A 57,671-nucleotide genomic window follows, 5' to 3' on the forward strand; every position below is an offset into this window, starting at 1 on the left:
GCCCAGCTCGGCCTGACCGGCGAACAGCTCATCCTTGCCGTCCAGCGCGTTGGCTTCGAACACCAGCGACAGGCCGAGCAGGTCCGGATTGGCCTGCAGCGCGGACTTGACCTGACGGGTCATGTCTTCGCGCAGGTCGAAGGCGTCGAGAAAGCGCTTCTCGGCCTGCTCGCGCAGGAACAGCACCTGACGCGAAAAACCGTGACCGTACTGATAGGCGTCCATGAACTGCTGGCGAATCCCGGCAGCCTGCACTTCGCCTTGCGATTCAATGCGCGCCTGGGCCGACTCGGTCAGCATCTCCATGCTCGACGCCTTCACCAGCTCGGAGCTGTGCTCCATGCGATACAGTGAAAGACCCACCAGCAGGGTCACGATGCCCGCCAGGCACAGGCCGGCGAGCAGGGTGATTTTCCATTGAATGGAAAGTTGTCTGAGCGACATGGAGACGTCCTTATTCGATAAATATCTGAGACTTTGCACTGTAACGGCCGCGTTTCGGCTTTCTTTATTGTTCAAGCGCAATATGACCGATTGCCGCATGCAACCAATCCCCTGTAGGAGCTGCCGAAGGCTGCGATCTTTTGATTTTGATTTTTAAAAACAAGATCAAAAGATCGCAGCCTTCGGCAGCTCCTACAGGGTGGTTCATCGGTTGTTGCATTCGGTTGCTTTGACACCATCGCCACTCTGCGGCACAGTGCGCGCCCTTCTAATAAGACCCTCTTTGCCAATCCGCCGGTTAACCGTTGGCGGACTCATCCTGTCTGGCGGTGGTGATGTCATCGCCGTGTTTTTGAGGTAATGAAATGAATGCAGTGATTGCTGCGGTCGGCATCATGCTGATCCTCAGCCTGTCCCGTGTGCATGTGGTGATCGCCCTGATCGTCGGTGCGCTGGTCGGTGGCCTGACCGGTGGTTTGGGCATCGATGCCACGCTCAAGGCGTTCAACAGCGGTCTGGGTGGCGGCGCAACCGTGGCCTTGTCCTACGCATTGCTGGGTGCGTTCGCCGTGGCGATTGCCAAGTCCGGCCTGGCCCATGCGCTGGCCGACAAGGCGCTGGCGATGGTCGATCGGCAACACGCGACCGGCGGCGGCAGCGTCAAATGGCTGCTGATCGGCCTGCTCTGGGTGGTAGCGATTGCCTCGCAGAACATTCTGCCGATCCACATTGCGTTCATTCCGCTGCTGGTGCCGCCACTGTTATATGTGTTGACCAAGCTGCAACTCGATCGCCGGTTGATCGCCTGCGTCATGACGTTTGGCCTGATCACTCCGTACATGTTCTTGCCGGTGGGCTTCGGCAACATCTTCCTCAATGAAATCCTGCTGGCCAACGTCGCGCGCAGCGGCGTCGACATCAGTGGCATCAACGTCACCCACGCCATGGGCATTCCGGCGCTGGGCATGCTGTTCGGCCTGGCCATGGCGTTCATCAGCTACCGCAAGAAGCGCGTCTATGATCTGCAGAAAATCGAGCAGGTCGAGCAAGTGGCCGTGCAGTACAACCCGCTGAGCCTGATGATCGCCGGTGTGGCGATTGCGGCGGCGTTCATTGTGCAACTGCTGTTGGACTCGATGATTATCGGGGCGCTGGTCGGTTTCCTGATTTTCTCGGTGTCCGGCATCGTCAAGTGGCGTGAGACCGATGACCTGTTCACCGAAGGCATGAAGATGATGGCGATGATCGGTTTCATCATGATTGCCGCGTCCGGGTTCGCCGAAGTGATGAAGGCCACCGGGCAAGTGCAGACCCTGGTCGAATCGTCGGCGTCGTGGATCAATCACAGCAAGGGCATCGGCGCGCTGTTGATGTTGCTGGTGGGGCTGCTGGTGACCATGGGCATCGGTTCGTCGTTCTCCACCGTGCCGATTCTGGCGGCGATTTTCGTGCCGCTGTGCGTGCAACTGGGTTTCAGCCCGCTGGCGATTGTCTGCATCGTCGGCACCGCCGGAGCCCTGGGTGACGCCGGTTCGCCCGCCTCGGACTCGACGCTGGGCCCGACTTCCGGCCTGAACATCGACGGTCAGCATCACCACATCTGGGACACCGTGGTCCCGACCTTCCTGCACTACAACCTGCCGTTGCTGGCGTTCGGCTGGGTGGCCGCGATGGTCCTCTGATTAAAAGCTGAAGATCAAAAGATCGCAGCCTTCGGCAGCTCCTACATCAATATCTGTAGGAGCTGCCGAAGGCTGCGATCTTTTTTTGGGTTCAACTTTTGCTCGCGCGTGCCGTTAACGCCTTTAACCACGCCAATAAAATCAAAAGAGTGAGCCCCCCAATGCGCTTGAGTCTCAAGGCCAAAGTCCTGTCCCTTGCCGTCCTGCCGGTGCTGCTCTTTGCGCTGGTCATCAGCCTGACCACGCTGTTCATCCTCCAGCAGCAGGCGCACACCGAGGTCGATCAGACCCGCGAACGCCTGCTCGCCGACGCCAAGGCCACGCTGCAAAGTTACGTCGCCGTGGCGATGACCACGATCAAACCGCTGTACGACGCGGCCGCCCCCGGGGATAACGCGGCGCGGGCGCAGGCGATCAAATTGCTGTCGGGCATCCGCTACGGCAAGGACGGCTATTTCTTCGGCTACGATTCCGAAACCGTGCGCCTGTTCAAGGCCAATGACCCGGAAGGTGTGGGCAAAAGCTTCAAGGACAACCGCGACCCCAACGGGGTTTACGTCAATCGCGGCCTGGTGAGCGTAGCGAAGGACGGCACCCACTATCTGCAATACAGCTCGCCACTGCCGGGCAATGCCAACGTGCTGGTGCCGAAACTCGGCTACACCGAATACCTGGCAAAGTGGGACATGGCGGTGGGCACGTCGGTCAACCTCGACGGCATTGAAGCGCAAGTGGCGGTGGTCGAGGCGCAGGTGCAGGAGCGTATGCAAGGCGTGATTCTCAGCATCGTCGGCGTGGCCGTTCTGGTGCTGTTGGTGATCGCCGCAGCGGGCATGCTGTTGGCCAACACCATTTTGCGGCCGCTGAACCTGATGAAAGCCAACCTCGACGACATCGCCGCAGGCGAGGGCGATCTGACCCGCCGGCTGAACATCAGCAGCCAGGATGAACTCGGCGAACTGGCCGGCTCGTTCAACCGCTTCGTCGACAAGATCCACGGCCTGGTGCGACAGATCACCGAGATGACCACGCAACTGACCGGCCTGGTGACCCAAGTGTCGGATCAGGCCCAGCGTTCCGATCAGGCGATGGAGCGTCAGCGTCACGAGACCGATCAGGTTGCCACGGCGATCAACGAAATGTCCGCCGCCGCCCAGGAAGTCGCCAAAAGCGCGCAGAACGCCGCGGTGGCCGCGCAGCAGACCGACGAGGAGGGCCAGAGCGCCAAGCGCGTGGTGGCTGGCAGCATCAAACAGATTCATGCGCTGGTGGATGACATTCGCAGCAGCGGCGTATCGCTCGACAGCCTGCAGCAAGACGTGTCGTCGATTGTAGGCGTGCTCGGAGTGATCCGCTCGATTGCCGAACAGACCAACCTGCTGGCACTGAACGCGGCAATTGAGGCGGCGCGGGCCGGGGAGGCCGGGCGTGGCTTTGCGGTGGTGGCGGACGAAGTGCGGGCACTGGCCAGCCGCACGCAGATCAGCACCCAGGAAATTCAGGGCATGATCGATCGTTTGCAGGCGGGCACGCAGTCGGCGGTCGAGGCGATGCGCCGCTCCAGCGAGGCGGGCGATGGCACCTCGGCGCAAGCCAATCAGGCTGGCGCGTCGCTGGATGCGATGGCCGAGCTGATTGCGACCATCAATTCGATGAACGCGCAGATCGCCAGTGCGGCGGAAGAGCAGACGGCGGTGGCCGAAGAGATCAACCGCAGCGTGCATCAGATCGCCGTGGCGGTGGACAGCGTGGCGGATGAGACCCAGTTGGGCGCGCAGACTTCGCGCAGTCTGGCGGAGCTGGGGCAGCGGTTGGGCAGACTGGTGGGGCAGTTCCGAATTTAACGTTTTAGCCGAACCGTGTAGGAGCTGCCGGAGGCTGCGATCTTTTGATCTTGCGTTAAAAGATCAAAGTCAAAAGTTCGCAGCCTTCGGCAGCTCCTACAGGGGCGGTGTAAGGCTCAGGGTCTGTCCCAGTAGGGGATTTCGCCGAAACATTCGATGAAGAAGTCGATCACCGTACGCACCTTCACCGACAGTCGCCGGCTACCCGGCCACAGCACCGCAATCTGCTGTGGCTCCAGACTGTTGGACACCTGATATTCGCGCAACACCGGCACCAGCGTGCCTTCACGCACCGCCTCACCAATCAGCCATGACGGAAACATCACCAGGCCCAGGCCTTGTTCGGCAGCCTGGGTGAGAGTGTCGGCGTGGTTGCCGGTGATCGGGCCTTTGACCGAGTAAGGCGTCCAGTCGCCCTGACCTTGACGAAAGAACCAGCGCTGCTGACCGGTTGCGCCTTTGTAGGCAAGACACTGGTGCTGCGCCAGATCTTCCGGGTGTTGCGGGGTGCCGTGGCGCTGCAGATAGGCCGGACTGGCGGCGACCTGAAAACTGTGCGGCGCCAGAATCCGCGCCTGCATGCTTGAATCGTGCAGCGGGCCGATGCGAAACAGCAGGTCGGCACCTTCCTGCAGCGGGTCGACGTAATGGTCGGTCTGCTGGATGTCGAGTTGCAGCTTCGGATAGCGCGCGCACAATTTCCCCAGCCACGGCGTCAAGTGACGCTGGCCGAACACCACCGGCGCATTGATGCGCACCAGCCCGGTGGGTTCGCTTTGCTGCTCCTGCAGCGCCTGTTCGGCTTCTTCCAGTTGCACCAGCACCAGCCGCGCATGGTGACCGAGCATGCGCCCGGCCTCGGTCGGCGTCACGGCACGGGTGTGGCGGTAGAGCAATTGCTGGTTCAGCGCCTGTTCCATCAACTGGATCTGCCGCGAGATCGAAGAGGGCGCCACGCCCTCGCGACGGGCGACTTCAGAGAAACTGCCGTGGTCGAGTACCGCCACAAACAGCCTCAACGTCTTGAATCCCAGTTCGTTTAGCCCGTGCATGAATCTGTCCTGTTGTGCGAGTTGCGCAAAAGTGTTGTCTGGATGCTCCCATTTATCGCACAGCGGCGCCAGCCGATAATCCGCACCATCGTTTACTTGCAGGGGAATTTGAATATGCAAACGCTGGATGAAGTAAGTGGGGTGGCACCGGCTACCCGGTCGGGGCTGCGCTTGTTGTTATTGCCGCTGGTCATTCTGGCCGGCATGGGCCTGTCGGTGGAGGCCGGATTGCTTGGGCCATTGGGTGAGCAAGTCGGGCATCTGTGGGCGACCTTGAGCATCTTCGGTGTGGGTTCGGCGATTCTGTTTTTGCTGCTGTTGTTCGCCGGCCCCCAGAAAGGCCCAGCGCTGACCGAGCTGCCGCGCTGGCAGTTGATCGGAGGATTTCTGGGACCGATGTACGTGGTGGTGTTGACCCTGGCGACGCCGCATATCGGGATTGCGATGACGATGATCGCGATTCTCTCGGGGCAGGTCGGCAAGAGTGTGCTGATCGACCATTTCGGCTGGTTCGGCGCGACGCGCAAGAAGGTCAATGCCGAGCGCTGGCTGGCGTTGGTGTTGATTGTGGTGGCATTGATTCTGATTGCGCGAGGTTGAAGAGATGAGTCTGGTTATTTTGTTGGCAGTGGTGGTGTTGGCTGGCGCGGTGTTGAGTGTGCAGGCGGCGATCAATGGACGCCTCGGTGAAAGCGTCGGGGTGTTGCGCAGTAGTTTGCTGACGTTTTTTGTCGGGGCGGTGATCACCGGGTTGTTGATTGTGTTTTTTGAACCGGCGCATGCGGTGAGTTTGCTCGATGTACCGAAGTGGCAGGTCTGCGGGGCGCTGTTTGGTGTGGTTTACATGATGGTCATGGTCGGTGCTGTGCCTGTCGTGGGCACGGCGGTGGCGACTGTTGCGGTGATCGTCGGGCAACTGGGGATGGGGATGTTGATCGATAATTTTGGCTGGCTGGGGAATCCGGCGATCGAGCTTTCGTCTTCTCGGGTGTTGGCGATGGTTTGTCTGGGGTTGGCTTTGGTTTTTATGTATCGCAGCAGTGTTCGTCGTTCTGATTGAGATTTGGGTGAATATCCGTTGCTGTGGTAACGGCCACCTAGTGTTCCGCCCTGACGGCGGGTCACTTTGGCAAACGCCCCAAAGTAACCAAAGGGCTTTACCCTGACGTTCGGCCCTCGCTCAGGCTCGGGTTCCTTCGCTCCGGGATTCATCCGGGGTACAGCGCCTACGGTTTGCTTCGCTGCACCTCCTCTCGCTGTGTTTGGCTGCGCCAAACGGTCGCTGCGCTCCCACCCCCGGATAAACCCCTCCACTCAGCCTGCCGACGGGCCCTCAGATCAAGAGCGGTACTCGAGCTAACGCTCATCGTGTTGAGTGGGGCGGCTTCGCCGCAGGGGGTGTGCACGAATAAAATTGTGGGAGCTGGCTTGCCAGCGAAGGCGGCCTGACAGCCGACCAATTACTAACTGAAAACACCCGATCCCATGTAGGAGCTGCCGAAGGCTGCGATCTTTTGATCTGCTTTGGCTTTGGCTTTGGCTTTGGCTTTGGCTTTGGCTCTGGCTCTGGCTTTGGCTTTGGCTCTTGATGTGGCTTTTGATCTTCAGCCCCTTCGGCAGGCCGAGCGGAGGTGTCCATCCGGGGGTAGGCGCGCAGCGCCGTGCGGCGAAGCCGCATACATCGAGAGGAGGTGCAGCGAAGCAAACCGTAGGCGATGCCCCCGGATGGGCACCGTAGCGAGGGAACACTGAGCCTAAGCGAAGTGCCGTACGCCGGGGCAAAGCCTTTTGGGTTACCTTTTCGGCGTTTGGAAAAGGTGACTCGCTGTAAGAGCGAAACCGCCAGCGGCAGCACCCGAAGAAACGGATATTCACCCAATATCGCCAGCACGAACGGATATACACCCAATCCCGCAAAAAACACCAGATCAAAAGATCGCAGCCTTCGGCAGCTCCTACACTGCTATTTACGGCTTATCCCACAAGCCCAGACAACCACCCAAAAAGGAGTCTGCCCCCATGCCCGATAGAAAATGCGACTGCCCCAACTGCAAATGCACCATCAAGGAAGGCGAACACGCCTACGCCGTGCACGGCAAACACTATTGCTGCGAGGCTTGCGCGCACCACCACAAGGGCGGTGAAGAGTGTTCAAGCAAAGGCTGTCATTGCGCCCACCCCAAATAACCGCGCGCAAAAAAAGTGGAGCCTAATCAGGCTCCACTTGCAGTTTCAGGCTTTCATCATCCAGCCGTTCGGTATGGCGAACCGTGCCTTGCAGACGCCGGCCGTCGACCCTGACCACCACGGTTTTCGCCTGGTCGAGGTCCTCCGGTATCGGCGCCGGTACGCGCAGGGCGAAGCGATAGGGGTCGTCTTCGACAGCCTCAAGACCCACCTGACAGTCCACGCTTCTGGTGATACGTCCAAAAAGGGTGTCCAGGCCATAATCCAGATGCGCCGGGCTGAAGATGCTGGTCATTGTGTACGCCCCCGAAGAGTCCCCATTGCCTGGCGAGAGTCTAGCTCGCCGGTCGCCATGTGACGTTTTCCACGCCGAATTTCTCCGCCATCGGTTTGCTGGTCTTTTGCACTTTTTCCCGGCCGAAACGCGGGATGCGACCCACGCCGGCATCACAGCTTGCCCAGTGCCACGCCTCGGCGTTGTCCATTTTGTCCGAGCGGATAATGAACGATTTGGGCGTGCCGTGAAGGGTGTAATCGATGACAAACAGTTTTGCGTTGTTCATAAAGCCCGTATTCCTCCCTGTGGTATTAGAAGGATCGCGGCGCGTCGGGAAAATTCACTCGGATTGTCCGACGGTATCTATCGTTGGCGACGCTGTGACCGACTGGTTACCATGCGCCTTTCGCCAACCCCAATGAATACTCGCCATGGCCCTCGCCGCACCCCCCGATCTGACGGATACCGATGTGCCGGTGCAACCGCTGGCGCGTACCTATCCGCGTGGTCTGTTTATTGAGCCGCATGAGCATGTCTGGGGGCAGTTGCTGTATGCGATGAGCGGGGTGATGTGGGTCGAGACCCCGCATGAGGCGCTGGTGGTGCCGCCGCAGCGCGCGGTGTGGTTGCCGCCCGGAGTGCCGCACGGGATTCGTGTGGTCTCGGACTTGCAGATGCGCAATATCTACCTGCGCCCGGGGCTGGCGGCGACGCTGGATGCGACGGTACAGGTGATCGAGGTCGGTGGGCTGCTGCGTGAGTTGATCGTCGGTTTGGTGGAGCAGGGTGACAGCGGCGAGCCGGCTTATTACGACGCCCTGGTCGGGCTGGCGCTGCTGGAGCTCAAGCGTGCCCGGCGCTCGGCATTGAAGATCCCGCTGCCCGACGATTCCGACCGGCGCCTGATGAACCTGTGTCAGGCGGTGATGGCGGCGCCGTCGCTGGACATTCCGTTCGAGCAGCACGCGGAAAACGCCGGGGCCAGCGTGCGCACGCTGGCGCGGTTGTTCAAGGACAGCCTTGGCATGGGCTTCGCCGAATGGCGGCGGCAGGTGCAACTGGCGACGGCGGTGGCCGAGTTGATTCAGGGCGTGCCGGTGAATGCGATCGCTCGGGAGCTGGGGTATTCGCCGAGCAGTTTCAGTGACATGTTCCGGCGTGAACTGGGTGTGGCGCCTTCGCAATTCTCCACGGCCTGAACCCGATCCCTGTAGGAGCTGCCGCAGGCTGCGATCTTTTGTTCTTGTTTTCAAAATCAAAGTCAAAAGATCGCAGCCTGCGGCAGCTCCTACAGGGGGATGTCGGTCTTTTGGCCGAAATTCAGAAGTCCTTGGCCGACGCCTCTGCCGATCCTTCCCTAGACTCTGCCCATTCCTTTCACGCGGCGGAGTTTTCCATGAACTACCTGATTTCGCTGGCCATCGGTCTGGGTGTCGGCCTGCTCTATGGCGCGCTGGATTTCCGTTCCCCGGCGCCACCGGCCATCGCGCTGGTGGGGCTGCTGGGCATGCTCGCGGGTGAGCAGCTGTGGCCAATGGGCCGGCAATTGGTCGCCGGTTGGTTGTCCTGAATGTCCTTTTTTTCCCTTTGGTGGATGTCCTCATGAAAGCACTGCAATTCGATAAAACCGGCGATCTGTCCTCCCTGCGTTTGGTCGACGTACCGACCCCGGTGCCCGGCGCTGATGACGTGCTGGTCGAGATCAAGGCCGCCGGCCTGAACCCCAGCGATGTGAAGAACGTGCTCGGGCGGTTTCCCTACACCACGTTGCCGCGGATTCCCGGGCGCGATTTCGCCGGTGTCGTGGTCGAAGGCCCGCAGGCGTTGCTCGGTCAGGAAGTCTGGGGCACCGGGCGCGAGTTGGGCTTTTTTGCCGATGGTTCGCACGCGCAATTCGTCAAATTGCCGGCCAACGGCGTGGCGCATAAACCGTCGCACTTGAGCTTCGCTCAGGCAGCCAGCCTCGGCGTGCCTTACACCACCGCTTGGGATGCACTGGAGCGCAGCCTGGTGAGCGCTGAAACCCGTTTGCTGGTGATCGGCGGTGGTGCGGTGGCGACCGCGGCGTTGGCATTGGCCAAGGTGCGCGGCGCGCAGATCCTCGCGGCTGCGCGGCGGCCGGAGCAGGTCAAGGCGTTGCAGGCACAGGGCTATGCGACGATTCAGCTGGATAAGCCCGAAGACCTCGGCGCGCAGGTCAACGCGGTGTACAGCGGCGGCGCTGACGTGGTCTTCGATACCACCGGTTTCTGGCTGCCGGCCTCGGTGGCGGCACTGGCAGCGTTCGGCCGCATCGCGATCATCGCCGCGCCGGTCGACGGCCATGTGCAATTGCCAGCGCTGGCGTTGTACCGCAAGGGCGGTTCGGTGGTCGGGATCAACTCGCTGCTGTACGGCGTGCAAGCCTGTGCGGCGATGCTCGAGCAGTTCGGGCGGTTCTTCGATGAGGGACTGTTGCCGTTGCCGCAGGCGTGGGTGGAAGTGCCTCTGGCGGAGGGGTTGGACAGCTACGCGCAGGTGAATCAGGGCAGTGGCGACAAGATCATCCTGATTCCCTGATCTTCCAGACACCGCATAATCTGTGGGAGCTGGCAAGCCAGCTCCCACAGGGATCGTTGTCGGGCTCAGGATTGTGGGACGCCGTTTTCCCACGCCGACCAGTTTTTCAGAATGTCCTGCACCAGCGGATTACCCGCGCGATAGAGGTTTTCCAGCGCCGGCACAAACCCGCCCTGATCGGCGTACTTCAGCAGGTTGTCCACTTCACTGCCGCCCGGCGCCGGGCGGTCGAAGTCGGAACCGGCGCGCACCACGGCCAGACGCTGCACATCCACCAGGCCTTCGCGACTGGCACGCAACAGGGCTTCGTAAGTGGAGTTGTCTTCCTGTTGCGTGGTGCAGTACTCACCCTTGTTGTCGGTCAGCAATTGGGTCCAGACCTCCGCGCGTTCGCTCAGGCGCGTACCGGAAAACCAGGTGTTGCCTGCCAGCGTGTCGCAGCGCGTAACCACTGGCGGCTGGTTGGCCGGGGCTGACGGGTATTTCCGGCGCCACGCCGCCGATTCCTTGCTTTCACTCAGCTCGACCTTGTGGCTCAGGGCGAAGGCCTTGGCCTGCAATTTCGGGTTGAGTTCGAAGACTTCGGTCTTGTAGTCCAGCGGTGGTTTTTCGTTCGGTCCCTTGGTGTTGATGCCCAGGTAGCCGGTCGGCCAGCTCGCCGGCGCATCGCGCGAATCCAGCTCCCATTGCGTACCGAACTCCACCAGGTAATGCGCCCACGCGGCGGTGCCGATGGTCCCGTGTTTCGGGCTGATGCCGGCGATCCCGGCGATCAGAAAGTAGCTTTTGCGCAGGTCGAATTTCGGCGACAGGGCCAGTGCCAGGGTTGAAGCAGCGGCGTTGGTCTGACCCATGCCGGTGGTCAGCAGGCACACCTGTTGTGCGTTGCAGCGCACGGTCGGGTACTCGGCGGACAGGCCCGGCACGCGGATTTCCTGTTGCAGATCGAGGCGCTCGATCCAGTGCTGCGCCTCGGGGGCGAACATGGTGATCAGCACCACTTTCGGCTGGATCGGCGCTTGCGCCGCCCACGCCGTGGAAGAGAGCAGGGCCGCAGCGGCCAAAGTCAGTCGCGTCATTGCTTGAATGAAAATCTCCTGAATTCAGAACTGGTAGCCGATGCCGGCGTAGTAACCCCAACCGTTGGAACGCGCGCGGAAATCGCCGTCGCCGAAGTTCAGCTCGCTGCCATCCTCCCAGTTGCCGCCGTTGTGGAAATAACGGCCGACCAGGGTGAAGCGCAAATGGGTGAACGAGTACAGCAAGACGTTGGTCGCCACCGTGGCGTTGGCGGTGCGCGCCGGGTTGTCCTTGTGGATGTCGGAGCCGAAGTCGAAGTTGGTGAAGCCGATGTAGGTCAGCGACGCGCCATTGCTGAATTTGTCGATGGGCACGATGTATTTGAGCTGCGCGCGGTAGCCGTCCCACGAATACTCATTGCTCGCGCCGTAGTTTTCCCACTGGTAGCGCCCGTACAGGTTGGCCGACAGGTTGACCCGCGAATGGGTGTCGATGTCGGTGCCGAAACCGCTGTACAGGGTGTTGGCGCGGTTCTCTTTACGGCTGCCGTGATCGTAGATCCAGTCGAACGCCACGTACCATTCCTTGAACGGGCCGATGGCCAGGCTGCGGCCGGCGAGGTAGTCGATGGAGATGCGCGGCTCGTGCTCCATGAACACCGGTGAGCCATGGTCCCACACGCCTTTGTCGTGGCTGTTGCCGATGTTGAAAATCTTCGGAATGTCGACGTAGCCGTACAGCTCGAACGGCCCCTTGCGCCCGAAGTACTCGTATTCCAGATAGATGTCATCGGCCGGTTGCGGGCCGAAGCTGATGTCCTTGCTGCCGATCAACGTCAGGTCCTGGTTGTACCAGTCCGACAGATACGCGCCTTTTTTCGCCGGGGCAGCTTCCGGGCTGAGGGCTTCGCCCTGGGCCGATTCGTCGGGCAGCGCCGGTTGCGCCAATGCGCTGTGGCTGAGAACTCCGGTAACGCCGGTCAGTAGCAGGGAAACAGCAAACGTGCGCGCAAACGGGGCGCGAAGAAGGGAAGCAGCGTGCATTCAAAGTCCTTTTTTTGCGGATCAAGGCCCGGGTTCTGCGGGTCTGTACGGTTTTGTTACGAAAAAGCCGATATAGGCAGGTCGCAAACGTTTGCACAACACGTACCAAGTCGCTCCGATTGCCCTTGTAGGAGCTGCGGTACGGTGCAATTTTTTGATTTTGTTTTTAAGGATCAAGATCAAAAGATCGCAGCGTGCCGCAGCTCCTACAGGGGGATGTCGTTTAGGCAACGTCCTGTGTTTTGGGGCCGAAACCCGCGGTTTAGACGGCCCTAGTATTAAAGTATTAACACCATTTAATCAGTGCCCCATCGCGGGGCGTCTACTAGCTTGTCAGCCATGACGCGGTTTTGTGATGACCGTCGCAGTCTTGATTCGCGTGTGGAATAAGCCCGACGTGCACGCCTTCAAGGAAGAATTTGGCCACGACAAGGAGTAGCCCGTGGAAGCAAGGTTTGGTGTCGCCCTCGTTTCGCGTTTTTCCCCTCTTTCCCTTGCCGTGCACCTGAGCGTTGCCGGACTTTTGTTCGGTGGGGTCAGCGAGCAGGCGCTCGCGACTTGCTCGGCGGCAGGTTCGACGATTACCTGTTCGGGCGTCCCGACGCTGCCGCTGTTTCTCAATGACTACAGCAGCGCCACCAGCGGCTTGACGGTCAACGTCAACTCCGGTGCGCAGATGAACGCGACCCTGGGTGGCAAGGTCATCAACCTGACCGGGGCCAACATCAACCTGAACAACTCCGGCACCCTCGACCCGGCCTTGCTGGGCCTGGTGTCGATCCTCAGTGGCGGTGCGTTCATCGGTACCGGCGCGACCAGCACGGTGAGCATCGTCAACAACGCCACCGGGATCATTCGCGGTACCGGCATGCTGCTCGGGCTTAACCTGACCAGCATCGACGGGCTGGGGATTGGCGTGAACAACTCGGTGTCGGGCACCACGACCATCACCAACGACGGCACCATCACTTCCACCGGGCTGTCGGTCGGCGGCATCACCCTGGCCGATACCCCGGTGGTCGGGGTGTATGGCGGTTCGCAAGTCAACATGACCAACAGCGCCAGCGGCACCATCAACGGTCGGATTGCGTTCGAGACGTCGGTTGCGGGCAACACCTTCACCAACGCCGGCAACATCACCGGCGGTGTGTCGATGGGGGCGGGCAGCACCAACACCTTCTACGCGATCACCGGTTCCAGCGTTAACGTCGGCGACGGTGTGCAAGTCTCCGTCGGCCTCGGTGGCCTGATTGGCATCAACCTGACCTTCGCCCCGACCGGGACGATCGATGGCGGCGCGGCCGGCACCAACACGCTGATCCTGCAAAACCCGATCGGGCTCGGCGGCGGCACCACCGGGACCGGCACGGCGTCCAGCGCGACCTACGTCAACTTCAACAACCTGACCCTCAACAGCGGCACCTGGACCTTGCAAGGGCCGTTGGTCAGCGGTGCGACCACGCTTAATGGCGGTGTCGCGCAGTTCAACGACAACGCGGCGTTCGGCAGCGGTGTGCTGACGTCCAACGGCGGGATCCTGCAGGCCAGCAATGCCGGTTTGACGCTGGCCAACCAGATCAACCTGGGCGCCGGCGGCCTGACCCTGCAGGGCATCAACGGCACGACCCTCAACGGTGTGATTTCCGGCACGGGCGGCCTGACCAAGATCGGCAGCGGTCAGCTCAACCTCAACGGCATCAACACTTACACCGGCAACACCGTGCTCAATGGCGGCGTGGTGCTGGTGGGCAACAACCAGTCGTTCAGTACCGGTGGCATCACGGTTGGCGGCTCTTCGAGTATCTCGGCAACGACGCCCATTTCGCTGGCGAACGCGATCACGCTCAACAGCACCCTGACCGCAACCGGCACCGGTGCGCTGACCCTGGGCGGGGTGATCAGCGGCGCCGCCAACCTCACCAAAACCGGCAGCGGCAGCCTGACCCTCAACGGCAGCAACACCTACACCGGGATCACCAGTCTCAGTGCCGGGACCTTGCGCGTCGGCAACAACAACGCACTGGGTACCGGGGTGCTCAACACCAGCAACGGCACCAGCCTCGACAGCACCGGCAACGTGACCCTGGGCAACAACGTCGGCATCACCGGTGCGCTGAACGTGCTCGGCAGCAATGCGCTGACCCTGGGCGGCATCGTCTCCGGCACTGGTGCGATTACCAAGAGCGGCACTGCCAGCCTGACTTTGACCGGCAACAACACCAACAGCGGCACCACCGCGCTCAACGGCGGCACCTTGTTCGTCGGCAGCAACACTGCCCTCGGCACAGGCGCATTGAACGCTGCGGCCGGCACAACACTGGATGCAACCACGGCGGTGACGCTGGCCAACGCTGTGGCGCTGGCGGGCGGGCTGACCATCGGTGGCACTCAGGCGCTTGGCTTGAGTGGCGTCATCAGCGGCGCCGGCAACCTGATCAAGGGCGGCACTGCGAACCTGACCCTCAGCGGCAACAACACCTTCTCCGGCGGCACGGCACTCAATGCCGGTACGCTGATCGTCGGCAGCAACACCGCGCTCGGCACCGGCGCACTGACCACGGCGGCGGGCACCACCCTCGACGCCAGCACCACCGTTGCGCTGAGCAATGCGGTCGCCCTTGGCGGTAACCTGAACATTGCCGGCAACGCCAACCTGACCCTCGGTGGTGTGGTCAGCGGCAGCGGCGGGCTGACCAAGAACGGCGCGGCCAACCTGATTCTCAACGGCGCCAATACTTTCCTCGGTGCTGTTGCGTTGAACGCAGGCACCATCACCGCGGGTGCCAACGCTGCGCTCGGCAGCGGCGATATCACCGTCGGCGGCGCTGCGACTCTCGACAGCAATACAGCGGTGACGCTGAACAACAACGTCATTCTCAACAACAATCTGGGGATCGGCGGCAGCAACGGGCTGACTCTCGGTGGCGTGATCAGTGGCGCCAGCCAGTTGATCAAAAACGGCACCGCCAACCTGACCCTCAACGGTGCCAATACCTTCACCGGTGGCACCGCGCTCAACGCCGGCAGCCTGACCGTCGGCAACGGCGCGGCACTCGGCACCGGTACGCTGACCGTGGGCGGCGCGGGCGCTACGCTCAACAGCAGCACCAACGTGACGCTGAACAACGCGATTGCCCTGAACGCCAACCTGACTGCCGGCGGCGCCAACCCGCTGACCCTCGGTGGCGTGATCAGCGGTGGCAGCAATCTGATCAAGACTGGCTCTTCGACCCTGACCCTCACCGGCAACAACACCTACACCGGCTCTACGTCGCTGAACGCCGGGACACTGGTCGTCGGCTCTAACACTGCGCTCGGCACCGGCGTACTCAACGCTGGCAACAACACCACGCTGGACGCCAGCACCGCGGCGAGCCTGACCAACAACGTCAACCTCGGCGGCAACGTGACCGTCGGCGGCAGCAACGCGCTGACCCTCGCGGGCGTGGTTTCCGGCGTCGGTGGGTTGACCAAAAGCGGCCCCGCCGACCTGATTCTCAACGGCGCCAACACCTACTTCGGCAACACCGCACTCAACGTCGGAAAGCTGATTGTCGGCAGCAACACCGCGCTGGGCAGCGGCGCATTGAACGCCGCGGCGGGCACCACGCTGGATACCAACACTGCCGTTACGCTGGGCAATCAGGTCAATCTGGCCGGTGCGATGAGCGTGGGTGGCAGCGCAGACCTGACCCTCACCGGAACTGTCGCCGGAGCCGGCAGCCTGGTGAAAAACGGCGCGGCCAATCTGAGCCTCAACGGCACCAACACCTACGTTGGTGGCACCACACTGAATGCCGGTACGGTGACCGTCGGCAATAGCTCGGCTCTCGGCACCGGTGCCTTGACCGTTGGCGGTGCGGCAACCCTCGACAGCAGCTCGCCGCTGGCCAGCCTGGCCAACGCGGTCGTGCTGAATGCGGCACTGAGCGTCGGCGGAACGCAGGACCTGACCCTCGGCGGCGTGATCAGCGGTGCCGGCCAGTTGATCAAGAACGGCGCGGCCAACCTGACCCTCAACGGCACCAACACCTACAGCGGCGGCAGCACCCTCAATGCCGGCACCCTCACCGTCGGTGCGCCCGGCGCCTTGGGCAGTGGCACCCTGACCGTCGGTGGCGCCGCGACGCTGGACAACAGCAGCGCTTTCACCCTCGGCAACAACATCACCCTCGATGCCGGGCTGACCCTGGCCGGCAACAACGGGCTGACCCTCAGCGGTGTGATCGACGGTGCGGGCAGCCTGACCAAAACCGGCCTGGATGACCTGGCTCTCAGCGGCACCAACACCTTCACCGGCGCGCTGAACATTGCCGCCGGCAGCGTCACCACCCTGAGTAGCGGAGCCCTGGGCAACACCTCCGGCGCGACTATCAGCGCCGGCGCCAGCCTCAACCTCGGCAGCGACGCCAGCCTCGACGGCTTGAGCGGCAGCGGTAGCGTGCAGATCGCCGGCGGCAACACATTGACTGTGGGCGGCGTCAGCAGCACCAGCACCTTCGACGGCGACCTCAGTGGCAACGGCGGCCTGACCAAGGTCGGCACCGGCACCCTGAACCTGACCGGGATCAACGGCATTGTTGGTAACACCGCCGTCGACGGCGGCACCCTGAACCTCAGCGGGTCGCTGGCCAGTACCCAGGTCAATGTCAATTCCGGCGCGAGCGTAACCGGCAGCGGTTCGCTGCTCGGCACTCTCAACATTAACAACGGCGGCCACCTGGCGTTGTCCTCGGGTACCACCCTGTCTGCCGCGTCACTGGTGCTGGCCGCCAACAGCAATATCGATGCGAACCTCGCCACGCCATCGACCACTTCGCTGATGAACGTCGGCGGCAACCTGACCCTCGACGGTAACCTCAACGTCACCGATGCCGGCGGCTTCGGCGTCGGTGTCTATCGCCTGTTCAACTACGTCGGCGCACTGACCGACAACGGCCTGACCGTGGCCGGTGTACCGGTGGGTTACGGCCTCGGCGACATCCTTGTGCAGACCCTTGGCAATCAGGTGAATCTGGTGGTGTCGGCGCCTAACACCAACCTGCGCTTCTGGGACGGCAGCCAGACCATCCCGAACGGTAATGTGGACGGCGGCACCGGCACATGGACTGCCGGCGGCACCAACTGGACCAATTCCAACGGTACGCTGAACCAGACCTGGGCCGGCGACTTTGCGGTGTTCCAGGGCACGGCCGGTACAGTGTCGGTCAACGGCACCCAACTGTTCACCGGGATGCAATTCCTCACCGATGGCTACAACATGATCAACGGCGCGTCGGGCCTGTTGACCGCCGTCAATGGCGGCGGTGGCACCACGGCGATGCGGGTCGACCCGGGCGTGACCGCCACGGTCGGCGTGAACATCAACGGCAGCGGCATCCTCAACAAACTCGATGCCGGCACCCTGGTACTCAACGGCGCCAACAGCTACACCGGCGGCACGCAACTGGACGGCGGCACTCTGGTGGTCGGCAGCAACACCGCTTTGGGCAGCGGCGCGTTAATTGCCAATGCCGGCACGCAACTCGACAGCAACACCGCCGTAACCCTGGCCAACGCCGCCACCCTCAACGGCAACCTCACTGTGCTCGGCAGCAATGCCCTGACCCTCAACGGTGTCATTTCCGGCACCGGCGGCTTGATCAAGAACGGTTCGGCCAGCCTGACCCTCGGTGGCAACAACGCTTTCCTCGGGCCGGTGGCGCTGAATGCGGGAGGCCTGATTCTGGCGTCGAACAGCGCGCTGGGTTCGGCGACCCTGAACGCGGCGAACGGCACCACCCTGGATGCCAGCGGCGCCTTCACGGCAGGTAACGCGATCAACCTGGCGGGCAACCTCGGCATCGTCGGCAGCAACGATCTGACGCTGAGCGGCGCGATCAACGGCGCCGGCAGCCTGACCAAGAACGGCGCGGCCAACCTGATCCTGAGCGGGGCCAACAACTTCCTCGGTGGCGTCACCCTCAACGCCGGCACCCTGACCACCGGCAGCAACGGCGCCCTCGGTCTGGGCAACCTGACCGTGGCCGGTGCCTCGGCGCTGGACAGCAACACCTCGGTGTCGCTGGGCAACAACGTGGTGCTCAACGCCAATCTGACCAACACCGGCAACAGCGACGTGGCCCTCAGCGGCGTGGTCAGCGGTACCGGCGGTCTGATCAAGAACGGCGCGTCCAACCTGACCCTCAACGGCATTAACACTTACAGCGGCGGCACCACACTGAACGCCGGCACCGTGACCCTTGGCACCTCGGCGGGCCTGGGCTCCGGCGCGGTCACCGTGGCGGGTGCGTCGACCCTCGACACCACCGCGCCGCTGGTGCTGGCGAACAACGTCAACGTCAATGCCAACCTGAGCGTGGCCGGCAACAACAACCTGACCCTCGGTGGTGTGATTGCCGGGGCGGGCACCCTGACCAAGAATGGTCTGGCCGACCTGACGCTGACCGGCAACAACACCTTCAGCGGCACCTTTGATGTGCAGTCCGGCAGCCTGACCACGCTGGGCAACTCGGCACTGGGCAGCAACGCCGGGGTCAATCTCGGCGCTGCGGCGACGCTGAATCTCGGCGGCTCCGGCAGCCTCGCCAGCCTGACCGGCAGCGGCACCGCACTGATCGGCGGCGGCAACATCTTGAGCATCGGCGGCAGCAACGCCAGCAGCCTTTTCGCCGGTGTACTCACCGGCACTGGCGAATTGAGCAAACTCGGTACCGGCACGCTGACCCTGGCCGGCCTCAACAGCCTGACCGGCAACACCACGGTCAACGCCGGCACCTTGAACGTCAGCGGCTCGCTGGACAGCGCCAGTGTGCTGATCAACAGCGGCGGCACTCTGACTGGCGGCGGCTCACTGGGCGGTGCCGTGACCGTGGCCGATGGCGGTCATCTGGCCGGCGCCACCGGCAGCACGCTGTCGGTGAATTCGCTGGTGTTCAACGCCAACTCCAACTTCGACGTCGGCCTCGGCGCACCGGTGTCCGGTGGTGGTAACGCGCTGGTCAACGTCGGCGGGAACCTGACCCTCGACGGCACCCTCAACGTCAGCGACATCGGCGGTTTTGGCAGCGGTGTATATCGGTTGATCAACTACACCGGCGGCCTCACCGACAACGGCATGTTGATCGGCACCGTGCCGGGCAGCGTCACGTCGGGCGACCTTACCCTGCAAACCGCGCTGGCCAACCAGATCAACCTGCTGGTCACTGCACCGGGCGTCACCGTGCAGTTCTGGGACGGCAACCAGCTCGTCGCCAACGGTTCGGTGGATGGCGGCAGCGGCACCTGGGGCACCGGCACCACCAACTGGACCGATGTGAACGGCACCACCAACCAGGCCTGGACCAACAGCTTCGCGGTGTTCCAGGGCACAGCCGGCACGGTCACCGTCAACGGCGCACAAACCATCACCGGCCTGCAGTTTGTCACTGATGGCTACAACCTGCAGAACGGCACGGCCGGTGCGCTGAACCTGGTCAACGGTTCGCTGGGTAACGCCACGGTGCGAGTCGATCCGAACGCCACCGCGACCCTTGGCGTCGCGCTCAACGGCAGCGGCACCCTCGGCAAATATGACAGCGGTACGCTGGTGCTCAATGCCGCCAACGGCTACACCGGTGGCACCGCGCTCAACGGCGGCAAGATTGTCGTCGGTAATAACACGGCGCTGGGCACTGGCGTCTTGACTGCCGCTGACGGCACCGCACTGGACAGCAACGCGGCCGTCACGCTGGGCAACGATGTGGTGGTGAACGGTGGCCTGAGCGTCGCTGGCAGCAACGCCTTGACCCTCGCCGGTGTGGTCAGCGGTGCAGGCAGCCTGATCAAGTCCGGCGCTTCGAGCCTGACCCTCAATGGCAGCAACACCTACAGCGGCGGCACTCAGCTCGCTGGCGGCACACTGGTGCTGGGCAACAACAGCGCGATCAGTAGCGGTGCACTGAGCGTAACCGGCAGCGGCACTCTCGACAGCAGCTCGGCGCTGCAACTGGCCAACGCGATCAATCTGGGATCGCAACTGACCCTGGCCGGCAACCAGAACACTACGCTGCTCGGCGCCATCACCGGCACCGGCAGTCTGGTGAAAAACGGCAGCGGTGATCTCCTGCTCAGCGGCGCCAACACCTACAGCGGCGGCACCACGCTGAACGCTGGCACGACCACTGGTGACACCAGCAGCCTGCAAGGCGCGATCGTCAACAACGCGGCGCTGACCTTCGCGCAAAACGCCGACGGCAACTACACCGGCAACCTCACCGGCAGCGGCACGCTGAACAAAACCGGTACCGGCCAGTTGCTCCTGACCGGCAACAATACCTTCACCGGCAACACCTCGGTGCAGGCCGGCGACCTGATCGTCAACGGCGTGCTCAACAGCGCCAACGTCAACGTCGCCAGCGGTGCGCAAATCGGCGGCAGCGGGCAACTGGGTGGCAACGTGCAACTGGCCAGCGGTGCAACGCTGAGCGGTGGCGGCTCGGCCACGCCGTTGTCGGTCGGTGCGCTGGCGCTGTCCTCGGGGACCAACCTGGACTTCAGCCTCGGCTCGGCGGCCAGTTCGACCACGGTGGTCAACGTCGCCGGCAACCTGACCCTCGACGGTACGCTGAATATCAGCAACGCCGGCGGCTTCGGCACCGGGGTCTATCAATTGTTCCGCTACGGCGGCAGCCTGACCGACAATGGTCTGGTCTACGGCAGCCTGCCGGTGTCGGCGGCCAACCTGACTCTGCAAACCGCGATCGCCAATCAGGTCAACCTGCTGGTGCAGGACACGCCGGGTGAAGTGCAGTTCTGGAACGGCGGCACCACCAACCCTGACGGCAGCATCGGTGGCGGCAGTGGCGTGTGGGGCCCGGGCACCAACTGGACCGATCCGAGCGGCACGCAGGCGCTGGCGGCCAATGGTCAGTTCGCGGTGTTTGGTGGCCAGGCCGGTACTGTCACTGTGCAGGGCAATCAGAACTTCACCGGTCTGCAGTTCCTCACCGGGGGTTACAGCCTGGTTCCAGGGGCTGGCGGCACGCTGACGCCGGTCAACGGTGCCGGCGGCAGTCTGGCGCCGGTGCGGGTCAATGCCGGGGCGAGTGCGGAAATTTCCGTACCGCTGGTGGGGACGGGGGGGATCGAGAAACTTGACTCCGGCACGCTGGTGCTCAGTGGCGCCAACACCTACAGCGGCGGCACTACCGTCAGTGGCGGTACGCTGATCGGTAACACCACGAGCCTGCAAGGCAACATCACCGACAACGCCACACTGGTGTTCCAGCAGAATGCCAATGGCCAGTTCAACGGCGTCCTCAGCGGACTCGGGGCGATGGCCAAACGCGGCGCCGGCACGTTGCTGCTGACCGGCAATCAACCGTTCAGTGGCACCGTCTCGGTTGATCAGGGCGTGCTGCAAGTCGGCAGCCGTGCGGCCCGGGCTTCGTTGGGCGCCCAAGTCACGGTCGCCAATGGCGCAGGCCTGAGCGGTAACGGCAGCGTCGGTTCGGTGGTCAACCACGGTGTGGTCGCTTCCGGTGGTGCTGACGGCACCTTGAGCGTGGCCGGCAACCTGACCAACAGCAGTGATGGTGTGCTGGCGCTGACGGTCAGCTCGCCAACCGCGACACCGTTGGCGGTGGGCGGTACGGCGGCATTGGGCGGCGGTCTGGTGGTCAACAGCCTCGCGCCATTCACCGGCAATACCACTTACTCGCTGATCACCGCCGGTGGCGGCGTGACTGGCACTTTCAGTGCAGCCGATCTGCCGCAGTACGCGTTCCTCGACAGCTCGCTGGTCTACGGCGCCGATTCGGTGACCCTGGCCGTCAGCCGCAACGGCAACTCGTTCGCCGACGTCGCCGCCACGGGCAACCAACGCGGCACCGCCACGGCGCTCTCCAATAACGGTGCGGCTGGCGCGGCGTTGCAGAACCAGATCGTCAACCTCAGCGTGGCCGGTGCGCGTAATGCGTTCGACAGCCTCTCCGGGGAAATCCACGCCAGCACCGCCAGCGCCATGCTTGAAGACTCGCGCTTCATTCGCGAGGCGGTCAACGACCGCATGCGCCAGCCATCGTGCAGCGCTGCGGATGATCCGCGTCGTACCCTGGCACCGAGCGACACGCAACTGAGCAGCAACGGTTGCCACGGGGAAATGGTCGGCTGGATCCGGGCCATCGGTGCCTGGGGCGACATGGGCGGCGACAGCAACACAGCCAAAGTCGATCGCAACCTCGGCGGTTTCATGCTCGGTACCGACAAGGCGCTGGATGACACCTGGCGTGCCGGGATGGCGGCCGGCTACACCCGCAGCAACCTCAACGCGCATGATCGCAACTCGGACGCCAAGGTCGACAGCTACCACTTGGCCGGTTATCTGAACTCGCAATTCGATGCACTGGCGGTGCGCCTCGGCGCGGCCTACAGCTGGCACAGCATCGAGACCAAACGCGACGTCAGCGTCGGCACTTACAACGATCGACTGAAGGCCGATTACGACGCGCGCAGTGCGCAGGTGTTCGGTGAAGTGGGGTACGCGATCAACGCGGCAGGCGTTGCCATCGAACCGTTCGCCGGGCTGGCCTACGTCAACTACGACAGCGACACCGGCAAGGAAAAAGGGGGAGTGGGGCGCCTGAAGGCCGACGCCGATCAGGACATCACTTACTCGACCCTCGGCGTGCGCATCGGCAAGTTGGTGACCCTGGCCAACGGCAGTCAACTGACGCCACGCGCGGCCGTCGGCTGGCGGCACGCCTACGGCGACACCAAACCTGACGCCGACCTGACCTTCATCGACGGCGGCGCCTCGTTCAGCACCCAGGGCGTACCGATTGCCAAGGACAGCGCATTGCTTGAAGCCGGCATCGACTTCCAGGTCACCCCGACCGGCAAGCTGGGCATCGGCTACTCAGGCCAGGTGTCGAGCGACAACAACGACAGCGCGTTCAACATCAGCTTCAGTCAAAGCTTCTGAATCATGGTCGAAGTACTTTAGCCGCCCGAAAGGGCGGTTTTTTTTGCACAATCGAAAGTCTTTGTGGCGAGTGATTTCTGCATTGAGGTAGGAACGAGATGGATCTGTCGAAGCATTTGTTACATCTGGAAAACCGCCTGCTGTCGCGCGCCGTGCGCGAGGATGCCGCAGAACTGGCGAGATTGATCGCGGACGACTTTGTCGAATTCGGCGCCAGCGGCGGCATCTGGAACAAATCTGATGTGCTGGAAGCGCTGCCGCAGCAAGCTTTCGCACAACGTAACGTCAGTCAGTTCACGCTCAAGCAATTGTCGGAAGATTCGGCGCTGGTGACATATCACTGCCATACCGTCGCTGGCGGCCAGCGGGTGCCGGCGGACAGTCTGCGCAGTTCGGTGTGGCGGCGGCAGGGGGAGCAATGGCAGATGGTTTTTCATCAGGGCACCTTTTGTGCCCGGCCGTGAAACCGTGGAGACCCGTCGATAGCTTTCGCGAGCAAGCTCGCTCCCACACGGATCTTCAGTGAACACAGGATTTGTGGATGACAGCGATCCCCTGTGGGAGCGAGCTTGCTCGCGAAGGGGGCCGGACATTCAGCGCAAAAATCTGCCGGCCCGCGCTCTGCTAGAATCCGCCCCATCAACTGCCAGAGACTCTCCCATGAGCGAGCCGATTCGCCTGACCCAATACAGCCACGGTGCCGGTTGTGGCTGCAAGATTTCCCCGCAGGTGCTGGAAGTGATTCTGGCCGGTAGCGGTGCGCAGAACCTTGACCCGAAACTGTGGGTCGGCAATGCCTCGCGTGATGACGCGGCGGTGTACGAGATCGATGCCGAACGCGGTGTGGTGTCGACCACTGACTTCTTCATGCCGATTGTCGACGATCCTTACGATTTCGGCCGTATTGCGGCAACCAATGCGATCAGCGACATCTATGCCATGGGCGGCGATCCGCTGATGGCGATTGCGATCCTCGGCTGGCCGGTCAATGTGCTGGCGCCGGAAGTGGCGCGGGAAGTGATTCGCGGCGGGCGTGCGGTGTGCGACGCCGCCGGCATTCCGCTGGCCGGCGGGCATTCGATCGATGCGCCCGAGCCGATCTTCGGCCTGGCGGTGACCGGTCTGGTGGAAAAGCGCCACATGAAGCGCAACGACACCGCTACCGCCGGTTGCCTGCTGTACCTGACCAAGCCGTTGGGCATCGGCATCCTTACCACCGCCGAGAAGAAGGGCAAATTGCGCCCCGGCGACATTGGTGTGGCCCGCGACTGGATGTGCACCCTGAACAAACCCGGCAGCCGTTTCGGCAAACTGGCCGGCGTCACCGCAATGACCGACGTCACCGGTTTCGGTCTGCTCGGGCACCTGGTGGAAATGGCCGATGGCAGCCACCTGACCGCGCGTATCGGCTACAACCATGTGCCGCGTCTGGACAGCGTCGAGTACTACCTCGAACAGGGCTGTGTGCCCGGTGGCACCTTGCGTAACTTCGACAGCTATTCGAGCAAGCTCGGCCGTCTGCAGGAGTTGCACAAGCGCGTGCTGTGCGACCCGCAGACCAGCGGTGGTCTGCTGATTGCGGTCACCCCTGAAGGCAATGACGAGTTCCTCGCCGTGGCCACCGAACTGGGCCTGGACCTGGCGCCGATTGGCGAACTGGTTGAGCGACAGACCCACGCAGTCGAGGTGATCTGATGTACCGCGACTGCACCGATTACCGCGATATTTTCCTCAACGACCGGCCGCTGATGGACGCCCGCGCGCCGGTCGAGTTTCACAAAGGTGCGTTTCCCGGTGTGGTCAACCTGCCGCTGATGAACGACATCGAACGGCAGAAGATCGGTACCTGTTACAAACAGCACGGTCAGCAGGCCGCCATCGAGCTGGGTCATCAGCTGGTGTCCGGCGCGATCAAGGCCGAGCGCATTCAGGCCTGGGCTGATTTCGCCCGGGCCCATCCTGATGGTTATCTCTATTGTTTTCGTGGCGGCCTGCGTTCGCAGATCACGCAGCAGTGGCTGCGTGACGAGGCCGGTATCGACTATCCGCGCGTTGGCGGCGGCTATAAGGCTATGCGCAGCTTCCTGCTTGATACGCTTGAGCAGGCGATCGGCCAGTGTGATTTCGTGTTGCTGGGTGGCATGACCGGGACCGGCAAGACCGAGGTCCTGGTGCAGTTGCGCAACGGTGTGGATCTGGAGGGGCACGCCAATCACCGTGGCTCGAGCTTTGGCAAACGTGCTACCGGTCAACCGTCGAACATTGATTTCGAGAACCGTCTGGCCATCGATATCCTCAAGAAGCGCGATGCCGGTATCGAACAGTTTGTTCTGGAAGACGAGAGTCGGGTAGTTGGCAGTTGTGCGTTGCCGCTACCGCTGTATCAGGGCATGCAGCAGTACCCGATGGTCTGGCTGGAAGACAGTTTCGAAGATCGGGTCGAGCGGATCCTGCGCGACTACGTGGTGGATCTGTCGGCCGAGTTTTGCGCAGTGCATGGCGAGGAAGGTTTTGCTTTGTTCTCCGAGCGCTTGCTGGAGAGCCTGAACAAAGTACAGAAGCGGCTGGGTGGTGAGCGTCATCGGCGGATGTTGCTGCTGATGGAAGACGCATTGGCCGAACAGGCACGCAGCGGGTCGGTGGATTTGCACCGTAGCTGGATCGAAGGGTTGCTGCGCGAATACTACGACCCGATGTATGCGTTCCAGCGGGAGAAGAAAGGCGGGCGGATCGAGTTTGCCGGCGAGCGCGGGGCGGTGCTGGAGTATTTGCGCGAGCGAGCCAGCCAGAAAGATTGAGGTTGTAGCGGCTGGCCTCTTCGCGAGCAAGCTCGCTCCCACAGGGTATTTGTATTCAACGCAGATCAAATGTGGGAGCGAGCTTGCTCGCGAAGGGGCCGGGTCAGGCCACACAACACTCAAGTCGGGCACGTCGCCTTGCCGTTATCCAGCCCCTGCTTGTAGCTGTGACTCTGCAGGCTGGCCTTGCCGTTGTGCCAGGTCAGGGTCAGCACATACAGCGAATCGAAATCGCCTGAGGCCCAGTCGTCGGTGATGGTCTGCTTTTCGCCGACCGCGTTGCCCGCGACCTTGTTGATCAGCTCCGGCAGATAACCGTGGGACCACGCCGTGTAGATCGTCGCGTTGTGGTACTTGTCTTCGGTCAGTTCCCGCGCCAGGTCGCTGGTATCGTTGGCAGAGAATTCGATGTTCACCGGCAGGCCGAGCTTGATCGCGGCGGGGCTGATGGTCATCAGCGGGCGAATGTAGCTGTAGGAGTTGTCCAGCTCGCCTTCCTCGACATTGCGTGTCGGGTCGGCAGCGAACACGTAATCGGCCTTGCCGAATTTTTCCGGCAGCAGGGTCGACAGCTCGATCGCCCGGTTCAGGCCCTGACAGTTGAGCTGGCCGAGACCGCCCTCGGGTTTTTCCGCGTGGCGCAGGAAGATCAGCGTCTGCGTACCGTCCACCGGTTGCGCGCGAATCTGGCTCGATTCGAGCGACAAGGTCAGCGCACTGACCGCCAACAGGGAGGGCAGGGCCACGCAGGCGCGATGTTTGAAGCGTTTGGCGAAACTCATGAGGTTCGTCATTGAGTACAGGATTCTTCAGCAAATTCGGTTGGGGCTGACCAACCCTTGCACCACGGGCTCCCTGCACCGGGTGTTGTCCATGTCGTGTGTCGCGCTTCCGTTACGAAGGGCATAGCTCAGAGTCCTCTGAGACCGGTTTGGTTCATGCACATTACCCGCAGGATGTTACGGTTCGTGTAGCTCCTACATTATGATCAGTGCTTTCCATGTGACTGGATGTTTCCCATGACCGATCTGTCCGCGTTCCCGATCACCCAGAAATGGCCGGCGCAGTACCCCGACTGGATTCAGCTCTATTCCCTGCCGACCCCCAACGGCGTCAAGGTCTCGATCATGCTCGAAGAGATCGGCCTGCCGTACGAGCCGCACCGTGTGGGCTTCGACACGCAGGATCAGATGTCACCGGAATTCCTCTCGCTGAACCCCAACAACAAGATCCCGGCGATCCTCGACCCTCACGGCCCCGAGGACCAACCGCTGGCGCTGTTCGAGTCCGGCGCGATCCTGATCTACCTCGCCGACAAGAGCGGCCAGTTGCTGGCCCAGGAAGGCGCGCTGCGTTACGAGACGATTCAGTGGCTGATGTTCCAGATGGGCGGTATCGGCCCGATGTTCGGCCAGCTCGGTTTCTTCAACAAATTCGCCGGCAAGGACTACGAGGACAAGCGTCCGCGTGACCGTTATGTCGAGGAGAGCAGACGCCTGCTCAACGTGCTCGACAAACGTCTGCAAGGTCGCGACTGGATCATGGGCGAACGCTACACCATCGCCGACATCGCCACGTTCCCGTGGGTGCGCAACCTGATCGGCTTCTATGAGGCGGGCGATCTGGTCGGGATCAGCAATTTCCCGAATGTGACCCGGGTGCTGGAGCGGTTTCTGGCGCGGCCGGCGGTTGTTCGCGGGCTGACCATACCTTCCTGACCTTCACCCGACCCTGTGGGAGCTGGCTTGCCAGCGATGAAGCCGGCACGGTCAATATCTATGTTGCCTGACCCACCGCTATCGCTGGCAAGCCAGCTCCCACAGGTAATCGGATTGTTCCGAGGATTATTGCACCGCCGGTAATGCTGTCTTGATTGATCCAGGTTTGTACCTGCGCCCGGCGAAGGCATAAGCTTCGCCCCCTACGACTTTCGTCTCATCTTCCGATTTCAGGAAAGCCTCATGTCCAGCCAGTTCCCCGAAGCACGTCCCCGCCGTCTGCGCCGCAATGCGAGCCTGCGCAGCCTGTTCCAGGAAACCGAGTTCAGCCTGAATGATCTGGTGTTGCCGATTTTCGTTGAAGAAGAAATCGATGACTTTGTACCGATCAAGAGCATGCCGGGGGTGATGCGCATTCCCGAGCGCAAGCTGGCCGGCGAAATCGAGCGTTACGCCCGTGCCGGGATCAAGTCGGTGATGACGTTTGGCGTGTCCCATCATCTGGACGCCAATGGCAGCGACACCTGGCGTGAAGACGGCCTGGTCTCGCGCATGTCGCGGATTGCCAAGGACGCAGTGCCGGAAATGATCGTGATGTCCGACACCTGCTTCTGTGAATACACCGATCACGGCCACTGCGGCGTGATGCACAACCACGAAGTCGACAACGACCAGACCCTGATCAACCTTGGCAAGCAAGCCGTGGCGGCGGCGCATGCCGGTGCTGACGTGATCGCGCCGTCGGCAGCGATGGACGGTCAGGTGCGGGCGATCCGCCAGGCGCTGGACGCCGCCGGGTTCACCCAGATTCCGATCATGGCCTACTCGACCAAATTCGCCTCGGCGCTGTACGGCCCGTTCCGTGAAGCCGGCGGCAGTGCGCTGAAGGGCGATCGCAAAAGCTATCAGATGAACCCGATGAACCGCCGTGAAGCCCTGCGCGAATCGCTGCTCGACGAGCAGGAAGGCGCCGATGCGCTGATGGTCAAACCGGCCGGAGCGTACCTCGACATCATCCGCGACATCCGTGAAGCCTCGAACCTGCCACTGTCGGCGTATCAGGTCAGCGGTGAGTACGCGATGATCAAGTTCGGCGCACAGGCCGGTGCAATTGACGAGGATCGCGTGGTGCGCGAGAGCCTGGGCGCAATCAAGCGCGCGGGTGCGGACCTGATCTTCACTTACTTTGCGATGGATCTGGCGCTGGCCGGGATCTGACGAATACCGCAGAACCCTTGTGGGAGCTGGCTTGCCAGCGATTGCGTCGGCACAGTCAAAATCAATGTTGGCTGATCCATCGCTATCGCTGGCAAGCCAGCTCCCACAGAAACTTAGCGTGTTCTTGGGTCAGGGGCTGTTGAAGAACGGCCTTATCCCGTGATCGCGGAAATACCGCTCGATCACCTTCGGATCCGCACTGTTGTCGGCAATCGCCACATAGGTATCCGGGCGCAGCAAATAAAACCCGTTACGCCCCAACCCCGCCGTGTCAAACGCCGGGCGCCAATCGAACACGTGCAGCGGCAAATGATGTTCGTGGCACCAGGCGATCATCTCGTCGCTGGTGTCGCCGTACACATGCACCTGCCAGCAGGGCTGGCGCAGCGGCTCGTAATTATCGCCCTCACCATCATGCGCCCACGGCAAGCGGTCGCCGCCGTGGACGTGGCCGGCGCTGCCCTGGCTCAGCGGCATGCCGCGGTAGTTGAGGGTGACTTGCGAGACGGTGCGAAAGAGGAATTCGCGGCTGGCGTCGAACGTGGCCATTTTCGGGATCAAAAAGGGTGCCAGGCGCGTGCGCAGCAGATCGGCGATGCGCCCCTCGGCGGTGACGAACGTGAATACTTTGTCGGTGGTCAACACCAATCGGCGGGCGAACGCGATACGCTCGGTTTCGTAAGTGTCGAGCAGTTGCGCCGTGGCGCTGCCGTTGAGCACGGCGGCGAGTTTCCAGGCCAGGTTGATTGCATCGCCAATCCCGGTGTTCATGCCCTGGCCGCCGGCGGGGCTGTGCACGTGCGCCGCGTCACCGAGCAGAAACGCCCGACCGCTGCGAAAGTGCTCGGCCACGCGGTGATGTACACGGTAGGTGGAGAACCAGTTGACCTCGTCGATGTGTACGTTCAGGTGTTCGATGGCGCGGCGGCTGACGTCGGCGAATTGCAGGGTTTCGGCGCGATCGGCACGTTCATCGCGCACTGTGCCGATCAATCGCGCACGGCCTTCGCCGGCCAACGGGAAGACGGCGAGAAAATCCGCTTCGTCCAGATCCAGGTGCAAATCACCGTTAAGCGCCGGGCCGCTGGCCTGGACATCCGCGACGTAAAAAATCTGCTGATAGGTGCCGCCCGGGAAACCGGTGTCGAGGGTTTTGCGCACCACCGAACGCGCGCCATCGCAGCCCGCGAGAAAGCATGCCTGACAGATTTCCTGCTGCCCGTCGGGCAAGCGCAGATGCGCGGTGAGGCCGTCGCCGAGTTCTTCAAAACTTTCGAGTTCGGTGTTGCGCTCAACCACCACGTCATAGTCTTCGAGGCGTTCGAGCAGCAGCCGTTCGTGCTGGTCCTGGGGAAAGATTTCGATGAACGAGTAGGGCGTCAGGCCTTCGCCGATGCGCTGCAGCGGCAACTGCGCAACCGGTTTGCCCTTGACCCAGAAATGCGCCGCCGCGACCTTGTGCCCGTTGCGCACCACGGTGTCGGCCAGATCCAGCTGACGATACAACTCCAGCGTGCGCGCCTGCACCGCCAGCGCCCGCGAGGTGGTGCCGGGCGCGGAGGTCTTGTCGATGATGCGCACGCGCACGCCCAGTTTGCTCAGCCACAGAGCCAGCACCAGACCGGTCGGGCCGGCGCCGATGATCAGAACGTCGCTGCGGTGCATGAGCCTGTCCTCCGTTGGCTGTGGAGCAAGTATGGATCAGATGGAAAGGCTAGCCAGTGCCGGCCTCTTCGCGAGCAGGCTCGCTCCCACAGTCGAACGCATTCCAATGTGGGAGCGAGCTTGCTCGCGAAGGGGGCTTGCCTCCCGCCACAAAAACAAAAAAAGGCCCCGCAACGGTAAAGCTGCGGGGCCTTTGTTACGACGGGATGACGCTTAGAAATCGATGGTGCCCGACAACTTCGCCACCCGTGGCTCACCCTGGGTCAGATAGCCGCCCTGAGCCGATTCCCAATACTTCTTGTTGGCCAGGTTTTCGACGCCCAGACGCAGGGTCACGTCTTTCTGCGAGACCTTGAAGGCGTAACGCGCACCGGCATCGAAGCGGTTCCAGGTTGGCAGGCTGAGGTTGTTGGCCGCATCGGCATATTGGCCGCCGGTGCGCAGCATCCGCGCATTCAGCGCCACGCCTTGCAGGCCCGGTACATCCCAGTCGGCGCCGGCGTTGAACTGGAAGCTCGGCACGCCGATGGCGCGGTTGCCGTCGTTGGCACCGTTCTGGGTGTTGCGCAGTTCGGTGTCCATCAGAGTCAGGCCGCTGATCAGGCGCAGGCCGTTGATCGGCTCGCCGAACACGTTCATCTCTACGCCTTTGTTGATCTGCTCGCCTTCACGCACGTAGGTGCAGGTGGTGGCGCTGTTGATTTCGCAGTAACCGTCGCTCGGCTGTTCGATGCGATACACGCCAAGGCTCGCGCCGTAAGTGCCCATGTCGACCTTGACCCCGGCCTCGGTCTGCTTGGAGCGCGCCGGTGCGTAGACTTCGTTGCCGTTGGTCACGCGCAAACCGCCGGTGCTGGTCGGCGAAGTCGGGCCTTGCGCCAGACCTTCGATGTGGTTGGCGTAGAACGACACGTGCTCCCACGGTTTGAAGACAATGCCGTAGACCGGCGTGGTGATCGATTCGTCGTAGCTCGACTTGCGGCTGCCGCTGCCGTAACTGGCGTAGTTGTAGCCTTGCACCACCAGTTGCTGACGACGCAGGCCGGCGGTGATCAGCAGGCGGTCATCGAAGAAACCGAGGGTGTCGGAGAGCGCGAGGCTGCGGTTGAAGGTCTTGCCGACGATGCCCGGATCGCTGAGGTCGCCGCCGGAAAAATTACCGACCGGCGACGGCGTTTCCACCGGGTGGTAGATATTGTTGGCGTACTGGGTCAGGTCGAAATCATAGGCGCTGCGCTGTTCGGCCCACAGGCCGCTCAAACCGAAATTGAGCTTGTGGCTGACCGCGCCGGTGTTGAATTTGCCGTTGAGGCCGGCCATCAGGCTGGTGTTGTCCTCGTCGTGGGGGATGAACGAGCCGGTGGTGTACGAGGCGCCGTTGTTGCCCACCAGCGTGGTTGAGTTGTAGCGGCCGACTTCGCGGGTGTGCTTGGCGCCGCCGGCGACGTACGCGGTCCAGTTGTCGTTCAGGTCGTATTCGGCGCGGAGCATGCCGAAAGTGTCTTCGATGTCGGTGTAGCCCCACTTTGGCGCGTAGTTGGTGTCGGCCGACGGCGCGTCCGGAATGTGCGTGGCGGTGCCGAGGTTGACTGAGTTGCGGCCACCGTTGACGCGTTCCTTCTGGTAGGCGAAGTCGCCGGAAATACGCAGCGCGTCACCGCGATAATCGAGGCCGATGGCGAACAGTTTCGAACGCTGGTTTTCGTGATCGATGCCGGTGTCGCCTTCGCGCTGGGACAGGTTGACCCGCGCGCCAAAGCGGTTGTCTTCGCCGAAACGCTGGCCGATATCGAGGTGCTGACCGATCCGGCCTTCACTGTTGATGTCGGTGGTGTAGCGGCGCAGCGGCTCGTCGCCGGCACGCTTGGGCTGCAGGTTGACGCCACCGCCGATGCCGGAGCCGGTCGGGGTCACGCCATTGATGAAGGCGTTCGGCCCTTTGAACACTTCCACGCGCTCCAGGGCGTCGCTGGAAATGATCTGCCGGGGCAGCACGCCGTAGAGACCGTTATAGGAAATGTCGTCACCGTTCAGCGGCAGGCCGCGAATCATGAACACCTGCGCCTGGTTGGAGAAGCCCGAAGCCTGACGCACGGAGGCATCGTTAAGCAGGACGTCGGCGACGTTTTCCGCCTGTTGGTCCTGAATCAGCTGTTCGGTGTACGACGCGGCGCTGAACGGCACGTCCATCATGTCCTGATTGCCGAGCACGCCGAGTTGACCACCACGGGCGACCTGACCGCCGGAGTAGACCGGGGGCAGGGCGTTGGGCGTCGGTGCCTGGGCGTTGACGTTGACATTGTCGAGCACCAGCGCCTTGCCGTTTTCATCGGCAGCGTGGGCGGTGACGGTCAGGGAGCACAGCAGGGCGAGAAGCGTCGGGCGGAACGGGACAGCAAGTCGAGCTGGAGCGGGCATGTCGATACCTGGAGGCGTACGGCCGGTGAGAAAATTAGAACTGCGCGGGGAACTCCTTGCGCAAATACGACTCCAGGCGCAAATGATAGGAGTTCGCAGTAACGTTTTGCAATCAGTTTGTCATCAATCCGGAAAACACATTCACCTGTAGGAGCTGCCGCAGGCTGCGATCTTTTGATCTTGTCTTTTAGAAACCAAGGCAAAAGATCGCAGCCTGCGGCAGCTCCTACACGGATTGTGTATGGTGTTCGGGCTTAATGGACTGGATGAAGCAACATGCGATTACTCATTACCCTCGCTGCGCTGCTGGCGCTCGCCGGTTGTGCCGGCCAGCGCAGTCAGGAGCCGGCGCCGCGTGCGCCCGCCGAAGTGAAGGCTGAAATCGTCCGGCTGATGCCGGCCAAAGTGCCCGACCGCGAGGGCTGGGCCACCGACATCTACGCCGCGTTCGCCGCTCAGCACATCAGCCCGACCACACAGAATCTCTGTTCAGTGCTGGCCGTGGCCGAGCAGGAATCGACCTATCAGGTCGACCCGACGGTGCCGGGGTTGGGCAAGATCGCTCGCGACGAAATCGACCGTCGTGCCGCCAAAGTGCATATCCCCGGCCTGTTGGTCAGCGGCGCACTGCAAGTGCGCTCCACCAACGGCAAGACCTACAGCGAACGCTTGAACGCGGCGCGCAGTGAAAAAGAACTCAGCGCCATTTTTGATGACTTCATCGGCAGGGTGCCGATGGGCCGCACCTTGTTCGGCGGCTTCAACCCGGTACACACCGCCGGACCGATGCAGGTCAGTATCGAATTCGCCGAGCAGCACGCCAAGGACTATCCATACCCGGTAGACGGCACGATCCGCCACGAAGTGTTCACCCGCCGTGGCGGCATGTACTTCGGCATCGCGCATTTGCTTGGCTACCCGGTGAGTTACCGCGAGCCGCTGTATCGCTTCGCCGACTTCAACGCCGGGTGGTATGCCAGCCGCAATGCCGCGTTCCAGAACGCCGTCAGCCGAGCCTCGGGCATCCCGCTGGCGCTGGATGGCGACTTGATTCGCTACGACTCGATCATGCCCGGCAGCACCGAACTGGCGGTGCGCACCCTCGGCAAGTCGCTGGGCCTGCGCAACCCGACGATTCGCGATCAACTGGAGAAGGGCAAGACCCTGGAATTCGAAGAAACCAAACTCTACCAGCGCGTGTTCGAACTGGCCGAGAAGGCTGAAGGCAAGACCTTGCCACGTGCGGTGTTGCCGGGGATCGTCCTGCAGAGCCCGAAAATCACCCGCAAACTGACCACGGCGTGGTTCGCCAAACGCGTGGATGAGCGCTACAAGCGCTGCATGGCCAAGGCCGGTTGACGCGGGTTCAAAGCACTTTGACGGCGCGACCGATCGCCTGAATCGGCCCGGTCGGTTTACCGATCGGCGAGCCATTGGCGCCTTCCAGCGTCAGCTCGAACAGCTGATTCGGTTGCAGCGGCGGCAGCTTGTCCAGCGGCACCGACAGCGCCTGGCCCGGCTTGACCAGCCCCAGCGACACCGGCCCTTGCCAGCCGTCAGCCTTGGTCCAGAACTCCAGCGCCTTGTCCGCCGGCACTTCGACCACGCCCAGCGGGATCAGCTGAATTTCCCGGGCGTTGCTGGCCTGAATCACCCAGCCCGGCGCCTTGTCCTGCGGCGCGACCAGCACCACCAGATAACTGGGTTTCGGCGTGGTCTGGGTCAGTAGAATCGAGCCCAGGATCAGCGTCGCTGCCAGTCCGAACGCACTCAGCCCACGCCACAGCGGCAGCAGATTCCACCATGAGGTGGGCGCCGGAGCCGGTGTTTTTCGTGAGCGTTGCTCGACACTGCGCTCGATACGCGGCCAAAGGTGCGGCGATGGCTGCTGCGTCCCGGCGAGATCGGTCAGGTCGAGCAAGCGCCGCTCCCAGGCGTCCACCGCCGCTTGCAGTTCGGGCTCGTGGGGCAAGCGCCGTTGCACCGCTTCACGCTCCGGCGCCGACAGGGTGCCGAGCACGTATTCACTGGCCAGTTCATCGCGTTCCTGCGCCGATTCAGTGGTCATCCCATGCACTCCCGCAAAGCGTTGAGGCTGCGTTTGATCCAGGCTTTGACCGTGCCCAGCGGCGTGCCCAACCGTTGGGAAATCTGCGCGTGGCTGTAGCCATCGACATAGGCGTGGAGGATGCAGCTTCGGCGTTGTGGGTCGAGTTGTTCCAGGCAGCGATGGATGCGCCCCGAATGCGCCTGGGCATAGAAGCCGTCATCTTCTTCGGCAGGCATTTCATGATCTTCGCTGAACGGCGTCTCCCGAGCCTGATTGCGCAGCAGATTCAGCGCCAGATGCCGGGTCACGCTGAACATCCAGCCCCGCGCCGAGCCGCGCGCCGGATCGAACTGCGCCGCACCGTTCCAGATCTTGATGAATGCCTCGTGCACGATGTCTTCGGCCAGCGCCGTGTCACGTAGCAGCCGCTTGGCCACGCCGAGCAGGCGCGGGCCTTCCTGCACATATAAATCGCGCAGGGCCGAGTGCTCGCCGCGGGCGCAGGCCGCGAGACGGGCTTCGTAATCGAACACCGGTTCAGGCAAAGACATGGGGTGCAATCTAGCTCACATTCTTCAAACATCCAGCCAACAGTCCTCTACTGTGGGAGCGAGCCTTTGTGGTGAGGGGATTCATCCCCGACCGGCTGCACAGCAGCCGTAACCGTTGGTTGCGGTGAATTCCTGATTCCGCAGTGCCGGATTTTGGGGCGCTTCGCGCCCCATCGGGGATGAATCCCCTCGCCACCAGTTCGCTCCCATAGAAGCATCAAGGAACTAGTTCGCCGCCCAGAAAATGTAATCGGCCTGATATTTCACCACTTCCTGCTTGCCCTTGTTCGCCGCCGTGCATTCGCTGCCCGGGGCCACGCCGCCCTTGAGCGCGACACGCTGGATGTAACTCACGCCACTCATCGCGCCTTTGCCTTCGGCGGGGTTGGCCTTGACCAGTTGATAGGGCAGGTTGCCCGGACTCGACGGGGCGACGGCCAATTGCGTGCCGGTGACTTTCGAACCGTCCTTGGCCTGCCAGGTGGCGGGCGGGCCGAAGTAGGTGCCGACCTGCTGGCCGCTGCGATCGTTGAGCACCGCTTTCGGGCCGACGAAGGTCCACTCGGTTTGTCCGACCGCGTTGGGCTTGTCGCGGCATTCATAGGTGATCTCGCCGACGCCGGTGGTTTCCATGGCGATCTTGTGGCCTTCCGGGACTTTGATCGCGTCGGGATAGCTGCTCTGGGCGAAGGTTGTCGAGGACAGGGCGAGCAAACCGGTGAGGCCAATCAGTTGAGTGATGTTCATCTGTGTTATCTCCGAAAGGGGTAAACCGCTGACAGCCGAAGAGGGCTGCTACTGGAACTACCCGTGACGGAGGCGTTTGGATGCAGTGCCCGAAAAATATTTTTCAATCTCTGCAAATCAAAACTGTGGGAGCGAGCTTGCTCGCGAAGGCGTAGTGTCAGTCGACTCATTTATATCTGCACCACCGCTTTCGCGAGCAAGCTCGCTCCCACAGGGGACTTTAGCGGGCTTGAGGCCGGAGGCTTTCAGCAGTTCCTGGGTATAGGGATGCTGCGGCGCAGCAAATATCTCCCGCGACGATCCTTGCTCGACCACCTGACCATCCTTGATCACCAGCAAGTCATGAGCCAGTGCCTGCACCACCGCCAGGTCATGGCTGATGAACAGATAGGTCAGCCCATGCTTGCTCTGCAATTGCCGCAACAGCTCCACCACTTGTTTCTGCACCGTGCGATCCAGCGCCGAGGTCGGTTCGTCGAGCAGGATCAGTGCCGGCTCCAGCACCAGTGCGCGGGCGATGGAGATGCGCTGGCGCTGGCCGCCGGAAAATTCGTGGGGGTAGCGATGGCGACTCTTCGGGTCGAGGCCGACTTCCTCCAGTACGCGAATCACCGCCGCCTCGCGCTCGGCCTCGGTGCCGATGCCGTGAGTCAGCAGGCCTTCGGCAATGATCTGCTGCACCGACATGCGCGGGCTCAGGCTGCCGAACGGGTCCTGGAACACCACTTGAATCTGCCGCCGCAACGGGCGCATCAAACGCTGATTGAGCAGGCTCAGTTGCTTGTTGCCGAAGCGGATCTCGCCCTCGGATTCCACCAGCCGCAGGATCGCCTGGCCCAGCGTGGACTTGCCCGAACCGGATTCGCCGACAATCCCCAACGTTTTGCCGCGTTGCAGGCGGAAGCTGACGCCGTCCACCGCTTTGATGTACGCCTGCGAACGACTGAACAGTGCCTTGGGCAGTGGAAACCAGACCTTCAGATCATCGACTTCCAGCAGATTGTGTTGATACGCACTTGGCACCGGAGCACCGCTGGGTTCGGCTTCGATCAACAAGCGACTGTAAGGATGTTGCGGGGTGCGAAACAGTGTCTCGCAGTCGGCCTGTTCGACGATTTCGCCGTGGCGCATCACGCACACCCGTTGCGCGATGCGCCGCACCAGATTCAGATCGTGACTGATCAGCAACAGTGACATGCCCAGGCGTTGTTGCAGTTCGATCAACAGCTCAAGAATCTTCTGCTGCACGGTCACGTCCAGCGCGGTGGTCGGTTCATCGGCGATCAGCAGTTCCGGCTCGTTGGCCAGCGCCATGGCGATCATCACCCGTTGCCGTTGTCCGCCCGACAGCTGATGCGGATAGGCTTTCAAGCGCTGCAAAGGCTGGCGAATACCGACCAGTTCCAGCAGCTCCAGCGTCCGCTCACGTGCCGCGCGACCCTTCAGGCCTTTATGAATCTCCAGCACTTCACTGACTTGCTTTTCCACCGTGTGCAACGGGTTCAGCGAGGTCATCGGCTCCTGGAAAATCATCGCAATCCGGTTGCCGCGTAAACCGCGCAGGTGTTGCTCGCTGGCCTGCAGCAAGTTCACTCCGCTGTAAGTAATCGAACCGCTGCTGCTGACGCTTTTACCTGGCAATAAACGCAGGATCGAATGCGCCGTGACCGACTTGCCCGAGCCGGACTCGCCGACCAGCGCCAGACATTCACCACGGCGAATGTCGAGGTTCAAACCGTGCACCACGGCCTGCTCGCCAAAGGCCACGCGCAGGTCGCGAATCTCGATTAAATGGTTTTGCATGTCAGTTCCTCGGATCAAGATCGTGGATCAAACGCGTCTCGGCAAGCCTCACCGATGAACACCAACAAAGACAGAATCAGCGCCAAGGCAAAAAATGCCGTCAGGCCCAGCCACGGCGCCTGCAGATTGCGCTTGGCCTGGCCAATCAGTTCGCCCAGTGAGGCGGTGCCCGCCGGCATGCCGAAGCCAAGAAAATCCAGCGCGGTGAGGGTGGCGATGGCGCCGGTCAGAATGAATGGCAAATAGGTCAGGGTGGAGGTCATTGCGTTGGGCAGGATGTGCCGCCACATCAGCTCACTGTCGGTCAGCCCCAGCGCCCGCGCGGCTTTGACGTATTCCAGATTGCGTCCACGGAGGAACTCGGCGCGCACCACGTCCACCAGCGCCAGCCAGGAGAACAGCGCCATGATCCCCAGCAGCCACCAGAAACTCGGCGAGACAAACCCGGACAAAATGATCAGCAGATAAAGCACCGGCAGTCCCGACCAGATCTCCAGCAGCCGTTGCCCGAGCAAATCCACCCAACCGCCGTAATAGCCCTGCAACGCTCCGGCAACGATACCGACCAACGCACTGATGCCGGTGAGGATCAGCGCAAACAGGATCGAAATTCGTGTGCCGAAAATCACCCGCGCCAACACGTCCCGCGCCTGATCGTCGGTGCCCAGCCAGTTGCTCGCCGAGGGCGGGCTTGGCGCCGGTTCGGTGAGGTCGTAGTTGACGGTGTCGTAGCTGAACGGAATCGGCGGAAACAGCATCCAGCCGCCCTGATCCTCGATCAGCGAGTGCACGTAAGCGCTGGCGTAATCCGGCTGGAACGGCAGCTCGCCGCCGAAATCGGTTTCCAGGTAATCGCTGAGGATCGGGAAGTACAAGGCGCCGTGGTAGCGGATCACCAAGGGTTTGTCGTTGGCAATCAGTTCGCCGCCAAGGCAGATCAGGCACAGGCCAATGAACAGCCACAGCGACCAGCGTCCACGACGGTTGGCCTTGAACTGCGCGACCCGGCGCTGACCCAGAGGAGAGAGTGGGAACATCAGGCAGTCCTCGCCGAGAAGTCGATGCGCGGGTCGAGCAGGGTGTAGCTGAGGTCGCCGATCAGCTTGATCAACAGGCCGAACAGGGTGAACAGGAACAACGCGCCGAACACCACCGGATAGTCCCGCGACACCGCCGCTTCGTAACTCATGCGCCCGAGGCCATCGAGGTTGAAAAGGGTTTCGATCAGCAAGGAGCCAGCGAAAAACACTTCGATCAGCGCCGACGGCACACCGGCCACCACCAGCAGCATGGCGTTGCGAAACACGTGGCCGTAAAGCACGCGGCGTTCGGTCAAGCCCTTGGCCCGTGCGGTAATCACGTACTGGCGGCTGATCTCGTTGAGGAAGCTGTTTTTGGTGAGGATGGTCAGGGTGGCGAAGCCACCGATGACCAGCGCCGTGACCGGCAACACCAGGTGCCAGAGGTAGTCGCCGACCTTGCCCAAGGTGCTGAGGCTGTCGAAGTTATCCGACACCAGCCCCTGCACCGGGAACCAGTTGACGTAGCTGCCGCCGGCGAACACCACGATCAGCAGAATCGCAAACAGAAACGCCGGCATCGCGTAGCCGATGATGATCGCGGTGCTGCTCCAGACATCGAATGCGCTGCCGTTCCTGATCGCTTTGCGAATGCCCAGCGGGATCGAAATCAGGTAGGTGATCAGCGTCGCCCACACGCCGAGCGACAACGACACCGGCAGTTTCTGCAGGATCAGATCGGTGACCTTGGCACCGCGAAAGAAACTGCTGCCCAGGTCCAGCTGCGCGTAGTTTTTCAGCATCAGCCACAGGCGTTCATGCATCGGCTTGTCGAAACCGTAGTGGTGTTTGATTTCCTCGATCAGCGCCGGGTCGAGGCCACGGCTGCTGCGCCCGGCACCGCCCGTCGCAGCGACTTCGCCACCACCGCCCATGCTGTGCCCGCCGAAACCTTGCAGACGCGCGATGGCTTGTTCCACCGGGCCGCCCGGCGCGGCCTGCACGATGAGGAAATTGACCACCAGAATGCACAGCAGCGTGGGGATGATCAGCAGCAAACGTCGACTCAGATAACGCAGCATGTCACTGGCCCCCCGCAAGCTGGGTGTGCATCTGTTGCGTGGTCAACGGCTTGGCCGAGACCTCCCACCAGGTGTTGAGGCCTTCGTCGTAAGCCGGTTGCACCGGCGGCATGCCGAAGCGGTTCTGATACACCGTCGGCGTGCCTTTGGAGTAGTAGTTGGGAATCATGTAGTAACCCCATTGCAGCACCCGGTCGAGGGCGCGGGCGTAATGCACCATGGCGTCGCGGGTGTCGGCCTTGACCAGCCCGTCGATCAGTTGGTCGACCGCCGGGTTGGCCAGCACCATTGAGTTGGAACTGCCGACCTGCGTGGCACTTTGCGAGGCGTACAGGCTGTACAGTTCGCGGCCGGGGGAGACGATCGGATCGCCACTGCGCGGGAAACTGGTGACGATCATGTCGTAGTCGCGGGCGTTGAGCCGATTGACGTATTGCGCCGAATCGATCCGCCGTAGATTGAGGGTGATGCCGATCTGCGCGAGGGTGCGTTTGAATGGCAACAGCATGCGGTCGAAGCCGCCCTGACCGTCGAGGAAGGTGAACGCCAGCGGCTCGCCAGTGGCGTTGACCAGTCGGCTGTGTTGCGGCGTCCAGCCCGCCTCGGCGAGCAGCTTCAGCGCCTGCAACTGCTTGTCGCGTATGTAGCCGCTGCCGTCGGTTTTCGGCGCCTGATAGACCTCGGTGAACACCTCGTCCGGGATCTGCCCGCGCAACGGTTCGAGGATCTTCAATTCCTCGGCGTCGGGCAGGGCGGTGGCGGCCATTTCACTCTTCGGCCAGAAGCTGTTCTGACGCACGTAGAAGCCGCGCATCATCTGCTTGTTGGTCCACTCGAAATCCCACAGCAGACTGATCGCCTGACGCACGCGGCGATCCTGAAAAATCGGGTTTTGCAGGTTGAACACGAAGCCTTGCGCCGCCGTGGGTTTTTCCGGGGCGAGAATCGCCTGTTGCAAACGCCCGTCACGCAATGCCGGGCTGTCGTAGCCGACCACGTAACCGGACGAAGAAAACTCGCGGTTGTAATCGAACGCACCGGCCTGCAGCAGTTGGCGAGCGACGTCGGTGTCGCCGTAGAAATTCACCGTGAGCGTGTCGAAGTTGTACATTCCGCGACTGACCGGCAGGTCCTTGCCCCACCAGTCCGGGTCGCGCTGGAAACTGATGCTGCGCCCGGCGTCGACCTTGCTCACGCGATACGGGCCGCTGCCCAGCGGCGGTTCGAAGCCGCCGCCGTTGGCGAAATCGCGCGTCTTCCACCAGTGTTCGGGCACCACGCGCAGCGTCGCCAGGTCCAGCGCCAGGGTGCGGTTGAGGTTGTTCTTGAAGGTGAAACGCACCTGCCGTGGACCTTCGATCAGCACGTCCTGCACGTCGGCGTACTGCTGGCGATAACTGAGGCTGCCCTTGGTCATCAGCAGGTTGAAGGTGTAGCGCACGTCTTCGGCGGTGATCGGCGTACCGTCGGCGAAGCGGGCCTTGGGGTTGAGGGTGAAGCGCACCCAGAGCCCCTCGGGATCGCGTTCCATTTGTTGCGCGACCAGTGCGTAAACGGTGTAGGGCTCGTCCAGCGAACGGAACGCCAGCGGCGCATACACCCAGTCGTTGACCTGCACCACGGAAATGCCCTGATCGGCATACGGGGTGATGTAGTTGTACTGGCCGATTTCCATCGACGCCCGGCTGAGCGAACCGCCCTTGGGCGCGTCGGGATCGACGAAATCGAAATGCTGGAAACCCGCCGGATACTTCGGCGCTTCGCCGTACACCGTCAGTGCATAGCTGCCGGCGGCCATTGCTGGCACAGCGGCGCAGAGCAAGGCGCCGCCGAGCAGCAGGCCAGCCATGTTGCGCAAAAAACTCATGAAGTCACTCCTCAAAAATCCCTGAAAGAACCCGGCCCCCTGTGGGAGCGAGCTTGCTCGCGAATGCGGTGTTTCAGTGAAGGATGTGTTGACTGATACGACGCCTTCGCGAGCAAGCTCGCTCCCACATTGGGGATGTGGTGTTTCCGGTCAGAAGTGATACGTCATGCGCGCAAACAGCGTGCGGCCCAGCGGGTCGGTGTAGCGCGGGTCATAGCCGCTCTGGAAGTTGTAGGCCTGGTTGGAGAACGGTGGGTTGCGGTCGAACATGTTCTTCATCCCGGCATCGACATCCAGCACCTTGTTGAAGGTGTAGCCGGCCGACAGGTCCCACACCGAATACGACGCCACGCGTGCGTGGGTATCGCGGTCGTAGTCGTTGTAACCGGTGGTGAAGCGGTTGGTCAGCGACGCCCTTGCGGCGCCGAAGGTCCAGCTGCCGGTGAGGTTGTGTTTCCAGCGCGCGATCACGCCGTCCCCTTCGAAGTCGCCAACCTTGTCGGTGAACGGGCCTTTGATGGTGCTCTGGAAGTCGTACTCGTCCACGTAAGTGCCTTGCAGCCCCAGACCGAACTGGCCGTAAGGGGTGTTCGGGAAGCGGTAGTCCAGCGACACATCGACGCCGTTGGTTTCGACGATGCCGAGGTTGGCATTGCCGGTGACGATGTAGTTAAGCGTGCCGTCGGCGTTGCGCACGAAGCGATCCGGGTAGCTGCCGGCCTGATCGAACACGGTGGACTCGGGGAACGGCTGGATCTGGTTGGAAATGTGAATCCACCAGAAATCCAGGCCCACGGAAAGGTTGCTGACCGGTTGATAGACGAAGCCCAGCGTCACGTTGCGCGCCTTCTCCGGAGCCAGATCTTCATTGCCGCCGATCTGATTGAGGAACTGCTGACCGCAATCGCGCCCGCCGTTGCCGCCCGGTTGCACCACGCCGCCGGTACACAGCACCGGATCGTTGTAGTAGCCCTGGGTGTAGGTGATGCTGCGTGGCGAATACAGCTCGTAGAGCGACGGCGCCCGAAAGCCTTCGCTGTACGCGCCACGCACCACCAGCTCTTTGAGCGGCTGATAACGGAACGAGTATTTCGGGTTGGTGGTGCTGCCGAAGTCGCTGTATTTGTCGTGACGCACAGCGGCGGACAGTTCGAGGCTGTCGAGCACCGGCACATTGATTTCGGCGTACGCGGCTTTCACGCTGCGGTCGCCCTCGACGCTGCCGGCCGGGTCGATACCGAGGCTCTGGATGTCACCGGCAAACGACTCGAAATCCTGATGGAACTTCTCTTTGCGGTACTCGCCACCCAGCGCCAGACCGGCCGGCCCGGCACCGAACCAGTCTCCGATCTCGCGACTGACCCGCCCGTCGAAACCGGCCACGCGGCCGACGGCGGTGGAGTAGGCGCCGTGGTACATCGCTTGATCGATGTATTGCTGACCGGCGCTGGTCTGCGGGCCGAACGGGTTGAGCAGACCACTGGCCAGACCGTTGATCATCGCCTGATCGCTGACATAGCCGCTGGTGACGCTGGAGACGATTTTGTTCTGGTTGTACGAGGCGCCGACGTTGTAATCCCAGCCGCCGACCAGACCGTCGAAGCTCAACAGAAAGCGCTGGCTGGTGTTCTGGTCTTTCGATTCCCGTGGGCCGGCGGCGGTTTCGCGCCAGTTCACATCGACCGGTTGCGTCGGGTCGAGGGCGAAGCCCGTGGGGCCAGGCGTGATGCCGTTGCCGGGGTAGTACGGCGACGAGGAATCCAGGCTCAGGCCGGTGAGCGGGGCCGGGCCAACCGCGGTGGCGTTGTTGTTGCGTGACCAGAAGTATTCGAGGTTGACGTTGTGATCGTCGCCGAGTTTGCCGGTGGTCTTGCCGAAGAACGAGGTCTTCTCGGTTTGCGGAATCAGGTCGATGTATTCGCGGGTGCTGAAGCGGCACAGGCCATCGCGCGCGACCAGGTTCGGCCCGTTGCAATTGCTGTTGGCCAACGGGTTGGTGGCGTTGCCGTTCTGGCTGTAGTTGCCGGGGAACGCGGTGCCGGAGGTCTGATCGAGGCCACGACCAGGGTCGTAGTCGCGGGCGAAGGAGCGGTCGTTGGCGTCGAGGTTCTGTTGCTTGTTGTAGTTGAACACGCCGAGCACGTTGAAGCGGTCTTCTTCCAGATCGCCATAGCCCCAACTGGCGCTCATGTCTTTGGTGGCACCGCCGCCGCTGTGGGTCGGGGTTTCGCCACCGAGGGTGAGCTGGCCGTCGGTCAGGGATTTTTTGGTGATGAAGTTGATCACGCCGCCGATGGCGTCGGTGCCGTACAGGGCTGATGCGCCGTCGCGCAGAACCTCCACGCGCTCGATGGCGGCAAACGGGATCATGTTCAGATCCACCGCGCCGCCGGCCGAGTTGGTGCCGGACAAGGCATTGTTGGCCAGGCGCCGACCGTTGAGCAGCACCAGGGTCTTGTTCGCGCCGATGCCGCGCATGTCGGCAAACGAAGCGCCACCGGTGGCGGCGCCGACCGAGCCGGCGCTGTTGTTTATCGACTGGCTGCCGGTGATCCGCTGCACCAGTTCGGCGGTGGTAGTCACGCCCTGTTTGCGCAGCTCATCGGCTTTCAGAATGGTGATCGGCACGGCCGTTTCCGCATCGACCCGGCGAATCGCCGAGCCGGTCACTTCCACCCGTTGCAATTGTGTGGTCGGTGCCACCACTGCGGCTGCAGCGGGAACGGCGACGTTGTCGTCCTCGGCGGCTTGCACGGTCCCGGCGCCCATCCCCATGGCCACCAGGTACAACGGAACAAAACGGTGACGAGAAATCGTTGCCACCAAAGGTTTGAGCGTGAAGCGTGGAGTGTTCATCAGCATGGTTGTTTCCGACTTGATCAGACGTTATCGAATTGGCCTTGTGAGCCCCTCATTGCTCCGCTTTCGGTGATACCGCATGCGGAAAGCCACTTTCTTCAAGCAAGCCGATCCCCTCCGAAGACGTCTGGCGTTTTTCGGTCGGCTGATTGCGACGGGATTCTTCAGCGGTGCCGGGCGCGTTTCTCAGCGCGCGCCCGGCACCGCACTCAGTGGGTGGTCATCACCGAAATCTTGCTGATGCCCGAGCGTTCGATGGACGCCATGGCCTTGGCCACCTGGCCGTAATTGACGTTGGCGTCGGCCTGCAGCTGCACGCGCACTTCGGCGTCCTTGGCCTTGACCTCCTTGAGGCTGGCCTCCAGAGATTCCGGTGCCAGTTCGGTTTTCGCCAGGTAGAACTTGCCGTCCTGATCGACGCTGACCACCACCGGGTCTTTCTTCTCGGCAGGGGCGACGGCGTCGGTTTTCGGCAGGTTGACCTTGATCGCGTTGGTCATCAGCGGCGCGGTGACGATGAACACCACCAGCAGCACGAGCATCACGTCCACCAGCGGCGTGACGTTCATTTCGCTGAGTACTTCATCGCTGTCTTGGGTGGAAAAGGACATCAGCTGGCCTCCCGCACGGCGGCAGTGGTTTTGCTGGCGATGGCCTGGCGGCTGATGGAGAACGCGCTGCGCGAGGCGAGGGCATCGAAGTCGTGGGCGAAATCATCCATGTCCGCCGAGGCCAGTTTCAGGCGGCGCAAAAAGAAGTTGTAAATCAGCACCGCCGGGACCGCGACGGCGATCCCGACGCCAGTGGCGATCAGCGCGTGACCGATCGGGCCGGCGACCGCTTCAAGGCTCGCCGAACCGGTTTCGCCGATGCTTTGCAGGGCTTCCATGATCCCCCACACGGTACCGAACAGGCCAATGAACGGCGCGGTGCTGCCGATACTGGCGAGGATTGCCTGGCCGTTTTCCAGCGAGCGGCGTTCCTTCTGAATCTGCTGGCGCAGGTTGCGTTCCAGGCGATCGGAACGGTTGATGGTGTGCGCCAGTTGTTGCGTGGTCCGTGGCGATTCTTCCACCAGCAAGGCTTCGAAACCGCTGCTGGCGATGCGCGCCAGCGAGCCCGGATACTGGCTGGCGTGCTCGGCCGCGGTGAGCAGATCCGGCGCGCCCCAGAAGGCTTTGCTGAACTGTTTGTTCTGGGCTTTCTGGCGCAGGTATTGCGCCGACTTGACCAGCAGGATCGCCCAGCTGACCACGGAAAACAGCACCAGGCCCCAGAGCACACCGGGGACAATCATCGAAGACAGTGAATTGTTCATCGCTACACCTCGCTTGCATTAAGTCGGTTGTGAGTTGGGTTTGCCGTTATTGCGGCAATTTGAAATCGATGGTCTGGGTGGCAAAGCCGTCAATCGGCGTGTCACCGCGTTTGGCCGGAATGAACTTCCAGTTCTTTACCGCCGCGACGGCGGCGTCATCCAGTTGCGGTTTGCCGCTGGACTTGGTCACTGTCACCGAACCAGCACGTCCGTTGGCCAACACCTGAATGCGCAGCACCACGCTGCCTTCCCAGTTGCGCCGCAGCGCCAGTGACGGGTACTCCGGCGGCGGGTTGCCAAGGCTGGCAAGGCCGGAAATCGCGGCCGATTCCTTGACCGGGCCCGGCGCGGCGGCAGGGGCCGGTGGCGCGCTCGGCGTGGTTGGCGCTGCCGGGGCGGCGGGTTGTGCCGGGGCGGGCGGGGCTTTTGGCGGCTCGACCTTCTTCACCGGTTTGGGCTTCTCGAGCGGTTTCGGTTTTTCGATCGGCTTGGGTTTCTCCACCGGTTTCGGCGGTGGCTTGACCGCGTCTTCGTCCTCCACCGGTTGTTCCGGTTCCGGAGGTGGAGGGGGCGGCGGTGGCGGAGGTGGTTCCGGTGTGGGCGGTGCCGGTGGCGTCGGGCTGGTCAGCTCGACGGTCATTTCCGGAATCTGCGGCGGCGTCGGCAGGGGCTCGGGCCGGGTCTGCTGGAAAAACCACCAGGCACCGCCGTGTATCAGTGCCGATACCGCCACCAGCAACAGCATCTGCTGCTTGTTCAACCCGCCGGGCTGCGAAGTGTTGGCCGTGAAGGCCGGTCTGCCCGGTGGTGGCGGGACTGGCGCGTCCCGTAACGGCCCCGGCAGGGTTCTGTGCTTTACCGCATCGTTCATTAAAGCTCCCTCGGGTTGATGAAGGGCAATAAGGTGCCGTCCGAACATTTCGTTGATGTTCGAGTGGGTGGGTGTAACTTTCTTTTGGGTGTACGCAAGCCGATAGTTGAACTATCTATTGAATAGGCTTGTGCAGGCTTACTGGCTTAACGCCAATGACTTCGTTTGTTCATTCGCCATTCCCTGGTGTTGTTCTGTGTCGGTATGGATTGTTTCAATGGTCGTGATTCATTTTGCAACCGCTGTGCCAAATATTGCTGAAATGTAGCGCGGTTATTTCATGGCTGTTACCCATGTCGCATTTATATAAATTTTACAGACGGTCCCCATTTTATTTAGTGCATGACTGTCCGCGGCCCCGAACGCCGGGGCTTTTTTGCAGGCGAGTCAGACCGGGCGCCGTATCGGCCGGATTAGCCAGATAGAGCCGCTGAGCTCGGGTCCTCCAGGGCGCTTGATGGTGCGCGACGGACTGATTTGGTGCGGGTCAATGTTTTAGCGGGTCACGGCGCATGTTCCTTGTTTTTGTTTAAATGAAATCAGTATTCCGGATCTGCGTTAGTTGCGTGTGCAGGAACGCTTTTGGTGCAATTAAAAAATCAATTGAAGTTATTGTTCGACAATTTGGCAGTCGCTGATTAACTCAGTGCTGGCTCAACAACTTCATGGGTCTTATTTAAAAAATAAATACCACGCTGCCGTCGGCGCATTATTCAGCGCCAGCAGAGTGGTCGGTTATCAGGTTCAGGTAATGACGTAAATGCGCGGGTGGCCGGTGCTGTTCAGGTGAACTCGACATTGCGCGGATGGGTATAGACAGGCCGTGAAACGGCAGAACGATTGAAGATTCACGCAGTGACCTCCTTGTTGCCAGTTCGGATACGCGAACTTTTGGTCCGGTATCGCACCTTACAAGAACGCGGATAGCGTTCGATGATTGCTCTTGGTGCGGGATGGGCACCGCCAGCGCAGTTTTGCGGGGTTTGAATTCGCAAGTCGCGAATGCATGGGAAAAACGTGCCAAAGCCGATACACCCGCTATAAATAGGGCTACACAGATCCGTCGAGATCGAGGAGGGGGCATGTATCAACTGTACGGACATCGCAATTCGGGTGCTGCAGCCATCGAAGCAGCGCTGGAGTTATGCCAGATCGCCTATCGCTTCATCGATATCGAAGCTTCGAGCGAGGCGGCCGAAGCCCTGGCGCGCCTCAATCCACTGAAACAGGTGCCGACCCTGCAGTTGCCCGATGGCAGTGCGATCACCGAGAGTGTGGCGATTCTGATTCACCTGGGCCTGCGCTTCCCCGGATTCGGCCTGTTGCCGGCCGAGGCCACTGATCGCGATCAGGCGATTCGCGGCATGGTCTACATCGCGAGCAATTGCTACGCGGCCATCGGCGTCATCGATTATCCCGAACGCTGGCTGGTGATGCCGGACGAAGCCTCACGACAGAATCTGATGGCCGGTGCCCGCGAGCGCTTGCACTGGAGTTGGGAAGTATTTGCCGACCAGTTTTCCGCCGAGTTGTACCTGGACGATGAGACGCCCGGCGCCCTGGACGTGCTGGCAGCGGTGGTGACGCGCTGGTCGGGGAGTCGCGAGCACCTGCGCCAGACCCGCCCCGGGTTCTACGCATGGTTGCAGCGCATTGACCGGCATTCGGTGCTGGCGCCGGTGTTTGCCCGGCATTGGCCGGGTTGACCACCACAAGATCCTGTAGTGAGGGGATTTATCCCCGATGTGGCACGAAGCACCCCCAAAAAAGCTGGGACCGCTACGCAGTCCATCGGGGATAAATCCCCTCACCACAGGGCTCACTCCTAAAGGAGGGAGGGAATTATTCCCCGCGAATGTACTGCTCCAGCTGCTTGATCAGCTCGGCCTGTTCGGCAATCGCCTCTTTCACCAGGTCGCCGATCGACAGCAGGCCGATCAGCTTGCCGTTCTCCACCACCGGCAAGTGGCGCAGGCGTTTGTCGGACATGATGCCCAGGCAGGTGTCGACGGTCTGGTGGGTGTCCACGGTGATGACGTCCTTGACCATGATGTCGCGCACCGGTGTGCCCACTGACGAGCGCCCGTGCAGCACCAGTTTGCGCGCGTAATCACGCTCACTGATGATGCCGACCACTTTGTCATCTTCCATCACCACCAAGGCCCCGACGTTTTTCTCGGCCATTTTCATCAGCGCTTCGAGCACCATGTGACCGGGATCGATATGGTGCACTTCCTGATTTTTCTGATCTTTGAGCTTGAGCAGTTGGGCGACGGTCTTCATGGTGGTTACTCAGGTGTTGTCGTTGTTCTCCAAGCATCGTAGACGCTGGCGCGCAGGGCAAGGTGGCAAAGCGGCAGATAGCACGCAAAAAACGTCATTTGCCGAAAATACCTACCCCTGAGCCTGCGCGAAGGGAAACCTTGTGGTGAGGGGATTTATCCCCGATGGGCTGCGAAGTAGCCCCAAACTCATGAAGCCGGATTTTTCTGACACATATCACTGGATGGTTTTGGGCCCGCTACGCAGGCCATCGGGGATGAATCCCCTCGCCACAGGGTATGGGGTTATCCCCTGAATGGCAGCGTAGAATGCCCCTCTGATTCAATTCCTGAGGTTGCAGTGGTGGATTTACAGCAGGGCTTCGTCCTGACCCGGCATTGGCGCGACACCCCGGCCGGCACCGAAGTCGAGTTCTGGCTGGCGACCGACGCCGGACCGCGCCGTGTGCGTCTGGCGCCGCAGACGTCAGTGGCGTTTATCCCCGCTGCACAACGCGAAGCAGCCGAACGTCTGCTGCACGATGAAAAGAATGTCGAGCTGCGCCCGCTGGCCCTGCAGGATTTCGAGCATCGCCCGGTGCTGGGCCTGTATTGCCAGCAACACGGTCAATTGATGCGCCTGGAAACCGCGCTCAACCGCGCCGGGGTCGACGTCTTTGAAGCCGACGTGCGCCCGCCGGAACGCTACCTGATGGAGCGCTTCATCACCGCGCCGGTGCTGTTCAGTGGCAGTGCCGATGACGACGGCATCTTGCTCAATGCCCAACTGAAACCCGACCCCAACTACCGACCGCAACTGCGGCTGGTATCGCTGGACATCGAAACCACCGAAACCGGCGAGCTGTATTCCATTGCCCTGGAAGGCTGCGGCCAGCGTCAGGTGTACATGCTCGGCGCACCGAACGGTGATGCGAGCATTGTCGACTTCGATCTCGAATACTGCGATTCGCGCACCGTGATCCTGAAAAAGCTCAACGACTGGTTCGCCCTCCACGACCCCGACGCGATCATCGGCTGGAACGTCGTGCAGTTCGACCTGCGCGTCCTCCACGAACACGCGCGGCGCCTCGGCGTGCCGCTGAAAATCGGCCGTGGCGGTGAAGAGATGCAATGGCGCGAACACGGCAGTCGCACGCACTACTTTGCTTCGGCGGCGGGGCGGCTGATCATCGATGGCATCGAATCGCTGCGCTCGGCGACCTGGAGTTTCCCCTCGTTCAGCCTGGAAAACGTCGCCCAGACCTTGCTTGGCGAAGGCAAGGCGATCGACAACCCATACCAGCGCATGGACGAAATCAACCGCATGTTCGCCGAGGACAAACCGGCGCTGGCCAAGTACAACCTCAAGGACTGCGAACTGGTCACGCGGATCTTCGCCAAAACCGAACTGCTGACGTTTTTGCTCGAACGCGCCAGCGTCACTGGCCTGCCGGCGGACCGCAGCGGCGGCTCGGTGGCGGCGTTTACCCATTTGTACATGCCGCTGATGCACCGTCAGGGTTTCGTAGCGCCGAACCTGGGCACCAATCCGCCACAGGCCAGCCCGGGCGGCTTCGTCATGGATTCACAGCCGGGGCTGTACGAGTCGGTGCTGGTGCTCGATTACAAGAGCCTGTATCCGTCGATCATCCGCACCTTTCTGATCGACCCGGTGGGGCTGATCGAAGGTTTGCAGCACCCGGACGATGCCGATTCGGTTCCGGGTTTTCGCGGCGCGCGTTTCTCGCGCACCCGGCATTGCCTGCCGTCGATTGTCGCGCGGGTCGCCGAAGGTCGCGAGACCGCCAAACGCGAGCACAACGCGCCACTGTCGCAGGCGCTGAAGATCATCATGAACGCGTTCTACGGCGTGCTCGGTTCCAGCGGCTGCCGGTTTTTCGATACGCGTCTGGCGTCGTCGATTACTCTGCGCGGCCACGAGATCATGCTGCGCACACGCCAGCTCATCGAAGCGCAGGGCCATGCGGTGATCTACGGCGACACTGATTCGACCTTCGTCTGGCTGCGCCGGCCGCACGGTCAGGAGGAGGCGGCGCAGATCGGTCAGGCGCTGGTCAAACACGTCAACGACTGGTGGCGCGAGCACGTGCGGGAAACATACGGCCTGCAAAGCGCCCTCGAATTGCAGTACGAAACCCACTACAAACGCTTTCTGATGCCGACCATTCGCGGCGCCGAGGAGGGCAGCAAGAAGCGCTACGCCGGACTGGTGACCCGCGCCGACGGCAGTGAAGAAATGGTCTACAAAGGCCTGGAAACCGTGCGCACCGACTGGTCGCTGCTGGCCCGGCAATTTCAGCAGGAGCTTTACGAACGGATCTTCCAGCGCAAGCCGTATCAGGATTACGTGCGCGATTACGTGCGCAAGACTCTGGCCGGCGAGTTCGATGAACGACTGGTCTACCGCAAGCGCCTGCGCCGCACCCTCGACGACTACGAACGCAACGTGCCGCCGCATGTGCGGGCGGCGCGGCTGGCCGATGATTACAACGCGCAGCAGGGTCGCCCACGGCAGTACCAGAATGGCGGCTGGATCAGTTACGTCATCACCCTCGCCGGGCCGGAACCGCTGGAAGTGCGCCGCGCCGCCATCGACTACGACCACTACATCACTCGCCAGCTGCAACCGGTGGCGGACGCGATTCTGCCGTTCGTCGACGACGATTTCTCAACCCTGATCGGGGGGCAACTGGGCCTGTTTTGAGTCCAGTAGCTGCAACGTCCATTCGTCGAGGATGCCGTGGAAGTAGCGCTCCAGTGCCTGAGCGAACGGGCAGTCGTCGGCGCTGAACTGCGCAAACAGGGTCATCGAGGAGTGGAATTTCAGGTCGTCGGGGTGGCCGAAAATCTCGGCTATCGAGCGCTGACGGATGTTCAGCACCAGTTGCGTGCAGGTGCGCAACCGTGCGCCAAGCAGGTCGTGGGCCAGATAGGCCTGCGCCTCTTCGGCGGATTGAATGGCGTAACGCCGGGACATCTCGCTGCCACCCAGCCCGGCGAACTGCGGGAACACAAACCACATCCAGTGACTGCGTTTGCGCCCTTCATCGAGTTCGCGCTGAACCCGTTCGAACACCGGGTCCTGCGCCTGGACGAAACGCTGCAGATTGAACGGATCGTACTGATCAGTGCTTCTCATGACGAAGCCCTCGCCAACGGCCAGCGACTCAGACCATCGCCAGCCGTTGCTTGCGTTGTGGCGCTTTGAATACCTGATCCAGCGCCGCCAGATCCCCGGCATCCAGTTGCAACTGCGCCGCTTGTGCATTGAGTTGCACGTGTTCCGGTCGCACAGCCTTGGGAATCGCAATCACACCATCCTGACGCAGAATCCACGCCAGTGAAACCTGTGCCGGGGTTACCTTGTGACGAGTGGCAATCGTGTTCAGCACCGGTTCAGCCAGCATCGCACCGCCCTGACCGATCGGGCAGTACGCCATCAATGGCATGCGTTGCTGCTGGCACCATGGCAGCAGATCGAATTCGACGCCGCGCTCTTCCAGGTTGTACAGCACCTGATTGGTCGCACAGGCCGGGGAAGACAATTCTTCGAGATCATCGACATCAAAATTCGACACGCCCCAACGGCCAATCTTGCCGTCCTCGCGCAGGCGTTCGAAGGCTTCGACGGTTTCTTCCAGCGGATACTGGCCGCGCCAATGCAGCAGATAGAGGTCGATGTAATCGGTGCCGAGCCGGCGCAGACTGCGTTCGCAGGCTTGCGGGATACCTTTGCGGCTGGCGTTGTGCGGATAGACCTTGCTCACCAGAAACACCTGATCGCGCAGGCCCGCGATGGCTTCGCCGACGACAGCTTCGGCACCGCCTTCGGCGTACATTTCTGCGGTGTCGATAAGGGTCATGCCCAGTTCGATGCCTTGGCGCAGCGCGGACACTTCACGCGAGTGCGCCGAGCGGTCTTCGCCCATGCGCCAGGTGCCTTGGCCGATCACTGGAACCTGCACGCCTGCCAGTTCAAGGGTACGCATTCAAACCTCCTGTGCTGATGGTCATACCTTAGTGGGCAGCAGGATAGCGCAGGGGTTCCAATGGCCTCCAGAAAGGAGTGGATCGGGGTTGTGGCGAGGGGATTTATCCCCGATGGGCGCGCAGCGCCCCCCAAGAAGCAGGGTTGCTGCGCAACCCATCGGGGATAAATCCCCTCACCACAAGGCAAGTGTTATTTCGCGGAGAACTTCAACACCACGCTATGGCTGTAAGTCTGCCCCGGATCCAGCCGCGTGCTCGGGAAGTCCGGCTGATTCGGCGCATCCGGATAGTGCTGCGTTTCCAGGGTAAACGCGCCCCAGTGCGGATAGACCTTGCCGCCCTTGCCCTTGACCGTACCGTCGAGGAAGTTGCTGGTGTAGAACTGCACGCCCGGCTCGCTGGTGAACAGCTGCAGATGCCGTCCGGATTGCGGATCACTGACCTCGGCGGCAACTTTGCTCACATCACCTTTGGTGTCCAGCACCCAGTTGAAATCAAAGCCGCCCTGTTTCGGTTCGGCGAATTTCAGCTGCGGGTGTTCAGCCTTGATGTGCGTGCCGATGGCAGTGGGCTGGGTGAAGTCCATCGGCGTGCCGGCCACGGGCGCCAGTTCGCCGGTCGGGATCAGTTTGCCGGTGACCGGGGTGTAATGGCTGGCGTGCAAGGTGGCCACCTGCTTGAGGATGTCGCCATTGCCGGCACCGGCGAGGTTGAAGTAGCTGTGGTTGGTCAGGTTGAGCACCGTCGGTTTATCGGTGCTGGCCTTGTAGTCGATGCGCAACTCGTTGTTGTCGGTCAGGCGGTAGGTCACTTCGGTGGTGAGATTGCCGGGGAAGCCCATTTCACCGTCCGCCGACAGATAGGTGAGGGTCACGCCGACTGAATCCTTGTCCTTGGTTGCCTGCGCTTTCCAGACTTTCTTGTCGAAACCCTGGGTGCCGCCATGCAAGGCGTTGGACTTGTCGTTCTGCGGCACTTGATAGCGCTTGCCGTCGAGTTCGAATGCACCCTCGGCCAGGCGATTGCCGAAACGGCCGATGGTCGCGCCGAAATACGCCGTGCCTTTCTGGTAACCCTGAACATCGTCGAAACCGAGCACCACGTCAGCGGCTTTGCCGTGTTTGTCCGGTACTAGCAGCGATTGCAAGGTGGCGCCGTAGGTGATGACGGTCGCCTGCATGCCGTGGCTGTTGCGCAGGATGTATTGCTCGACGGGCGTGCCGTCATTGGTTTTGCCAAAGGCTTTGTGTTCGGCGGTCAGGCCGGCTGCGTTGGCGGAGAGGGTGGCGATCATCAGGGACAGTCCGAGGCCGGAGAGCAGGTGACGGGATTGAAGCATGGTTGACCTTCCTTTTTGTTGTTTTGAAAACACCACAATTCCCCCTGTAGGAGCTGCCGCAGGCTCGGGTCGCGTTCGGACGATCTTTTGATCTTGATTCTAAAAACGAAGGTCAAAAGATCGCAGCCTTCGGCAGCTCCTACAGGTAACTAGTCAATCTATTTTGGTAGTGGAAGAAGGTTTATAGCTGATTGATCGTGTATTTCAACAATAAAGACTGACTAATTAGCTTGGCGCTCATTCGCCGCCAATCAACCGGGCAGATCCGCCACTGCACTTTTTTGCAATTGCCGGCTCTATCCTTGGCCAGGATGCGGCGACGCCCGCCGCGCAGGAATGTGCCCGTTCGAGAATTCATGCCGAGAGCTTTTCACCCGATCATCCGATTTGTTCGCCGCCCGTGTCTGCTGCTGGCCTGTCTGTCATCGCTGTTTGTCAGCGGTTGCACGCACCAGACCGGCAACGGTTTCATCGCTCAGATGCGTGACGGTCAACCGCAGGAATTCCTGCAGACCAGCGTCGACCGCATGGCCACATTGGCGATGCGCGACAACCTCAACAGTCTTTATCGGTTGATGGGCAAGCTGTATTTGCGCAACCCGGAAGAACTGCGCAAATCGGGGTTCCTCGACATCAACACCGCGGTGAAACAGGTGCGCCTGGCGGTCGAGCAGCAGCAACCGTTGCCGGTGCTGGGCGGGCGCAAGGATCTGGCGGCGCTCAGCTATGCGATGAGTCCGGAGTTTCTCGGGGATCGGGTCGGCGCCTTCATCTATGCCATTGGCAGCATGCTGGTCACCGCTCATGGCAACCGCGTCGAGTTCTACATGACCGACGCAATCAACCCGACCTTCGTCCACAACGCCGCGCGCAACATCGAGAAAGCCACGTGGATCCTGGCCCAGCGCCAGAACAAGGAAGGCCAGCCGCTGCTGTTCTCCAATGAAATCTCGGAGGAGGGCAGCAACCTGAGCTTCGCCACCGAATTCGGCAAGATCGTCGCGCGGCTCGACTTGCTGACGCAGATGCTCGACGAGCGTTACCGGCGTATTGGCCTGAATTACGCGCAGAGCCTGCTGTTCCTGAATTTCCTCCCGGTGCAGTGAACCCTGTAGGAGCTGCCGCAGGCTGCGATCTTTTGACCTGGATCTTAAAAAACCAAGTCAAAAGATTCCAGCCTGCGGCAGCTCCTACAGGGGTTGGTGGTGTAAGTTGTATACAGTTTCAAATAAAAATTAGCTCAAAAGGGAGCTGCACCTGTCATGACCGACTCCGCAAGCACCGACTTCAACCGCATCGACCGCGTCGCCCGTACAGAAAAACTGCCGTACGCCGCGTTACTGGCGTTCGCCATGACCGGCTTCATCGCCATCCTCACCGAGACGTTGCCGGCCGGGCTGTTACCGCAGATCGGCGCCGGGCTCGGCGTCAGTGAAGTGCTCGCCGGGCAACTGGTGACGCTGTATGCGCTGGGTTCGATAGTCGCGGCGATTCCGCTGACCGTGGCCACCCGGGGCTGGCCACGGCGCCGGGTGCTGCTGATGACGGTCGGTGGTTTCCTGCTGTTCAACACGGTGACCACGTTCTCCAGTCATTACGGCCTGACCCTCGCGTCGCGCTTTCTCGCCGGGATGGCCGCAGGACTGTCGTGGGGCATCATGGCCGGGTACGCCCGCGGGATCGTGCCGGTGCATCAGCAGGGGCGGGCGTTGGCAATCGCGATGCTGGGCACCCCGGTGGCGCTGTCCCTGGGTACTCCGGCGGGGACGTGGCTGGGTAACCTGATCGGCTGGCGTGCGTCGTTCGGGATCATGTCGGCGCTGGCATTGGTGCTGGCGGCGTGGATTGTGCTGGCGGTGCCTGATCGTCCGGGCCAGGCCAGCGCCGAGCGCCTGCCGTTGCTGCAGTCATTGCGCCTGCCGGGCGTGCGGCCGGTGCTGTTCGTGGTGCTGACCTGGATGCTCGGGCACAACATTCTCTACACCTACATTGCGCCTTTCCTGATGCAGGCCGGGCTGGCCGAGCGTGTCGATCTGGTGCTGCTGGTGTTTGGTCTGTGTTCGCTGGTCGGAATCTGGATCATCGGCGTGCTGGTGGATCGCTGGCTGCGCTGGCTGACCCTGATCAGCCTCGCGGTATTTGCCGTGACTGCACTGGTGCTGGCGCTGATGTCTGCGTCGCCGTGGCTGATCTACACCTGCATGGCCGTGTGGGGCCTGTCATTTGGCGGCTCGGCAACGTTGCTGCTGACGGCTGCGGCGGATTCGGCTGGCGAGCATGTGGACGTGGTGCAGGCGATGCTCACCACGTCCTGGAACGTGGCAATTGCCGGCGGCGGCCTGTTTGGCGGGTTGCTGCTGGATCAGGCGGGGGCGATGTCGTTTCCGTGGGCGCTGTTGATCCTGTCGCTGATTGCGCTGGCGACGGTGTGGATCAACCGGCATCACAGTTTCAAACCGGGCCGGCGCCAGCACTGAACCACACCTCCACTGTAGGAGCTGCCGGAGGCTGCGATCTTTTGATTTTGTCTTTTAATCAAGATCAAAAGATCGCAGCCTCCGGCAGCTCCTACAGTGTTAGATGTAGGAATCGGGCATAACGATAGACCGCATTGATATATGTGGTTATATGAAAAATCGCTATGCTGCGGGCCAGATTTTTCCTGTCGTTTTTCTGGACGTCTTAATGGAATTGGCAAATTTCGGCCTGGTCATCGCCGGGCTGGTGGTGGGTTTTATTGTCGGCATGACCGGTGTCGGCGGCGGTTCGTTGATGACGCCGATCCTGCTGTGGTTCGGTATCAACCCGGCAACCGCGGTGGGCACTGACCTGTTGTACGCGGCCATCACCAAATCCAGTGGCGTACTGGTTCACAAGAAGAACAACAACATCGATTGGGCGATCACCGGTTGGCTGACCCTTGGCAGCGTGCCGGCAGTCGCCCTGACCTTGTGGTTTCTCAGCAGTCTGCACACAGCGCCCGAGGCGATGAACGCGATCATCAA

Annotated in this window: 45 protein-coding genes (2 of these 45 only partly in view); 20 read left to right on the forward strand and 25 right to left on the reverse strand. The window is 61.9% G+C overall.

The genetic code is table 11. The features are described from left to right. Together HXW87_RS13575 and HXW87_RS13580 are read right to left on the reverse strand one after the other, a co-directional pair. A protein-coding gene (locus HXW87_RS13575) for a methyl-accepting chemotaxis protein (protein WP_239779064.1) crosses the window boundary here: on the reverse strand, positions 1-444 show its beginning. The gene continues 1,704 nt to the left of window position 1, outside the view; 444 of the gene's 2,148 nt are visible here — the first part of the coding sequence; it begins with the start codon at positions 442-444; its stop codon lies beyond the left edge, outside the window. A 64-nt stretch (positions 445-508) separates the two neighbouring features. Then, on the reverse strand, positions 509-664 hold the full coding sequence (locus HXW87_RS13580; RefSeq protein ID WP_236170371.1) for a hypothetical protein: 156 nt from the start codon (positions 662-664) through the stop codon (positions 509-511). Between the two features lie 145 nt (positions 665-809). On the opposite strand from HXW87_RS13580, the gene HXW87_RS13585 reads away from it, so the two are divergent. Both HXW87_RS13585 and HXW87_RS13590 read left to right on the forward strand, forming a co-directional pair. After that, positions 810-2,126 carry a Na+/H+ antiporter NhaC family protein gene (locus HXW87_RS13585; protein WP_041070854.1) on the forward strand — a complete coding sequence of 439 codons (1,317 nt, stop codon included), beginning with the start codon at positions 810-812 and terminating at the stop codon, positions 2,124-2,126. A gap of 161 nt (positions 2,127-2,287) precedes the next feature. Continuing rightward, on the forward strand, positions 2,288-3,970 hold the full coding sequence (locus HXW87_RS13590; protein WP_239779065.1) for a methyl-accepting chemotaxis protein: 1,683 nt from the start codon (positions 2,288-2,290) through the stop codon (positions 3,968-3,970). 116 nt (positions 3,971-4,086) lie between these two features. Here the strand turns inward: HXW87_RS13590 and HXW87_RS13595 are convergent, their stop codons facing one another. Next, a complete protein-coding gene (locus HXW87_RS13595) occupies positions 4,087-5,022 on the reverse strand; it encodes a LysR family transcriptional regulator (protein ID WP_047295132.1) in 936 nt (311 codons plus the stop codon). 114 nt (positions 5,023-5,136) lie between these two features. On the opposite strand from HXW87_RS13595, the gene HXW87_RS13600 reads away from it, so the two are divergent. From HXW87_RS13600 to HXW87_RS13615, 3 genes are all read left to right on the forward strand, one after another. Then, the gene (locus HXW87_RS13600; protein ID WP_086794869.1) at positions 5,137-5,622 is read left to right on the forward strand and encodes a DMT family transporter; all 486 of its coding nucleotides are present in this window, start codon (positions 5,137-5,139) and stop codon (positions 5,620-5,622) included. A 4-nt stretch (positions 5,623-5,626) separates the two neighbouring features. Continuing rightward, the gene (locus HXW87_RS13605) at positions 5,627-6,082 is read left to right on the forward strand and encodes a DMT family transporter (RefSeq protein ID WP_121184635.1); all 456 of its coding nucleotides are present in this window, start codon (positions 5,627-5,629) and stop codon (positions 6,080-6,082) included. A gap of 959 nt (positions 6,083-7,041) precedes the next feature. Next, the gene (locus HXW87_RS13615) at positions 7,042-7,209 is read left to right on the forward strand and encodes a metallothionein (RefSeq protein WP_080963240.1); all 168 of its coding nucleotides are present in this window, start codon (positions 7,042-7,044) and stop codon (positions 7,207-7,209) included. Between the two features lie 22 nt (positions 7,210-7,231). Here HXW87_RS13615 and HXW87_RS13620 read toward each other — a convergent pair whose 3' ends face one another. Next, positions 7,232-7,504, reverse strand: a complete 273-nt coding sequence (locus HXW87_RS13620; protein ID WP_239779066.1) for a hypothetical protein — start codon at positions 7,502-7,504, stop codon at positions 7,232-7,234. 40 nt (positions 7,505-7,544) lie between these two features. Beyond that, positions 7,545-7,772, reverse strand: a complete 228-nt coding sequence (locus HXW87_RS13625; RefSeq protein WP_003223528.1) for a DUF6555 family protein — start codon at positions 7,770-7,772, stop codon at positions 7,545-7,547. Positions 7,773-7,917: 145 nt separating this feature from the next. On the opposite strand from HXW87_RS13625, the gene HXW87_RS13630 reads away from it, so the two are divergent. The 3 genes from HXW87_RS13630 (at position 7,918) to HXW87_RS13640 (ending at position 10,045) form a co-directional block, all read left to right on the forward strand. Continuing rightward, a complete protein-coding gene (locus HXW87_RS13630) occupies positions 7,918-8,685 on the forward strand; it encodes a helix-turn-helix transcriptional regulator (protein WP_239779067.1) in 768 nt (255 codons plus the stop codon). Positions 8,686-8,882: 197 nt separating this feature from the next. Further along, on the forward strand, positions 8,883-9,056 hold the full coding sequence (locus HXW87_RS13635) for a DUF1427 family protein (protein WP_007969534.1): 174 nt from the start codon (positions 8,883-8,885) through the stop codon (positions 9,054-9,056). A gap of 32 nt (positions 9,057-9,088) precedes the next feature. After that, positions 9,089-10,045, forward strand: a complete 957-nt coding sequence (locus HXW87_RS13640; protein WP_239779068.1) for a zinc-binding alcohol dehydrogenase family protein — start codon at positions 9,089-9,091, stop codon at positions 10,043-10,045. A 65-nt stretch (positions 10,046-10,110) separates the two neighbouring features. On the opposite strand, the gene HXW87_RS13645 is transcribed toward HXW87_RS13640, so the two are convergent. Further along, on the reverse strand, positions 10,111-11,133 hold the full coding sequence (locus tag HXW87_RS13645; protein WP_131670092.1) for a purine nucleoside permease: 1,023 nt from the start codon (positions 11,131-11,133) through the stop codon (positions 10,111-10,113). 15 nt (positions 11,134-11,148) lie between these two features. After that, complete coding sequence (locus HXW87_RS13650; RefSeq protein ID WP_239779069.1) at positions 11,149-12,108, reverse strand: nucleoside-specific channel-forming protein Tsx; 960 nt, start codon at positions 12,106-12,108, stop codon at positions 11,149-11,151. 442 nt (positions 12,109-12,550) lie between these two features. Here HXW87_RS13650 and HXW87_RS13655 point away from each other — a divergent pair, with 442 nt between their 5' ends. From HXW87_RS13655 to mnmH, 4 genes are all read left to right on the forward strand, one after another. Beyond that, on the forward strand, positions 12,551-23,071 hold the full coding sequence (locus tag HXW87_RS13655) for an autotransporter-associated beta strand repeat-containing protein (protein WP_239779070.1): 10,521 nt from the start codon (positions 12,551-12,553) through the stop codon (positions 23,069-23,071). A 98-nt stretch (positions 23,072-23,169) separates the two neighbouring features. Continuing rightward, on the forward strand, positions 23,170-23,535 hold the full coding sequence (locus tag HXW87_RS13660; protein ID WP_095667009.1) for a DUF4440 domain-containing protein: 366 nt from the start codon (positions 23,170-23,172) through the stop codon (positions 23,533-23,535). Positions 23,536-23,731: 196 nt separating this feature from the next. Continuing rightward, positions 23,732-24,766 (forward strand): selenide, water dikinase SelD, encoded by a 1,035-nt coding sequence (gene selD / locus HXW87_RS13665; RefSeq protein WP_239779071.1) that lies wholly within the window; start codon positions 23,732-23,734, stop codon positions 24,764-24,766. After that, the gene (gene mnmH / locus HXW87_RS13670; protein WP_239779072.1) at positions 24,766-25,869 is read left to right on the forward strand and encodes a tRNA 2-selenouridine(34) synthase MnmH; all 1,104 of its coding nucleotides are present in this window, start codon (positions 24,766-24,768) and stop codon (positions 25,867-25,869) included. The genes selD and mnmH overlap by 1 nt, the downstream gene beginning before the upstream one ends. Positions 25,870-25,988: 119 nt before the next feature. On the opposite strand, the gene HXW87_RS13675 is transcribed toward mnmH, so the two are convergent. Beyond that, complete coding sequence (locus HXW87_RS13675; protein WP_047291488.1) at positions 25,989-26,663, reverse strand: hypothetical protein; 675 nt, start codon at positions 26,661-26,663, stop codon at positions 25,989-25,991. A 225-nt stretch (positions 26,664-26,888) separates the two neighbouring features. On the opposite strand from HXW87_RS13675, the gene HXW87_RS13680 reads away from it, so the two are divergent. Continuing rightward, positions 26,889-27,587 carry a glutathione binding-like protein gene (locus HXW87_RS13680; protein WP_047291489.1) on the forward strand — a complete coding sequence of 233 codons (699 nt, stop codon included), beginning with the start codon at positions 26,889-26,891 and terminating at the stop codon, positions 27,585-27,587. Between the two features lie 243 nt (positions 27,588-27,830). Continuing rightward, the gene (hemB, locus tag HXW87_RS13685; RefSeq protein ID WP_121184653.1) at positions 27,831-28,805 is read left to right on the forward strand and encodes a porphobilinogen synthase; all 975 of its coding nucleotides are present in this window, start codon (positions 27,831-27,833) and stop codon (positions 28,803-28,805) included. A gap of 129 nt (positions 28,806-28,934) precedes the next feature. On the opposite strand, the gene HXW87_RS13690 is transcribed toward hemB, so the two are convergent. Both HXW87_RS13690 and HXW87_RS13695 read right to left on the reverse strand, forming a co-directional pair. Then, a complete protein-coding gene (locus HXW87_RS13690; RefSeq protein WP_239779073.1) occupies positions 28,935-30,470 on the reverse strand; it encodes an FAD-dependent oxidoreductase in 1,536 nt (511 codons plus the stop codon). 213 nt (positions 30,471-30,683) lie between these two features. Beyond that, complete coding sequence (locus tag HXW87_RS13695; RefSeq protein WP_239779074.1) at positions 30,684-32,888, reverse strand: TonB-dependent siderophore receptor; 2,205 nt, start codon at positions 32,886-32,888, stop codon at positions 30,684-30,686. Positions 32,889-33,164: 276 nt separating this feature from the next. Here HXW87_RS13695 and HXW87_RS13700 point away from each other — a divergent pair, with 276 nt between their 5' ends. Next, the gene (locus HXW87_RS13700; protein WP_145596473.1) at positions 33,165-34,247 is read left to right on the forward strand and encodes a DUF1615 domain-containing protein; all 1,083 of its coding nucleotides are present in this window, start codon (positions 33,165-33,167) and stop codon (positions 34,245-34,247) included. A 7-nt stretch (positions 34,248-34,254) separates the two neighbouring features. On the opposite strand, the gene HXW87_RS13705 is transcribed toward HXW87_RS13700, so the two are convergent. The 11 genes from HXW87_RS13705 to HXW87_RS13755 form a co-directional block, all read right to left on the reverse strand. Continuing rightward, complete coding sequence (locus tag HXW87_RS13705) at positions 34,255-34,956, reverse strand: anti-sigma factor (RefSeq protein ID WP_345773078.1); 702 nt, start codon at positions 34,954-34,956, stop codon at positions 34,255-34,257. Then, the gene (locus tag HXW87_RS13710) at positions 34,953-35,489 is read right to left on the reverse strand and encodes a sigma-70 family RNA polymerase sigma factor (RefSeq protein ID WP_182404229.1); all 537 of its coding nucleotides are present in this window, start codon (positions 35,487-35,489) and stop codon (positions 34,953-34,955) included. The genes HXW87_RS13705 and HXW87_RS13710 overlap by 4 nt, the downstream gene beginning before the upstream one ends. A gap of 225 nt (positions 35,490-35,714) precedes the next feature. After that, on the reverse strand, positions 35,715-36,236 hold the full coding sequence (locus HXW87_RS13715; RefSeq protein ID WP_121184659.1) for a DUF3455 domain-containing protein: 522 nt from the start codon (positions 36,234-36,236) through the stop codon (positions 35,715-35,717). A gap of 117 nt (positions 36,237-36,353) precedes the next feature. Beyond that, positions 36,354-38,039: an ABC transporter ATP-binding protein gene (locus HXW87_RS13720; protein WP_239779075.1), complete on the reverse strand. Its 1,686-nt coding sequence runs from the start codon at positions 38,037-38,039 to the stop codon at positions 36,354-36,356. 14 nt (positions 38,040-38,053) lie between these two features. Then, entirely contained in the window at positions 38,054-39,076 is a 1,023-nt protein-coding gene (locus tag HXW87_RS13725; protein ID WP_239779076.1) for an ABC transporter permease, read from the reverse strand. Next, positions 39,076-40,140, reverse strand: a complete 1,065-nt coding sequence (gene yejB, locus HXW87_RS13730) for a microcin C ABC transporter permease YejB (RefSeq protein ID WP_047291509.1) — start codon at positions 40,138-40,140, stop codon at positions 39,076-39,078. The genes HXW87_RS13725 and yejB overlap by 1 nt, the downstream gene beginning before the upstream one ends. A 1-nt stretch (position 40,141) precedes the next feature. Then, a complete protein-coding gene (locus HXW87_RS13735) occupies positions 40,142-42,007 on the reverse strand; it encodes an extracellular solute-binding protein (protein WP_239779077.1) in 1,866 nt (621 codons plus the stop codon). Between the two features lie 150 nt (positions 42,008-42,157). Then, positions 42,158-44,869 carry a TonB-dependent receptor gene (locus tag HXW87_RS13740; protein WP_239779078.1) on the reverse strand — a complete coding sequence of 904 codons (2,712 nt, stop codon included), beginning with the start codon at positions 44,867-44,869 and terminating at the stop codon, positions 42,158-42,160. Between the two features lie 206 nt (positions 44,870-45,075). Beyond that, positions 45,076-45,477: a biopolymer transporter ExbD gene (locus HXW87_RS13745; RefSeq protein WP_003223575.1), complete on the reverse strand. Its 402-nt coding sequence runs from the start codon at positions 45,475-45,477 to the stop codon at positions 45,076-45,078. Beyond that, positions 45,477-46,184 (reverse strand): MotA/TolQ/ExbB proton channel family protein, encoded by a 708-nt coding sequence (locus HXW87_RS13750; RefSeq protein WP_007966644.1) that lies wholly within the window; start codon positions 46,182-46,184, stop codon positions 45,477-45,479. Before HXW87_RS13750 ends, HXW87_RS13745 begins: the two co-directional genes overlap by 1 nt. Before the next feature lie 46 nt (positions 46,185-46,230). Then, a complete protein-coding gene (locus HXW87_RS13755; protein WP_239779079.1) occupies positions 46,231-47,055 on the reverse strand; it encodes an energy transducer TonB in 825 nt (274 codons plus the stop codon). Positions 47,056-48,137: 1,082 nt separating this feature from the next. Here HXW87_RS13755 and HXW87_RS13760 point away from each other — a divergent pair. Beyond that, entirely contained in the window at positions 48,138-48,761 is a 624-nt protein-coding gene (locus HXW87_RS13760; protein ID WP_239779080.1) for a glutathione S-transferase N-terminal domain-containing protein, read from the forward strand. A 136-nt stretch (positions 48,762-48,897) separates the two neighbouring features. Here the strand turns inward: HXW87_RS13760 and HXW87_RS13765 are convergent, their stop codons facing one another. Further along, complete coding sequence (locus HXW87_RS13765; RefSeq protein WP_027613875.1) at positions 48,898-49,338, reverse strand: CBS domain-containing protein; 441 nt, start codon at positions 49,336-49,338, stop codon at positions 48,898-48,900. A gap of 342 nt (positions 49,339-49,680) precedes the next feature. On the opposite strand from HXW87_RS13765, the gene HXW87_RS13770 reads away from it, so the two are divergent. After that, entirely contained in the window at positions 49,681-52,041 is a 2,361-nt protein-coding gene (locus tag HXW87_RS13770) for a DNA polymerase II (protein ID WP_239779081.1), read from the forward strand. Here the strand turns inward: HXW87_RS13770 and HXW87_RS13775 are convergent. From HXW87_RS13775 to HXW87_RS13785, 3 genes are all read right to left on the reverse strand, one after another. Continuing rightward, positions 52,006-52,476: a DUF1810 domain-containing protein gene (locus HXW87_RS13775; protein ID WP_095667002.1), complete on the reverse strand. Its 471-nt coding sequence runs from the start codon at positions 52,474-52,476 to the stop codon at positions 52,006-52,008. The two genes, HXW87_RS13770 and HXW87_RS13775, sit on opposite strands and share 36 nt — an antisense overlap. Before the next feature lie 28 nt (positions 52,477-52,504). Then, on the reverse strand, positions 52,505-53,326 hold the full coding sequence (locus HXW87_RS13780; RefSeq protein ID WP_182404237.1) for an aldo/keto reductase: 822 nt from the start codon (positions 53,324-53,326) through the stop codon (positions 52,505-52,507). Between the two features lie 191 nt (positions 53,327-53,517). Continuing rightward, positions 53,518-54,666, reverse strand: a complete 1,149-nt coding sequence (locus tag HXW87_RS13785) for an aldose epimerase family protein (protein ID WP_182404238.1) — start codon at positions 54,664-54,666, stop codon at positions 53,518-53,520. A gap of 356 nt (positions 54,667-55,022) precedes the next feature. On the opposite strand from HXW87_RS13785, the gene HXW87_RS13790 reads away from it, so the two are divergent. The 3 genes from HXW87_RS13790 to HXW87_RS13800 all read left to right on the forward strand — a co-directional run. Next, the gene (locus HXW87_RS13790) at positions 55,023-55,772 is read left to right on the forward strand and encodes a hypothetical protein (RefSeq protein WP_047291528.1); all 750 of its coding nucleotides are present in this window, start codon (positions 55,023-55,025) and stop codon (positions 55,770-55,772) included. A gap of 156 nt (positions 55,773-55,928) precedes the next feature. After that, positions 55,929-57,143, forward strand: coding sequence for an MFS transporter (locus HXW87_RS13795; protein ID WP_182404239.1), 1,215 nt, complete (start codon positions 55,929-55,931; stop codon positions 57,141-57,143). A 208-nt stretch (positions 57,144-57,351) separates the two neighbouring features. Then, positions 57,352-57,671, forward strand: partial view of a sulfite exporter TauE/SafE family protein gene (locus HXW87_RS13800; protein ID WP_041074069.1) — the 5' portion only. 466 nt of this gene lie beyond the right edge of the window; 320 of the gene's 786 nt are visible here — the first part of the coding sequence; the start codon lies at positions 57,352-57,354; its stop codon lies beyond the right edge, outside the window.

Origin of the sequence: Pseudomonas sp. Y5-11, from assembly GCF_022368695.1 — a bacterium.
GTDB classification, from domain to species: Bacteria; Pseudomonadota; Gammaproteobacteria; order Pseudomonadales; family Pseudomonadaceae; genus Aquipseudomonas; species Aquipseudomonas parakoreensis.

Excerpts from the sequence above, each read along its gene's own strand:
- HXW87_RS13580 (WP_236170371.1), bottom strand. The coding sequence starts at position 664 with ATGCAACAACCGATGAACCACCCTGTAGGAGCTGCCGAAGGCTGCGAT.
- HXW87_RS13585 (WP_041070854.1), top strand. The coding sequence starts at position 810 with ATGAATGCAGTGATTGCTGCGGTCGGCATCATGCTGATCCTCAGCCTG.
- HXW87_RS13590 (WP_239779065.1), top strand. The coding sequence starts at position 2,288 with ATGCGCTTGAGTCTCAAGGCCAAAGTCCTGTCCCTTGCCGTCCTGCCG.
- HXW87_RS13595 (WP_047295132.1), bottom strand. The coding sequence starts at position 5,022 with ATGCACGGGCTAAACGAACTGGGATTCAAGACGTTGAGGCTGTTTGTG.
- HXW87_RS13600 (WP_086794869.1), top strand. The coding sequence starts at position 5,137 with ATGCAAACGCTGGATGAAGTAAGTGGGGTGGCACCGGCTACCCGGTCG.
- HXW87_RS13605 (WP_121184635.1), top strand. The coding sequence starts at position 5,627 with ATGAGTCTGGTTATTTTGTTGGCAGTGGTGGTGTTGGCTGGCGCGGTG.
- HXW87_RS13615 (WP_080963240.1), top strand. The coding sequence starts at position 7,042 with ATGCCCGATAGAAAATGCGACTGCCCCAACTGCAAATGCACCATCAAG.
- HXW87_RS13620 (WP_239779066.1), bottom strand. The coding sequence starts at position 7,504 with ATGACCAGCATCTTCAGCCCGGCGCATCTGGATTATGGCCTGGACACC.
- HXW87_RS13625 (WP_003223528.1), bottom strand. The coding sequence starts at position 7,772 with ATGAACAACGCAAAACTGTTTGTCATCGATTACACCCTTCACGGCACG.
- HXW87_RS13630 (WP_239779067.1), top strand. The coding sequence starts at position 7,918 with ATGGCCCTCGCCGCACCCCCCGATCTGACGGATACCGATGTGCCGGTG.
- HXW87_RS13635 (WP_007969534.1), top strand. The coding sequence starts at position 8,883 with ATGAACTACCTGATTTCGCTGGCCATCGGTCTGGGTGTCGGCCTGCTC.
- HXW87_RS13640 (WP_239779068.1), top strand. The coding sequence starts at position 9,089 with ATGAAAGCACTGCAATTCGATAAAACCGGCGATCTGTCCTCCCTGCGT.
- HXW87_RS13650 (WP_239779069.1), bottom strand. The coding sequence starts at position 12,108 with ATGCACGCTGCTTCCCTTCTTCGCGCCCCGTTTGCGCGCACGTTTGCT.
- HXW87_RS13660 (WP_095667009.1), top strand. The coding sequence starts at position 23,170 with ATGGATCTGTCGAAGCATTTGTTACATCTGGAAAACCGCCTGCTGTCG.
- selD (WP_239779071.1), top strand. The coding sequence starts at position 23,732 with ATGAGCGAGCCGATTCGCCTGACCCAATACAGCCACGGTGCCGGTTGT.
- mnmH (WP_239779072.1), top strand. The coding sequence starts at position 24,766 with ATGTACCGCGACTGCACCGATTACCGCGATATTTTCCTCAACGACCGG.
- HXW87_RS13675 (WP_047291488.1), bottom strand. The coding sequence starts at position 26,663 with ATGACGAACCTCATGAGTTTCGCCAAACGCTTCAAACATCGCGCCTGC.
- HXW87_RS13680 (WP_047291489.1), top strand. The coding sequence starts at position 26,889 with ATGACCGATCTGTCCGCGTTCCCGATCACCCAGAAATGGCCGGCGCAG.
- hemB (WP_121184653.1), top strand. The coding sequence starts at position 27,831 with ATGTCCAGCCAGTTCCCCGAAGCACGTCCCCGCCGTCTGCGCCGCAAT.
- HXW87_RS13690 (WP_239779073.1), bottom strand. The coding sequence starts at position 30,470 with ATGCACCGCAGCGACGTTCTGATCATCGGCGCCGGCCCGACCGGTCTG.
- HXW87_RS13695 (WP_239779074.1), bottom strand. The coding sequence starts at position 32,888 with ATGCCCGCTCCAGCTCGACTTGCTGTCCCGTTCCGCCCGACGCTTCTC.
- HXW87_RS13700 (WP_145596473.1), top strand. The coding sequence starts at position 33,165 with ATGCGATTACTCATTACCCTCGCTGCGCTGCTGGCGCTCGCCGGTTGT.
- HXW87_RS13705 (WP_345773078.1), bottom strand. The coding sequence starts at position 34,956 with ATGACCACTGAATCGGCGCAGGAACGCGATGAACTGGCCAGTGAATAC.
- HXW87_RS13710 (WP_182404229.1), bottom strand. The coding sequence starts at position 35,489 with ATGTCTTTGCCTGAACCGGTGTTCGATTACGAAGCCCGTCTCGCGGCC.
- HXW87_RS13715 (WP_121184659.1), bottom strand. The coding sequence starts at position 36,236 with ATGAACATCACTCAACTGATTGGCCTCACCGGTTTGCTCGCCCTGTCC.
- HXW87_RS13720 (WP_239779075.1), bottom strand. The coding sequence starts at position 38,039 with ATGCAAAACCATTTAATCGAGATTCGCGACCTGCGCGTGGCCTTTGGC.
- HXW87_RS13725 (WP_239779076.1), bottom strand. The coding sequence starts at position 39,076 with ATGTTCCCACTCTCTCCTCTGGGTCAGCGCCGGGTCGCGCAGTTCAAG.
- yejB (WP_047291509.1), bottom strand. The coding sequence starts at position 40,140 with ATGCTGCGTTATCTGAGTCGACGTTTGCTGCTGATCATCCCCACGCTG.
- HXW87_RS13735 (WP_239779077.1), bottom strand. The coding sequence starts at position 42,007 with ATGAGTTTTTTGCGCAACATGGCTGGCCTGCTGCTCGGCGGCGCCTTG.
- HXW87_RS13740 (WP_239779078.1), bottom strand. The coding sequence starts at position 44,869 with ATGCTGATGAACACTCCACGCTTCACGCTCAAACCTTTGGTGGCAACG.
- HXW87_RS13745 (WP_003223575.1), bottom strand. The coding sequence starts at position 45,477 with ATGTCCTTTTCCACCCAAGACAGCGATGAAGTACTCAGCGAAATGAAC.
- HXW87_RS13750 (WP_007966644.1), bottom strand. The coding sequence starts at position 46,184 with ATGAACAATTCACTGTCTTCGATGATTGTCCCCGGTGTGCTCTGGGGC.
- HXW87_RS13755 (WP_239779079.1), bottom strand. The coding sequence starts at position 47,055 with ATGAACGATGCGGTAAAGCACAGAACCCTGCCGGGGCCGTTACGGGAC.
- HXW87_RS13760 (WP_239779080.1), top strand. The coding sequence starts at position 48,138 with ATGTATCAACTGTACGGACATCGCAATTCGGGTGCTGCAGCCATCGAA.
- HXW87_RS13765 (WP_027613875.1), bottom strand. The coding sequence starts at position 49,338 with ATGAAGACCGTCGCCCAACTGCTCAAGCTCAAAGATCAGAAAAATCAG.
- HXW87_RS13775 (WP_095667002.1), bottom strand. The coding sequence starts at position 52,476 with ATGAGAAGCACTGATCAGTACGATCCGTTCAATCTGCAGCGTTTCGTC.
- HXW87_RS13780 (WP_182404237.1), bottom strand. The coding sequence starts at position 53,326 with ATGCGTACCCTTGAACTGGCAGGCGTGCAGGTTCCAGTGATCGGCCAA.
- HXW87_RS13785 (WP_182404238.1), bottom strand. The coding sequence starts at position 54,666 with ATGCTTCAATCCCGTCACCTGCTCTCCGGCCTCGGACTGTCCCTGATG.
- HXW87_RS13790 (WP_047291528.1), top strand. The coding sequence starts at position 55,023 with ATGCCGAGAGCTTTTCACCCGATCATCCGATTTGTTCGCCGCCCGTGT.
- HXW87_RS13795 (WP_182404239.1), top strand. The coding sequence starts at position 55,929 with ATGACCGACTCCGCAAGCACCGACTTCAACCGCATCGACCGCGTCGCC.